47 protein-coding genes, 1 tRNA gene and 1 pseudogene (2 of these 49 only partly in view) are annotated in these 57,671 nt (G+C 71.8%); 34 read left to right on the top strand and 15 right to left on the bottom strand.

Going from position 1 to position 57,671, the window contains the following annotated elements; genetic code table 11:
• Positions 1-1,070, top strand: the 3' portion of a protein-coding gene (locus MMF93_RS27425) for a DUF5107 domain-containing protein (protein WP_242755632.1). It extends 922 nt beyond the left edge of the window; only the last 1,070 of its 1,992 coding nucleotides appear in the window; its start codon lies beyond the left edge, outside the window; it ends in the stop codon at positions 1,068-1,070.
• Between the two features lie 99 nt (positions 1,071-1,169).
• Here MMF93_RS27425 and MMF93_RS27430 read toward each other — a convergent pair whose 3' ends face one another.
• Together MMF93_RS27430 and MMF93_RS27435 are read right to left on the bottom strand one after the other, a co-directional pair.
• A complete protein-coding gene (locus MMF93_RS27430; protein WP_242755634.1) occupies positions 1,170-1,526 on the bottom strand; it encodes a VOC family protein in 357 nt (118 codons plus the stop codon).
• A 78-nt stretch (positions 1,527-1,604) separates the two neighbouring features.
• The gene (locus MMF93_RS27435; protein ID WP_242755636.1) at positions 1,605-2,414 is read right to left on the bottom strand and encodes a methyltransferase domain-containing protein; all 810 of its coding nucleotides are present in this window, start codon (positions 2,412-2,414) and stop codon (positions 1,605-1,607) included.
• A 281-nt stretch (positions 2,415-2,695) separates the two neighbouring features.
• Here MMF93_RS27435 and MMF93_RS27440 point away from each other — a divergent pair.
• From MMF93_RS27440 to MMF93_RS27450, 3 genes and pseudogenes are all read left to right on the top strand, one after another.
• Positions 2,696-3,481: pseudogene (locus tag MMF93_RS27440) on the top strand (SigB/SigF/SigG family RNA polymerase sigma factor); the annotation flags it as partial.
• A 568-nt stretch (positions 3,482-4,049) separates the two neighbouring features.
• Complete coding sequence (locus MMF93_RS27445) at positions 4,050-5,324, top strand: aminotransferase class I/II-fold pyridoxal phosphate-dependent enzyme (RefSeq protein WP_242755638.1); 1,275 nt, start codon at positions 4,050-4,052, stop codon at positions 5,322-5,324.
• The gene (locus tag MMF93_RS27450) at positions 5,325-6,656 is read left to right on the top strand and encodes an MBL fold metallo-hydrolase (RefSeq protein ID WP_423835538.1); all 1,332 of its coding nucleotides are present in this window, start codon (positions 5,325-5,327) and stop codon (positions 6,654-6,656) included.
• Positions 6,657-6,725: 69 nt separating this feature from the next.
• Here the strand turns inward: MMF93_RS27450 and MMF93_RS27455 are convergent, their stop codons facing one another.
• Positions 6,726-7,382, bottom strand: coding sequence for a DedA family protein (locus MMF93_RS27455; RefSeq protein ID WP_423835636.1), 657 nt, complete (start codon positions 7,380-7,382; stop codon positions 6,726-6,728).
• 77 nt (positions 7,383-7,459) lie between these two features.
• On the bottom strand, positions 7,460-8,236 hold the full coding sequence (locus MMF93_RS27460; RefSeq protein ID WP_114022909.1) for an MBL fold metallo-hydrolase: 777 nt from the start codon (positions 8,234-8,236) through the stop codon (positions 7,460-7,462).
• Between the two features lie 285 nt (positions 8,237-8,521).
• Here MMF93_RS27460 and MMF93_RS27465 point away from each other — a divergent pair, with 285 nt between their 5' ends.
• The gene (locus MMF93_RS27465) at positions 8,522-10,579 is read left to right on the top strand and encodes a phage holin family protein (protein ID WP_242757811.1); all 2,058 of its coding nucleotides are present in this window, start codon (positions 8,522-8,524) and stop codon (positions 10,577-10,579) included.
• A 40-nt stretch (positions 10,580-10,619) separates the two neighbouring features.
• On the opposite strand, the gene MMF93_RS27470 is transcribed toward MMF93_RS27465, so the two are convergent.
• Both MMF93_RS27470 and MMF93_RS27475 read right to left on the bottom strand, forming a co-directional pair.
• Entirely contained in the window at positions 10,620-11,693 is a 1,074-nt protein-coding gene (locus tag MMF93_RS27470; protein WP_242755642.1) for a fatty acid desaturase family protein, read from the bottom strand.
• A gap of 153 nt (positions 11,694-11,846) precedes the next feature.
• The gene (locus tag MMF93_RS27475; protein ID WP_242755644.1) at positions 11,847-12,164 is read right to left on the bottom strand and encodes a YrhK family protein; all 318 of its coding nucleotides are present in this window, start codon (positions 12,162-12,164) and stop codon (positions 11,847-11,849) included.
• Between the two features lie 125 nt (positions 12,165-12,289).
• Between MMF93_RS27475 and MMF93_RS27480 the strand changes: the two genes are divergently transcribed.
• The 3 genes from MMF93_RS27480 to MMF93_RS27490 all read left to right on the top strand — a co-directional run bounded on the left by MMF93_RS27480 (position 12,290) and on the right by MMF93_RS27490 (position 14,411).
• A complete protein-coding gene (locus tag MMF93_RS27480) occupies positions 12,290-12,742 on the top strand; it encodes an RrF2 family transcriptional regulator (RefSeq protein WP_242755646.1) in 453 nt (150 codons plus the stop codon).
• Positions 12,743-12,814: 72 nt separating this feature from the next.
• Entirely contained in the window at positions 12,815-14,008 is a 1,194-nt protein-coding gene (locus tag MMF93_RS27485) for a globin domain-containing protein (RefSeq protein WP_242755647.1), read from the top strand.
• A gap of 97 nt (positions 14,009-14,105) precedes the next feature.
• Entirely contained in the window at positions 14,106-14,411 is a 306-nt protein-coding gene (locus tag MMF93_RS27490; RefSeq protein ID WP_114022913.1) for a 4a-hydroxytetrahydrobiopterin dehydratase, read from the top strand.
• Positions 14,412-14,566: 155 nt separating this feature from the next.
• Here the strand turns inward: MMF93_RS27490 and MMF93_RS27495 are convergent, their stop codons facing one another.
• Both MMF93_RS27495 and MMF93_RS27500 read right to left on the bottom strand, forming a co-directional pair.
• Positions 14,567-15,403: an aldo/keto reductase gene (locus MMF93_RS27495; protein WP_274709510.1), complete on the bottom strand. Its 837-nt coding sequence runs from the start codon at positions 15,401-15,403 to the stop codon at positions 14,567-14,569.
• Positions 15,404-15,569: 166 nt separating this feature from the next.
• Positions 15,570-17,396 (bottom strand): AMP-dependent synthetase/ligase, encoded by a 1,827-nt coding sequence (locus tag MMF93_RS27500; protein ID WP_242755649.1) that lies wholly within the window; start codon positions 17,394-17,396, stop codon positions 15,570-15,572.
• A 335-nt stretch (positions 17,397-17,731) separates the two neighbouring features.
• Between MMF93_RS27500 and MMF93_RS27505 the strand changes: the two genes are divergently transcribed.
• Complete coding sequence (locus MMF93_RS27505; protein ID WP_242755651.1) at positions 17,732-18,799, top strand: bile acid:sodium symporter family protein; 1,068 nt, start codon at positions 17,732-17,734, stop codon at positions 18,797-18,799.
• A gap of 25 nt (positions 18,800-18,824) precedes the next feature.
• Here the strand turns inward: MMF93_RS27505 and fdhD are convergent, their stop codons facing one another.
• Positions 18,825-19,667 carry a formate dehydrogenase accessory sulfurtransferase FdhD gene (gene fdhD / locus MMF93_RS27510; protein ID WP_242755653.1) on the bottom strand — a complete coding sequence of 281 codons (843 nt, stop codon included), beginning with the start codon at positions 19,665-19,667 and terminating at the stop codon, positions 18,825-18,827.
• Positions 19,668-19,941: 274 nt separating this feature from the next.
• Here fdhD and MMF93_RS27515 point away from each other — a divergent pair, with 274 nt between their 5' ends.
• The 21 genes from MMF93_RS27515 (at position 19,942) to MMF93_RS27615 (ending at position 47,158) form a co-directional block, all read left to right on the top strand.
• Positions 19,942-21,123 (top strand): ROK family transcriptional regulator, encoded by a 1,182-nt coding sequence (locus tag MMF93_RS27515; RefSeq protein WP_242755655.1) that lies wholly within the window; start codon positions 19,942-19,944, stop codon positions 21,121-21,123.
• A gap of 337 nt (positions 21,124-21,460) precedes the next feature.
• Positions 21,461-22,960: a sugar ABC transporter ATP-binding protein gene (locus MMF93_RS27520; protein ID WP_242755657.1), complete on the top strand. Its 1,500-nt coding sequence runs from the start codon at positions 21,461-21,463 to the stop codon at positions 22,958-22,960.
• Positions 22,961-23,102: 142 nt separating this feature from the next.
• Positions 23,103-24,116, top strand: coding sequence for an ABC transporter permease (locus tag MMF93_RS27525; RefSeq protein ID WP_242755659.1), 1,014 nt, complete (start codon positions 23,103-23,105; stop codon positions 24,114-24,116).
• Positions 24,113-25,171 (top strand): substrate-binding domain-containing protein, encoded by a 1,059-nt coding sequence (locus MMF93_RS27530; RefSeq protein WP_242755661.1) that lies wholly within the window; start codon positions 24,113-24,115, stop codon positions 25,169-25,171. The genes MMF93_RS27525 and MMF93_RS27530 overlap by 4 nt, the downstream gene beginning before the upstream one ends.
• A gap of 182 nt (positions 25,172-25,353) precedes the next feature.
• Positions 25,354-26,544, top strand: coding sequence for a Gfo/Idh/MocA family protein (locus MMF93_RS27535; RefSeq protein ID WP_242755663.1), 1,191 nt, complete (start codon positions 25,354-25,356; stop codon positions 26,542-26,544).
• 9 nt (positions 26,545-26,553) lie between these two features.
• The gene (locus MMF93_RS27540) at positions 26,554-27,552 is read left to right on the top strand and encodes a sugar phosphate isomerase/epimerase family protein (protein ID WP_242755665.1); all 999 of its coding nucleotides are present in this window, start codon (positions 26,554-26,556) and stop codon (positions 27,550-27,552) included.
• 311 nt (positions 27,553-27,863) lie between these two features.
• The gene (locus MMF93_RS27545) at positions 27,864-30,314 is read left to right on the top strand and encodes a PQQ-dependent sugar dehydrogenase (protein WP_242755680.1); all 2,451 of its coding nucleotides are present in this window, start codon (positions 27,864-27,866) and stop codon (positions 30,312-30,314) included.
• Between the two features lie 13 nt (positions 30,315-30,327).
• Positions 30,328-31,671: a ThuA domain-containing protein gene (locus MMF93_RS27550; RefSeq protein WP_242755682.1), complete on the top strand. Its 1,344-nt coding sequence runs from the start codon at positions 30,328-30,330 to the stop codon at positions 31,669-31,671.
• Between the two features lie 261 nt (positions 31,672-31,932).
• Positions 31,933-33,063, top strand: a complete 1,131-nt coding sequence (locus MMF93_RS27555; protein WP_242755684.1) for an inositol-3-phosphate synthase — start codon at positions 31,933-31,935, stop codon at positions 33,061-33,063.
• The gene (locus MMF93_RS27560) at positions 33,060-34,067 is read left to right on the top strand and encodes an SCO3242 family prenyltransferase (RefSeq protein ID WP_242755685.1); all 1,008 of its coding nucleotides are present in this window, start codon (positions 33,060-33,062) and stop codon (positions 34,065-34,067) included. The genes MMF93_RS27555 and MMF93_RS27560 overlap by 4 nt, the downstream gene beginning before the upstream one ends.
• A complete protein-coding gene (locus tag MMF93_RS27565; protein ID WP_242755686.1) occupies positions 34,064-35,080 on the top strand; it encodes a sugar phosphate isomerase/epimerase family protein in 1,017 nt (338 codons plus the stop codon). Before MMF93_RS27560 ends, MMF93_RS27565 begins: the two co-directional genes overlap by 4 nt.
• Entirely contained in the window at positions 35,074-35,811 is a 738-nt protein-coding gene (locus MMF93_RS27570) for an EboA domain-containing protein (RefSeq protein ID WP_242755687.1), read from the top strand. The genes MMF93_RS27565 and MMF93_RS27570 overlap by 7 nt, the downstream gene beginning before the upstream one ends.
• A gap of 61 nt (positions 35,812-35,872) precedes the next feature.
• A complete protein-coding gene (locus MMF93_RS27575) occupies positions 35,873-36,739 on the top strand; it encodes a TatD family hydrolase (protein ID WP_242755688.1) in 867 nt (288 codons plus the stop codon).
• A 13-nt stretch (positions 36,740-36,752) separates the two neighbouring features.
• Positions 36,753-37,934, top strand: coding sequence for a metabolite traffic protein EboE (eboE, locus tag MMF93_RS27580; RefSeq protein ID WP_242755689.1), 1,182 nt, complete (start codon positions 36,753-36,755; stop codon positions 37,932-37,934).
• Between the two features lie 19 nt (positions 37,935-37,953).
• Positions 37,954-39,348 carry an alkaline phosphatase family protein gene (locus tag MMF93_RS27585; RefSeq protein ID WP_242755690.1) on the top strand — a complete coding sequence of 465 codons (1,395 nt, stop codon included), beginning with the start codon at positions 37,954-37,956 and terminating at the stop codon, positions 39,346-39,348.
• The gene (locus MMF93_RS27590) at positions 39,345-40,421 is read left to right on the top strand and encodes a sugar phosphate isomerase/epimerase family protein (RefSeq protein WP_242755691.1); all 1,077 of its coding nucleotides are present in this window, start codon (positions 39,345-39,347) and stop codon (positions 40,419-40,421) included. Before MMF93_RS27585 ends, MMF93_RS27590 begins: the two co-directional genes overlap by 4 nt.
• Before the next feature lie 159 nt (positions 40,422-40,580).
• Positions 40,581-40,665 (top strand) — tRNA-Leu (locus MMF93_RS27595).
• A 1,237-nt stretch (positions 40,666-41,902) separates the two neighbouring features.
• Positions 41,903-42,712, top strand: a complete 810-nt coding sequence (locus tag MMF93_RS27600) for an AfsR/SARP family transcriptional regulator (RefSeq protein ID WP_242755692.1) — start codon at positions 41,903-41,905, stop codon at positions 42,710-42,712.
• A 39-nt stretch (positions 42,713-42,751) separates the two neighbouring features.
• A complete protein-coding gene (locus MMF93_RS27605; RefSeq protein ID WP_242755693.1) occupies positions 42,752-45,628 on the top strand; it encodes a beta-ketoacyl [acyl carrier protein] synthase domain-containing protein in 2,877 nt (958 codons plus the stop codon).
• Entirely contained in the window at positions 45,618-46,784 is a 1,167-nt protein-coding gene (gene redW / locus MMF93_RS27610) for an L-prolyl-[peptidyl-carrier protein] dehydrogenase (protein ID WP_242755694.1), read from the top strand. Before MMF93_RS27605 ends, redW begins: the two co-directional genes overlap by 11 nt.
• 56 nt (positions 46,785-46,840) lie before the next feature.
• Entirely contained in the window at positions 46,841-47,158 is a 318-nt protein-coding gene (locus tag MMF93_RS27615) for a RedY protein (protein ID WP_242755695.1), read from the top strand.
• Between the two features lie 66 nt (positions 47,159-47,224).
• Here MMF93_RS27615 and MMF93_RS27620 read toward each other — a convergent pair whose 3' ends face one another.
• The 6 genes from MMF93_RS27620 to MMF93_RS27645 form a co-directional block, all read right to left on the bottom strand.
• Positions 47,225-47,875 carry a helix-turn-helix transcriptional regulator gene (locus tag MMF93_RS27620; RefSeq protein ID WP_242755696.1) on the bottom strand — a complete coding sequence of 217 codons (651 nt, stop codon included), beginning with the start codon at positions 47,873-47,875 and terminating at the stop codon, positions 47,225-47,227.
• A gap of 364 nt (positions 47,876-48,239) precedes the next feature.
• Positions 48,240-49,406, bottom strand: a complete 1,167-nt coding sequence (locus MMF93_RS27625) for a nitroreductase family protein (protein ID WP_242755697.1) — start codon at positions 49,404-49,406, stop codon at positions 48,240-48,242.
• Positions 49,407-49,425: 19 nt separating this feature from the next.
• Positions 49,426-50,199, bottom strand: a complete 774-nt coding sequence (locus MMF93_RS27630) for a 4'-phosphopantetheinyl transferase family protein (protein WP_242755699.1) — start codon at positions 50,197-50,199, stop codon at positions 49,426-49,428.
• The gene (locus MMF93_RS27635; RefSeq protein ID WP_242755701.1) at positions 50,196-51,083 is read right to left on the bottom strand and encodes a DUF6206 family protein; all 888 of its coding nucleotides are present in this window, start codon (positions 51,081-51,083) and stop codon (positions 50,196-50,198) included. The genes MMF93_RS27630 and MMF93_RS27635 overlap by 4 nt, the downstream gene beginning before the upstream one ends.
• A 45-nt stretch (positions 51,084-51,128) precedes the next feature.
• Positions 51,129-52,358: a beta-ketoacyl-[acyl-carrier-protein] synthase family protein gene (locus tag MMF93_RS27640; RefSeq protein WP_242755703.1), complete on the bottom strand. Its 1,230-nt coding sequence runs from the start codon at positions 52,356-52,358 to the stop codon at positions 51,129-51,131.
• Positions 52,355-52,600, bottom strand: coding sequence for an acyl carrier protein (locus tag MMF93_RS27645; protein ID WP_242755704.1), 246 nt, complete (start codon positions 52,598-52,600; stop codon positions 52,355-52,357). Before MMF93_RS27645 ends, MMF93_RS27640 begins: the two co-directional genes overlap by 4 nt.
• 354 nt (positions 52,601-52,954) lie before the next feature.
• Here MMF93_RS27645 and MMF93_RS27650 point away from each other — a divergent pair, with 354 nt between their 5' ends.
• From MMF93_RS27650 to MMF93_RS27665, 4 genes are all read left to right on the top strand, one after another.
• The gene (locus tag MMF93_RS27650) at positions 52,955-53,956 is read left to right on the top strand and encodes a beta-ketoacyl-ACP synthase III (RefSeq protein ID WP_242755705.1); all 1,002 of its coding nucleotides are present in this window, start codon (positions 52,955-52,957) and stop codon (positions 53,954-53,956) included.
• Positions 53,957-54,020: 64 nt separating this feature from the next.
• Positions 54,021-54,284, top strand: coding sequence for an acyl carrier protein (locus tag MMF93_RS27655; protein ID WP_242755706.1), 264 nt, complete (start codon positions 54,021-54,023; stop codon positions 54,282-54,284).
• The gene (locus MMF93_RS27660) at positions 54,281-56,176 is read left to right on the top strand and encodes an aminotransferase class I/II-fold pyridoxal phosphate-dependent enzyme (protein WP_242755707.1); all 1,896 of its coding nucleotides are present in this window, start codon (positions 54,281-54,283) and stop codon (positions 56,174-56,176) included. The genes MMF93_RS27655 and MMF93_RS27660 overlap by 4 nt, the downstream gene beginning before the upstream one ends.
• Positions 56,177-56,202: 26 nt before the next feature.
• A protein-coding gene (locus tag MMF93_RS27665) for an amino acid adenylation domain-containing protein (protein ID WP_242755708.1) crosses the window boundary here: on the top strand, positions 56,203-57,671 show its 5' portion. The gene runs 130 nt beyond the window's last position; only the first 1,469 of its 1,599 coding nucleotides appear in the window; its start codon is at positions 56,203-56,205; its stop codon lies off the right edge, out of view.

Genomic DNA, 57,671 nt, shown 5'->3' on the forward strand with positions numbered 1-57,671 from the left:
GCGGCAGGCGCTGGCAGCGGTGGCTGACGGAGCCCGGCACGCCGGGATACGTCGAGATCCAGGCGGGTCTGGCACGCACCCAGCTCGAACACGTCCCGCTGGAGGCGGGCGGTGAGTTCGCCTGGCTGGAGGCCTACGGTCCGCTGGCCACCGACCCCGCCGCCGTCCACGGCGCCGACTGGGCGGCGGCGCGCGGCCACACCGAGGAGCGGCTGGAGGCCGCGCTGCCCCGGTCCTGCGTGGAGGAGGCGTACGAGGCGTGGCGGCCGTACGCCGACGCCGACCCCGAGGGGGAGCCGCTGGCGGTCGGCTCGGGATGGGGCGCGCTGGAGGTGCAGCGCGGCGGATTCACGCTGCCCGGCACCCCGTTCGCGGCGGAGACGATGGGTGAGGAGCAGCGGCCGTGGGCGGAGCTGCTGCGCACCGGTGCGCTGCCGTGCGGGCCCGCGGGCAGCCCGCCGGGGCCCACGCTGGTCGCGGCCGAGTGGCGGGAGCTGCTGGAGTCCGCGCACGCCGCGAAGGGGGCGGCCCGGCACGAGTTGGACCACCACCTGGGTGTCGCGCAGTGGCACGCGGGGGACCGGTCCCAGGCGGTGCGCAGTTGGGAACGCTCCCTCGACTCCGCGCAGGGGGGCGCGCGCTGGCCGGCGCTGCGCTGTCTGGCCGTCGCCGACCAGCAGGAGGGGAACACGGCCCGCGCGGCCCAGCGAAGCCTCGACGCCGTCACGGACGCGCGCAAGAGCCTGGACGCCGGCCGGGTCCCGGCGAGGGCGGCGCTGGGCGCGCTCGCGCGCGAAGCGGTCGAGGCGCTGCTGGCCGCGGACCGCCCCGGCGAGGCGGCCGCCGTGCTGGACGAGCTCCCCGCGGCCGAGCGCGAGCGGGGGCGTTTCCGGCTGCTGCGCGCCCGCGTCCTGCTGGCGCGGGGTGACATCGCGGGCGCCCGCGCCGTCTTCGACAGCGACTTCGAGGTGGAGGACCTGCGCGAGGGCGAGGAAGTGCTGAGCGACACCTGGGCGGCGCTGACGGACGAACCCCTGCCGGACCGCTACGACTTCCGCATGCGTCCCTAGCCCCGCAGAGCCGCCGCCGGCAGCCCCGCGGCCCTCGGGCGGGGCTGGCGGCGGGGGCGGCTCGCGACCGCCGCGTGCGTCACATGCCTGGAAGGGACCTCACTCCGGGGCGTCCTTCCTGTCCATGTACTCGAAGACGCTGCCGTCCGGGTGGCGGGCCACCAGACTGCGGCCGATGGGCGTGGACTTGGGGCCCGCGATGATCTGGGCTCCCACGGTGTGCAGGTCGGCCAGCGCGTCGTCGACGTCCTTCACGGCGAGCGTCGCCTTGATCTTGCTGAGCACCTCCAAGTGCCCTTCGGGGCCGCTCATCAGGAAGAACGGGCCCACGGCTGCGACCTCCACCGAGCCGTTCTCGAAGCGCGCCGCCTCGGTACCCGCCAGCCGCTCGTACACCGGTACCGCGGCGTCCAGATCGTCGACGCAGATACGCAGCGAGGTCCCCAGAATATCCATGGCCCTACCCTAGGACGGGCCGCGGGCCCCGCCGAAACCCGGCGAGGGGCGGGGAGTTGCCCCGTACGGCGTTTCCGTTCACACGTGGCAGAGGATCTCGCCGTGGACGACGGTGAACCAGCCGTCCTCTTCCGCGCCCCAGGTCCGCCACGCCTCGGCGACGCGGCGCAGTTCCTGCCGGGTGGCCAGGCCGGACTCCACCGCGACGGTGGCGTAGCGGGAGTCCACCGTGCGGTCCGCCCACAGCCCGCTCCACCAGGCGCGTTCCCCGGGTGAGGCGAAGCACCAGGTGCCGGTGGTGATCTCGACATCGGCGAAGCCCGCCTGCCGCGCCCACGCGTGCAGTCGGCGTCCGGCGTCAGGCTCGCCGCCGTTGGCCCGGGCGACCCGCCGGTAGAGGTCCAGCCACTCGTCCATGCCGGGCACCTGCGGGTACCAGAACATTCCGCCGTAGTCCGCGTCGCGGGCGGCGACCACTCCGCCGGGCGCGCACACCCGGCGCATCTCGCGCAACGCGGTGACGGGGTCGCCGACGTGCTGGAGGGTCTGGTGCGCGTGGACCACCTCGAAGCTGTCGTCGGGGAAGTGGAGAGCGTGGACGTCGCCTGTCGTGAACTCCGTGTTGCTCACCCCGCGTTCCGCCGCCGTCTCGCGGGCCTGGGCCAGTACGCCCTCGGCGGCGTCGAGTCCGGTGACCGTGCCCTGTGGCACCAGGGTGGCGAGGTCGGCCGTGATGGTGCCGGGCCCGCAGCCGACGTCCAGGACGCGGTGGTCCGGGCGCACCGCGCCGAGCAGGTAGGCAGCGGAGTTGTCGGCGGTGCGCCAGCGGTGCGAGCGCAGGACGGACTCGTGGTGGCCGTGGGTGTATACGGCGGTCTCGTGTGCCATGTGGGCAGCCTAACGAGTCGTCTTGCCATGTGAGCAACCATCTTTCACATGGTGGACACGGGTGGGCGCGCAGCCGAGGCCTGTGGCTGCTGTGCGCCCTGGTGGATGGCCTGGCACACGGCTGGTTTGCCCTGCGCGACGCGGGGCACCCGGGCGCCCGTGCTTCGGCAAGAAGGCACACCCGCGGGTAAGACGCGCGCGCCTCAGGGTCGTTCGTGCCCCGCCGGTGCTCGCTCCCGCGGTGTCCGTCCGACGACGTGACCGGGAGGGGAGCACAGCCGATGACCCTTCGTACGAAGCGCTCGAGGCACCCGCACGATGACGCGCCCGACACCGCGGAGGATTTCCGCCGTATCGCCGCGCTGCCTGACGGGCCCGAGAAGGAAGAGCTGCGCCGGCGTGTGGTGCGGGCCTGGATGCCGATGGCCGGGCGGCTGGCCCGGCACTTCCGCAACCGGGGTGAGGCGCTGGAAGACCTCCAGCAGGTCGCCGCGCTCGGCCTGGTCAAGGCCGTCGCCCGGTACGACATCTCGCGCGGCTGCGCGTTCGAGAGCTTCGCCGTGCCGACCATCGTCGGCGAGGTCAAGCGGCACTTCCGCGACCACATGTGGGGGCTGCACGTGCCCCGGCGCGTGCAGGAGCTCCGCAACCGGGTCCGCGTCAGCCAGCGCGAGCTCAGCCACTCGCTCGACGGGCGCACCCCTTCCGTGCGGCGGATCGCCGAGCACGCCGGGCTGCGGGAGGAGGACGTGCTGCTCGGCATGGAGGCGCTGGAGAGCTACAGCACGCTGTCACTGGACGCGCAACTTCCCGGCGCGGACGACGGGTACTCCCTCGTCGACACACTTGGCAGCTCCGAACCCGGCTTCGACCAGGTCGTCTACCGCGAGGCGGTCAAACCGCGCCTGCAGAGGCTGCCGGAGCGCGAACGGCGCATCCTCTACCTGCGCTTCTTCTGCGACATGACGCAGAGCCGGATCGCCGAACAGCTCGGTATCTCGCAGATGCACGTCTCCCGGCTCATCAGCCGCACGTGCAGCCGCATCCACCACGAGGTGGAGGCCGACCGGCGCCTCGAACGCGGGGCGCCCGGCGCGGCGAGGCCCGGCGCCCACGGTCACGACGGCCAGGGGGCCCAGGCAACCCAGGAGGCCCAGGAAGTCGAGGTGTCCGACGCCTCGGAGTCGGACGTGCGGGTGACGAGGCGGGGCCCGGGAGCCGAACCCGCGCCCTGTGGCGCCCGCAGCGCCGCCCGCGAGGGCGACGGGCGGCGTAAGGACCTGCGCCGGTACGCGGCTCATCGCCGTACGAACACCAACACGCGCGCCGGCACCAAGACGCGCGCCGACACCAAGACGCGCACGAACACCAAGACGCGCGCCAACACCGTCGCGGACGGCAGCCGGGAGCACCGGCAGGCCTCCGGGACGGGCGGGCACGCCCGACGCGCGCACACCCCGGCTCCGGTCACGGCCCGCGGCTGAGAACCCGGAGCCCCGTCCCGGACGGGAGCGCGGCCGGCCGCCGAGACGCCGGTGCTCCGGCACGGTGCCTCCGTGTCGGCGATGCCGGTGTCACCGCCGTCTGCGAAGGTGTACACAAGACGGTTGTCTGATCTACGGGTAGGCGGCACATATGCGGCGCACTGGCCAGGGGAGCGGAGGGGGCGCGGGCCCGCGCCCCCTGGCCGGCCTGGCCGCCGTGCGGGAGTCCGCGTGCGGGTACTGGCGGCGTCGCGGCCTGCCGACCGAGCCGGCGCAGGTGGCAGTGGCCCCCGCGGCGCCACTGCTGCTGCTCGCCGTCCTGGCGGCCGCGGGCAGACAGGAGCGGCCGGGTGCGGCGGGCGTGCTCCTGCCGCACCCGTGCGCGTCGTGGTACGCGCCGCAGGCGCACCTGCTGGGCCAGCCGGTGCGCACGGTGCCGGTGCCCGCCGAGTGCGGCGGTGTGCCCGATCCCTTCGCGCTGCTGGAGACGGTGCGCAGGGCGCGTGCGGCCGGGGAGGCGCCGCGCGCGCTGGTGCTCTCCGTCGCCGACGACGTCACGGGCACGGCCGCACCGCCCGAACTGCTGCACGAGGTGTGCGAGGCGGCCGTCGCCGAAAACCTGCTGCTGGTCAGCGACGAGACGTGGCGCGACACCGCGCACGCCGCGGGAGACACCGTCGTGGTCAGTCCGGCCCAGATGCTGGCGGAGGCGGGCCGTCCCGAGCAGGTGGTGGTCCTCACCGACCTCACCGACCTCGGAGCCGCGCTGGCGCAGCCCGACCTGCGCGCGGGTGTCGCGCGGTTCTCCGCCACGCGCGACGGCGCACTCCTCGGCGAACAGGTGTACGAGGTATTGGGCCTGCTCGGCTCGGGGCTGTCGGAGCGGGCGGCGGAAGCGGCCGAGGCGGCGCTGTCCGAGCCCGCTCAGCTGTGCTCCCGCCGGGACGCCGACGCCCGTCGGCACGGCCGGCTGGCCGGCATGCTCCACGGGGCGGTCACCGAGGCCGGAGCCACCTGCCGCCCGCCCCACGTGGGCCGGCACCTCTACGCCGACCTGGACCAGCTCAGGACCCGGCTCGCCGCGCGCGGCATCACCGACGCGCCGGGCCTGGAGGCGGAGCTGGTGCGGCGTCTCGGGCCGTACGCGGAGGGCGGGCACCGCTTCGGTGACGATCCACGTGAGCTGCGGGTGCGGCTGTCGAGCGAGGTGCTCGGCGGCGCCTCGCCCCGCCCCTCCGCCGCCGTCGCCCCGGTAGCCCCCACCGTCTCCTCCACCGGCACGGGGCCTGCCGACGCCGGGCCGGTGCCCGGGGCACGGCAGCGCGGCCCCGCGGGGCCGGTGCCGGAGGAATCGCCGGGCGCGGCCGAGGCGTTGGCACAGGTGCAGTCGGTGCTGGCCGACCTCACGGATGGGAGCCCTCTCTAGATGACCGATCGGACCGGGCAGCGTTCTGAGCGCTCTTCCACTGCCGCGTCCCCGTCGGGCGAGAGCCCGGCACGGGAAGGGGCCGCTCCCCCCAGCGCCCCGTCGACCGGTACGGCCTCGCCGGGCGGGCCCACCCCCGGTACACCGTCGAGCGGCGGGCCCACCCCCGACTCCCCGTCGACTGGCGCGCTCCCGGACGGCCCCCCGCCTGACAGCCCCCCGTCGGGCGGTGAGCCGTCGGAAAGACCGGCGTCCGCCTGCGGCGCGGCCCGCCACGGGCCGACCGACGTGCTCCTGCGGCCGCCGCCGCCCGCCGTGTCCCCGCCGCGCCCCGTGGGGGCGCGGCGCATGTGGCCGCGCTCCTTCGCCGACCGGCTGACCTCGCCGCTGCCCGGTGTCCGCGCGCTGGCCCGGCTGGCCAGGGAGGGCGCGGTGCGGCCGGTCTCCTCCGCGCTGGCCGAGGAGATCCCCAAGCTGCCCTTCGCGCCGGGCCCGATGCCGGATCCGGGGCCCGACACCGTCGCCGTCACCTGGGCGGGGCACGCCAGCTGGGTGGTGCGCATCGGCGGTCTGACGGTGCTGACCGACCCGGTCTGGTCGCGGAAGATCCTGGGTACGCCCGCCCGGGTCACCCCGGTGGGCGTCGCCTGGCAGGACCTGCCGACGGTGGACGCGGTCGTCATCTCCCACAACCACTACGACCACCTGGACGCGCCGACGCTGCGCAGGCTGCCGCGTGACACGCCTCTCTTCGTCCCCGCGGGGCTGGGCGGCTGGTGCCGCAAGCGCGGCTTCACCACCGTCACCGAGCTGGACTGGTGGGAGGGCGCCGAGCTGCCGTCTCCCGCTGGCTCGTCCCGGGCGCAGCCGGGGGGCGGCAGGGTCCGCTTCGACTTCGTGCCGGCGCACCACTGGTCCAAGCGCTCCCTGACCGACACCTGCCGCTCACTGTGGGGCGGCTGGGTGCTGACCGACCGGCACAAGCAGCGGGTGTACTTCGCGGGCGACACCGGGTACGGGCACTGGTTCGGTGAGATCGGCCGCCGTTTTCCGGGCATCGATCTGGCGCTGCTGCCGATCGGCGCCTACGACCCGCGCTGGATGCTGCGTCCGGTGCACACGGATCCGGAGGAGGCGGTGCGCGCCTGCCAGGATCTGGGGGCGCGCCGGATGGCGCCGATGCACTGGTCCACGTTCCTGCTCTCGGAGGAGCCCCCGCTGGAGCCGCTGACCCGGGTACGGGCCGCCTGGCGCAAGGCGGAGCTCCCGCGCGAGGACCTGTGGGACCTTCCGGTGGGCGCCTCCCGCGTCCTGGAACCCGCGCACCCCTAGCCACAGGGCGCCGCAGCCACAGGGCGCCGCAGCCACAGGGCGCCGCAGCCACAGGGCCGGGGCGGCGCGTCACTGCTGCTCGGAGGTGCGCGGCCCCCGCACCCGGCGCCACAGCGAGGGAGCGACACTGACGAGCACCGTCAGGGCGACGGCCGCCGCCACGCCCTCCCAGGGGCGGGGGAAGAGCGAGCCGCCCGCCACGCCGATGAGCTGGTAGACCGCCGACCAGGCCAGGCACGCCAGCACGTCGCCGCGCGCGAACTCCCGCATGCGCATGCGCGCCAGCAGGCAGGCGAGCATCACCGGGATGCGTCCCGCGGGCACCAGCCGGGAGACGACCAGCACGGCGACTCCGTGTTCGCGCAGTTTCCGGTCTGCCTGGGCCAGCCGCTCGGGCGCGGCCCGCTCGCGCAGTGCCGACAGCCAGCGGGAGCCGTTCTTGGAGCCGACGCCCCGCTTGCCCAGCCAGTAGAGGCCGAGGTCGCCCAGGAAGGCGGCGAGGGAGGAGATGCCGAAGACGCTCAGCAGCGCGAACACCGGCAGGCTCTGGTGGAGTGCCACCACGGCTGCTCCGCTGACCAGCGCGCCTGTCGGTACGACGGGCACCAGGGAGCCGAGGACGATCAGCAGGAACAGCGAGGGGTAGCCCAGGGCCTGCTGGGTCGCCTCGGGGGGCCTGACCACCGCGTCGGAGAGGGTCTCGGCGACCGTCGCCAGCCCGCCCAGGCCCGAGCCCAGGTCCGCCGTGGCGCCCGCACTCAGGCTGGTCAGGCCCGCGCTCAGTCCGTCGGTGAGCGCACCGTTCACCTGTCCGCCTCCAGCCGCACGCACTCGCCGTGCCCCAGCAGATGCACCGTGACGTCGGGTGCGGGGTGGGTGGCCAGCCGTTTGAATTCGAGGCCGGGGGAGTGGAACTCGTGCGGCCTGACCGCGTCCATACCGACCGGCCAATATGTGCCGAAGTGCACCGGTACCGCGCTGCGCGGCCGCAGCCGCGCCAGGGCCTCGGCCGCCCGGCCCGCGTCCAGGTGGTCGGCGCCCAGGAACGGGCCCCAGCCGCCGACGGGCAGCAGCGCCGTGTCGACCGGGCCGACGGCCTGTGCCATGCCCTCGAACAGCCCGGTGTCCCCGGCGAAGTAGGTGCGCTCCTCGCCCTCGATGACGTATCCCAGCGCGGGGACGGCGTGCCGCCCCACCGGCAGCCTGCGGCCGTCGTGCGAGGCGGGCACCGCTCGCACGGTCACGGGCCCGGCCTCCACCGTCTGGTCCGGCGCCACCTCGGTCAGCTCCAGCCGCCGCGCCACCCGCCGCAGCCCCGGCACGGCGCGCCGCGCGCCGAGCGGCAGCACGACGCGGGTGCCCTCGGTCAGCCTGGCGAGCGACCCGAGGTGCAGGTGGTCGGCGTGCAGGTGCGAGATGAGGACCAGGTCGGCCCGTGCCGCCTGCGGCGGCGGCAGCGCGCCCCGCCTGCGGCGCAGATGAGCCAGGCGGCGCACCAGCAGCGGATCGGTGAGCACCGTGACCCCCGAGTCCCGCACGGTGGCCGTGGCGTGTCCCCACCAGGTGATCTCGACCGGCACGTGCGCTCCTCCTCCCGCTCGCTGGTCCGTCCTGCTCGCGGTTCCCGTCGCCGGGTGTCCGCTGGGTACGAGCCTAAGCGTGCGATGGCGCGGACCGGCCGCCGCCTCCGCTTCGAAGGGCGATCCGGGTGCGGTACCTGACTGTGTAAAAGTGGAGGATGTCCCAACAGGGGAGGATGTCCCCCCGGGCGAGAGGGAGGTGACCTGACGGACGTGCGCGTTCCCCGGATTCCGTGGCGCTGGCGCAGGCTGGGCGTGACGGCGTTGCGCGTCACCGCGGTCTGGATGGTCAGCACCCTGACCATGCTCGTCCTGGCGGGCGTGCTGCCCGATTTCCGCCTCCAGTCCGCCAGCGGAGACAGCGCCACCGTGATCGGTGTCACGGCCGCGGCGGGCGCCGGTGCCTTCGGGCTGCTGAGCGCTCTGGTGTGGCCGCTGCTGGTGCGTGCCTTCCTGCTCGTGCCCGCGCTCGTCCTGGGGCTGCTCGTCTTCTTCCTGAACGGGTCGCTGCTGTGGCTGGCGCTCTCCCTGGTCCCGTACGGCAGCGGCAGCACCGATCCGACGATGGCCGTGGTCGTGGCCGCCGCCATGTCGGCGGCGTCCTCGGCGACCAACGCGTTCCTGGCGGTACGGGACGATCGCGCCTACCGCCGCAGGCTGGCACGGATAGCCGTCCGCCGGCAGCGCAGGGAGGGCAGGCATGAGCCGCCCACCACGCCGGGAACGGTCTTCCTCCAGCTCGACGGCCTGGGGTACGAGGTGCTCAGGGAGGCGCTGGAGGCGCCCGAGGGCGGGGAGCCGCTGATGCCCGCCGTGGCCGCGCTGTACGGGCGCACCCACAGGCTCACCCGCTGGCGTACCGACTGGTCCAGCCAGACCGGCGCCAGCCAGCTGGGCATCCTGCACGGCAGCAACGAGGACGTCCCCGCCTTCCGCTGGTACGAGAAGGAGAGCGGCGAGGTCATCGTCAGCAACCGGCCCACCAGCGCGGCCGAACTCCAGCGCCGGGCCATGGAGCGTACGGGAGACAAGGGGCTCCTCGCCCAGGACGGCGCCAGCCGGGGCAACCTGTTCACCGGCGGCGCCCGGCAGGTGGCACTGGTGCTCTCCGTCGCGGCGCGCCGGGGCAAGGAGACCCGCTCCCGCGCCGGGTACTTCGCCTACTTCTCCGATCCCGCCAACGCCACCCGCACCGCCGTCTCCTTCGCCGCCGAGGTCGTGCGCGAGATGGTCCAGTCCACGCGCGCGCTGCTGCGCCGTGAGCGTCCTCGGGTGGGCCGCGGTGGCCTGTACCCGTTCATCCGGGCCTTCGCCACCGTCGTCGAGCGGGACGTGGTGGTGGCCGCCGTGCTGGGGGACATGCTCAGCTGCCGCACCGCCGTCTACGCCGACCTCGTCGGCTACGACGAGGTCGCCCACCACTCGGGCCCGCGTGGGCGGGACACCCGGCAGGTGCTGCGCCGTCTCGACCGGTCGGTCCAGCTGATCGCCAAGGTCGCCGCGCGCGCCCCGCGCCCCTACCGCCTGGTGCTGCTCTCCGACCACGGCCAGAGCTTCGGCGAGACGTTCGAGGAGGCGTACGGGCTGTCGCTGGAAGAGCTCGTGCGCGCGGGCAGCGGGCTCCAGGTGCCCCGGCGTGCCGGGCGGACGGCCAGCGGCTCCGAGGCCCGCGCCTCGGCACGCGCGGCGCTGCGGCGGCCGGAGGAGCGCGGCCAGGAGGTCCCGCGCATGCCGGACCGCGACCGGGGACCCGTGGTGCTGGCCTCCGGCAATCTGGGCCTGATCTCCTTCCCCGACGTGCCCGGGCGGCTGTCCCGGGAACGGATCGAGGAGCTGCGGCCCGCGCTGCTGCCGACGCTGACCGAGCACCAGGGGATCGGTTTCGTGCTGGTGCGCAGCGACCGGCACGGCCCCGTCGTACTGGGCGCGGGCGGCTGCGAACACCGGCTCCTGACCGGCGAGGTGGTCGGTCCGCGTGACCCGCTCGCGCCGTTCGGACCCGGTGCGGCCCAGGCCGTGGCGCGGACGGCACAGTTCCCGCACACGCCCGACATCATGGTCAACTCCGCGTGCGACCCGGCGACGGGCGCGGTGCACGCCTTCGAGGAGCAGGTCGGCTCGCACGGTGGGCTGGGCGGCGAGCAGAGCCACGCCTTCCTCCTCTCCCCGCTGGAGCTGTCTGCCCCGGTCGAACCGGGGGAGGAGCTGGTGGGCGCCGAGGCGATCCACCGGGTGCTGCGCCGCTGGCTGACCGAGTCCGCCGAGCCCCATCTCGTGCCGGGCCCCTCACCCCTCGCCGCCCGGGGGCCTGAGAGGAAACAGCCGCTCTCTGCGACCCCCTGACCCCGCCCGCAGGCCGCGTGCCGAGACGTGGCGCGGCGGCTCAGGCCCGGTCGCGGTCGCGGATCGGGGCACCCACGTCACGCAGGTGGCGCAGTGCTTCGCGCCAGGACGCCGCCAGCCCCGTCTCGTGGTACGGAATGCCCAGCTCGGCACAGTAGTCCCGGACCAGCGGCCGCGCCTTGCGCAGATGCGGCGTCGGCATGCTGGGGAAGAGGTGGTGCTCGATCTGGTAGTTGAGCCCGCCGAGTGCGACGTCGGTGAGCAGCCCGCCACGCACGTTGCGGGAGGTGAGGACCTGGCGGCGCAGGAAGTCGGGCCGCTCGTCGCCCTTGAGGGTGGGCATGCCCTTGTGGTTGGGCGCGAAGATGCTGCCCAGGTAGACGCCGAAGACGGCGTGGTGGACGAAGAGCACGGCAAGAGCCATGCCGGCGGGCAGCGCGGTGAACAGCGCCGTCAGGTAGCCGGCCGTGTGCAGGAGGAGCAGGCCGCCTTCGAGCCACCGGCGCTTCATGTGCGGTTGGCGCAGCGCGCGGAAGCTGGAGACGTGGAGGTTGAAGCCTTCGAGCGTCAGCAGGGGGAAGAACAGCGCGGCCTGGTGCCGTCCGATGAAGCGGGGCAGTCCGCGCGCTTCGCTCGCCTGCTCCTGTGACCACACGAGAATGTCGGGCGCCACGTCCGGGTCGAGGTCCTCGTGGTTGGGGTTGGCGTGGTGGCGGGTGTGTTTGTTCATCCACCAGCCGTAGGACATGCCGATGCACAGGTTGCCCACCGCGCGGCCGAAGGTCTCGCTGGCGCGGCGGCCGCGGAAGACCTGCCGGTGCGCGAGGTCGTGGGCGACCAGCGCCAGCTGTCCGTAAACCAGGCCGAGGTATCCGGCGACCGCGAGCTGCCACCAGGAGGTGCCCACGGTGAACAGGGCGACCCAGCCCGCCACGAACGCCGCGGCGACCAGGGTGAGGCGCACGGTGTAGTAGAGCGGCCTGCGGGTCATCAGGCCCGCGGCCGAGATCCGGTCGGCGAGCCGGGAGAAGTCGCTTCCCCGGCGGGCCCCGCGGGCACCGGAGGTGGTGTCGGCGGCGGGGCGTGGGCGGGCCGTTTCGGTCGCTGTCGTCATGCCCTCGAGCCTTCCGGCCGTGCCGGTGCGCTGACAGCCGCGCAGCACGCCACTCCCGCCGGGGGCCTGGCCTCCGGGCCTGGTGTAGCTAGCTACACCAGGCATCCGGGGTATCCCGGATGCCCGCTTTCGGGGAGGTCCCGTAGGGGGTGGTCAGTAGTCCTGGTCGGAGGCGGTGAGGGCGCCGGAGTGGTCACCGCTGCCGCGCAGCCGCTGGAGGTGGAGCTGCCGGGTGAGCCGGATGGCGGGCCTGATCATCAGCTCGACGCTGCCGAGGACGAAGCACCAGGTGCCGGTGTGCGTCCACGCGGGGGAGAAGAACATGATGCTGCCGATCAGGAACCAGGCGGCGATCAGCGCGTCGTTGGCGACGCTGGCCGCCTCGTAGCGCTGCCGGACGACGAGTTCCGCATGGCCGATGTGCAGGGTGAGGCTGGCTGCCCGGTGGCGCCGGGGTGGGTTTCGGGGCACGGGTAGGACGCTAGTGGAGGCGGACGGTGTGGGCGTGGTGCGACGGGCCGGTGGCGGTTCCGCGGGGGTGCTCCCAGCGGGCACAAAATTTGCACAACAGATTCACATTTCATTAGGGTGCTGCCATGCGGTTGGCGAAGTCGACGGATCTGGCACTGCGTGTGGTGATGCGGCTGGCGGTGGCGGGTGACGAGTTGTGTGTCGCCCGGCAGGTCGCCGACGACATGGCCGTCCCCTACAGCCACCTCGCGAAGGTGGTCAACCGCCTCCAGCGCCTCGGCGTGGTGGAGACCTGGCGCGGCCGGGGCGGCGGACTCGCGCTCACCGGGGCGGGGCGGACCGCGTCGGTGGGCTGGCTCGCGCGGGAGTTCGAGGGCGCGGGCGACGTGGTGGAGTGCGAAGGCGACGACCCGTGCCCGCTGCACCGGGCCTGCCGGCTCCGTGCGGCCCTCCGCTCCGCGCAGGAGGCCTTCTTCGCCACTCTCGATCCGCTGACCGTCTCCGATCTCGTCCAATCGCCCACGGGGCCTGTCCTGCTGGGGATGGTGGGCCGGGGTCCGGGCGGCGCGGCCGGCTGAGCGCGTGTCCCCCGGGGGAGCGGCGTGCCGCGCCGTTGAATATGAATGTGAGATGCAAGTTTGGAGTGTGCTGTGAGCACTGGCCTGTCCCAGAAGTCCGCCGAGATCGTCCGAGCCACTCTCCCGGCCGTCGCCGAGGCGATCGACGAGGTCTCGGGGCTCTTCTACCGCCGGATGTTCGCGGCGCACCCCGAACTCGGCACCCACCTGTTCAACCGGGGCAACCAGGCGTCCGGCACCCAGCGGCAGGCGCTCGCCGGCTCCATCGCCGCGTACGCCACGGCGCTGGTCACCCCCCAGGGGCAACTCCCCGAGGGCATGCTGACGCGTATCGCGCACAAGCACGCCTCGCTCGGCATCGCTCCGCAGAGTTACGAGATCGTGCACACCCACCTGTTCGCGGCGCTGGGCGAGGTGCTCGGCGACGCCGCGACCGACGAGGTGGTCACCGCCTGGGACGAGGTGTACTGGCTGATGGCCGACACGCTGCGGGAGGCCGAGCGCGGGCTCTACGCGCGGGCCGGAGTGGCGGCGGGCGAGGTGGGCGCAACCTGGCGCCCCTGGGAGGTGGTCGAGCGGGTCGAGGAGACGGGCGAGACGGCCACCTTCCGCATCCGGCCGGCGGACGGCCGCCCCGCCCCGTGTTTCCGCGCGGGACAGTACGTCTCCGTCCGCGTCGAACTGGCCGACGGGGCCCGGCAGATCAGGCAGTACAGCCTCAGTGGCGCACCCGGCGACCCCGTCCACGCGGTGACCGTCAAGCGCGAGCTGCGCCCGGGCGCGCCCGCGGGTGAGGTATCCCAGCACCTGCTCGACCACGTGCGCGCCGGCTCCCGGCTCGAGGTCTCGGCGCCGTACGGCGACCTGGTGCTGCGCACCGAGGACGCGCACACCCCCGTGCTGCTCGCCTCGGCGGGCATCGGCTGCACTCCGCTCCAGGCGATGCTGCACCAGCTGGTCGACGAGGGACACCAGGGCCCGGTCATCTCCCTGCACGCGGACCGCACACCGGGCGACCACGCACTGCGCGAGGAGCGCGAGCGCCTGCTGGCCAAGCTCGCCGACGCGCACGCCCACACCTGGTACACCGAGCGCGACGGCCGCATGGATCCGGCCGCGGTGACCCTCCCCGCCGGGCTGCGCGCCTACCTGTGCGGACCGCTGCCCTTCATGCGCGCCCTGCGTGCCCAGCTGCTGGAGCGCGGCGTCGCGGCGGACCGCATCCACTACGAGGTCTTCGGGCCCGACATGTGGCTGGCCGGCTGACGGACTCGGCGCAGCGCCCGCGGGGCCGGACGGCGACCGCCGCGGCGTGGCAGGCTGACCGGTGAAGGCAAGCACCGTTCGGAAGGAAGGGCATCTCATGGCGCCGCAGCCGCTGACCCCCGAGGAGACCGAGCAGGCGCTGGCCGGTCTGCCGCACTGGACGACCGACGGCGACAGCGTCTCCCGCTCCTACGCGCTGGCGGGCCACCTGCCGGCCGCGGCGATGGCCCTGCACATCGCCGCCGTCCAGGAAGAGCTCAACCACCACTCCGAGCTGACGCTCGGTTACAACTCGCTGTCCGTCACGGTCAACACGCACAGCGTCGGCGGAAAGATCACCGAGCTGGACGTGGCGCTGGCCCGGCGTATCGAGGAGCTCGCCCCGGGACACGGCGCGAGCTGACGGCCGAAGCCGGGCCCACGGCGCGGCTCGGTCCTTGACACCACGTGCCCGGTGGCACCCCGAGGGGTGCCACCGGGCACGTGGTGGTGAGCAGCCCGGTCCGCATCAGGACACGGGTGGCGTCCGGCGCGGACCCGGCCGCGCCGGGGAGGGGGTCAGCCCTGCCAGTTCATGTCGTCCGGGTCGGGGCCCAGCCGGGTGTCCGTGTTGAGGGTGGCGATCTCGGCCATGTCCTCGCTGGTGAGCTCGAAGTCGAACAGGTCGAAGTTCTCGCGCACCCGCGCGGGGGTGACCGACTTGGGGATCACCACGTTGCCCAGCTGAAGGTGCCAGCGGAGCACCACCTGGGCGACGGTCTTGCCGTGCTTGCCCGCGATGCCGGTCAGCGTCGGGTCGTCGAGCAGGTCACCGCCCTGGCCGAGCGGGGACCAGGCCTCGGTGGCGATGTTGTGGTCGGTGTGGTAGGCGCGGGGCACCGACTGCTGGAGCCGCGGGTGCAGCTCGATCTGGTTGAGGGCAGGGACGGTGCCGCCCAGCTCGATCAGCCGGTTGAGGTGGGCCGGCTGGAAGTTGGAGACGCCGATCGCGCGGGCGCGCCCTTCGGCGTAGATCTTCTCGAACGCGCGCCAGGTGTCCGCGTACTTGTCGACCTCGGGCATCGGCCAGTGGATGAGGTAGAGGTCCACGAAGTCGAGGCCGAGCTTGGCCAGCGAGGCGTCGAAGGCGCGCAGGGTCGAGTCGTGACCCTGCTCGGAGTTCCACAGCTTGGTGGTGACGAACAGCTCGTCGCGCGGCAGACCCGAGTCGGCGAGGGCGCGGCCCACGCCTTCCTCGTTCTCGTACGCCGCGGCCGTGTCGATGCTGCGGTAGCCGGACTCCAGCGCCGTGGTCACCGCCGTGGCCGCCTCGTCGGCGGGCACCTGCCAGACGCCGAAGCCGAGCTGCGGCATCTCGACGCCGTTGTTGAGCGTGGTGGTGGGAACGTTGCTCACGCGAGGGGTCCTTACGTTTGTTTCGGGTTCTCTTCGTGCTTGCCCCCCACGTGAACGCTTGGTGCCCTGCTTCTGTTCCTTCCCGGTTCCTCCCCGACACCCGGCGCCCGTCCCCCGGGTACCCAGGATCCGGGCGGCCTCAGCCCGCGCGCCCCGCACCGGGCGGTCAGCCCCGGTACAGGGCCTCTATCTCGGCGGCGTAGGCCGTCTCGATCGCGCCCCGCTTCAGCTTCATCGACGGCGTGAGCAGCCCGTCCTCCTCCAGGAAGGGCCGGGCCAGTATCCGGAAGGTGCGGATGGACTCCGCCTGCGAGACCTGGGTGTTCGCCGCGACGACGGCCCGCCGCATCTCCCGCTCCAGATCCTCGTCCCGCAGCAGCTCGGCCGGGTCAAGCCCCGGCTTCTCCCGCATCGCCAGCCAGTGCTGCACCGCTTCCTCGTCGAGGGTGAGCAGCGCGGACACGTACGGCCTGTCGTTGCCCAGCACGATGCACTGGCCGACCAGCGGATGCTCCCGCACCCTCTCCTCCAGCGGCCCCGGGGAGACGCTCTTGCCGCCGGAGGTCACCAGGATCTCCTTCTTGCGGCCGGTGATCGTCAGGTATCCCCGGTCGTCCAGGGAGCCCAGGTCGCCGGTGGCCATCCAGCCGCCGCGCAGGGCGTTGTGGGTGGCGTGCGGGTTGTTGAGGTAGCCGCCGAAGACCTGCCCGCCGTGCAGCAGGATCTCACCGTCGTCGGCGATCCGCACGGTGGTGCCGGGGATCGGCTGTCCCACCGTGCCGAAGCGGGGGCGCTCGGGCGGGTTGGCGACGGCGGCGGCCGTGGTCTCGGTCAGCCCGTACCCTTCGAAGATCCGCATGCCCGCGCCGTCGAAGAACAGCCCCAGCCGCCGTTCCATGGCCGAGCCGCCCGACATCGCGTACCGGCAGCGGCCGCCCATCGCCTCCCGCAGCTTGGTGTAGACGAGTCGGTCGTAGAGCTGGTGCTGCATGCGCAGCGAGGCGCCGGGGCCAGGCCCTGTGCCGAACGCCTTGTGTTCGAGCGCCTCCGCGTAGCGGATCGCCACGTCCACGGCCTTCTCGAAGGGGCCCAGCTTGCCGTCGGCCTCGGCCTTGCGCCGGACGCTCTGGAAGATCTTCTCGAACAGGTGCGGTACCGCCTGGATGAAGGTGGGGCGGAAGGCCCGCAGGTCGGGCAGGAGTGCCTTGGCCGTCATCTCCGGCTGGTGCCCCAGCTTGATCCCGCCGCGCACGGCGGCGACCTCCACCATCCGTCCGAAGACGTGGGTCAGCGGCAGGAACAGCAGCAGAGAGCCCTGTTCCCCCTGCTTGGCACCGAAGACCTGGTCGTAGCGGGCGACGATGTTGTCGGCCTCGGCCATGAAGTTGGCGTGGGTGAGCACGCAGCCCTTGGGGCGCCCCGTGGTGCCGGAGGTGTAGATGACGGTGGCGGCGGTGTCCGGGGTCAGCGCCAGCCGGTGCCGGTGGACGACCTCGTCGTCCAGGTGCGCGCCGGCGGCGACGATCTCCTCCATGGCGGCGGCGTCCAGCTGCCACAGCTTTTTCAGCCGCGGCAGCCCGTCGACGACCGAGCCGATGGTCATCGCGTGGTCCTCGTGCTCGACCACCGCGGCCGTCACCTCGGCGTCGTGCAGCATCCAGGCGACCTGTTCGGCCGAGGAGGTGGGGTAGACGGGGACGGGCTGGGCGCCGATCGACCACAGCGCGAAGTCCAGCAGCGTCCACTCGTAGCGCGTACGGGACATCAGCGCGACGCGGTCCCCGAACCGGACGCCCTGGGCCAGCAGGCCCTTCGCCACCGCGACGACCTCGTCGCGGAACCGGGCCGCGGTCACCTCCCGCCACTGTCCCCGCGGGTCCTTGCGGGCCAGCAACGGCAGGGTGGGACGCTCGTCGGCGTGCGCGAAGACGGCGTCGGCCAGCCCGCCCACCTGGGGCTCCGTCGCCAACGCGTCAACGGTGAACTCGCGCAAAGACTCTGCTCCTCGACTGCACAGCGCCACAGGGGGCGGTGCGAGTGACCGTATCCGATCGGGCACCATGATCGGCAGGGAGTCCCCGCAGGTCAGTCGGTCAATTGAGGACAGTTCGACGGCGGGTGAGGGGATCGCCGCCAAGTCGTCGCCCGACCCGTCGGGTTTCTGCACCGAACCTTCGCGACGCTTCGCAAATCTTCGCGAAAGCGGGAGCGGGTCCGCGCGGCGCGGCGAGAAGTGCGGGGAGCGCCACGGGTGCGGGGGCCCCCAGTGGGCGGGGCGAGGGGAGACACTTCGGAAAGGCGATTCCACCCATCGGTATCTTGGTGCCCATGCGCCGCCTCACCCGACACCTGGACCCCTACGTCCTGCTGCTGGTGACCACGGTCCTGATCGCCGTGCTGCTCCCCGCCTCGGGCGGCGTGGCCCACGGGTTCAGCTGGGCCACCAAGATCGCGGTAGGGCTGATCTTCTTCCTCTACGGGGCACGGCTCTCCACCCGCGAGGCCCTGGACGGGCTCAGCCACTGGCGGCTGCACCTGGCCGTGCTGGTGTGCACCTTCGTTCTCTTCCCCCTGCTGGGCCTCGCCTCGCACGCACTCGTCCCGTACGTGCTCACGCCCGGGCTCCAGGACGGCTTCCTCTTCCTGTGCCTGGTCCCCTCCACCATCCAGTCCTCCATAGCCTTCACCGCCATGGCACGGGGCAACGTGCCGGCTGCCATCTGCGCGGGCACCTACTCCAGCCTCTTCGGGATGGTCGCGACCCCCCTGCTGGCGGCGTGGCTCATCGGCGGCCAGGCGGCACTGTCCGCCGGCGGCCTGATAGAGATCGCCTGCCAGCTGCTCGCGCCCTTCGTCGCCGGGCAGCTCGTGCGGCGCTGGCTCGTCGGCTTCCTGACCCGCCACAAGCGGGTGCTCGGCTACGTGGACCGCTCCTCGGTGCTCCTGGTCGTCTACACCGCCTTCAGCCAGGGCATGGCGGAGGGCGTCTGGGGCCGGGTCACCCCGGTGCGGCTGCTGGCGCTGCTGGGCGTCGAGGCCGTCCTGCTCGCGCTCATGCTGACCCTGACCTGGTTCGGCTCGCGCCGGCTGGGCTTCGAGCGGCCCGACCGCCTCGCGATCTGTTTCGCCGGCTCGAAGAAGTCGCTGGCCGCGGGGCTGCCCATGGCCAGCGTCCTGTTCGGCGCCCAGGCCAGCGTCGCGGTGCTGCCGCTCATGCTCTTCCACCAGATGCAGCTCATGGTCTGCGCCTACCTCGCCCGCCGCTGGGCGCCTGACGAAGAAGCCGAGGAAGCCGCGGAAGCCAAGGGACCGGAAGGCGAGCACGAGCGGACGACGAGCGGCGGGGCGGAAGGCGCCCGGACGGGCACGCTGCCGACGACCGCACCTTCCCGGTAGGCCCCGCCGGACGTGCGCGCCCGCCTCAGCCGGTGGCCACCGGCAGCGCCAGCCGGTGCGCACCCGCGTAGACGTTCATCGAGCTGCCGCGCAGGAAGCCGACCAGAGTCAGACCCGTCTCCTCGGCCAGGTCCACCGCGAGGGAGGAGGGCGCGGAGACGGCGGCCAGCACGGGAACGCCCGCCATCACCGCCTTCTGGGCCAGTTCGAAGGAGGCCCTGCCGGACACCATCAGCAGCGCGTCCCGCAGTGGCAGCGCACCGCTCTGGACGGCGTGTCCGACCAGCTTGTCCACGGCGTTGTGGCGGCCCACGTCCTCGCGCACGTCCAGCAGCTCGCCCGTGGGCGAGAACAGCGCCGCCGCGTGCAGGCCGCCGGTGCGGTCGAAGACCCGCTGCCCCGCGCGCAGCCGTTCGGGCAGCGCCGCCAGCAGGTCGATGCCGAGACCGTTCGGACGCTCCGCCTCCAGCTGCCAGCGCGTCGTCGTCCGTACGGCGTCCAGGCTGGCCTTGCCGCACAGCCCGCACGAGGACGTCGTGTAGACGTTGCGCTCCAGCGCGATGTCGGGGACGGGCACACCCGGCGCCAGCCGTACGTCGACGACGTTGTAGGTGTTGCCGCCCTCGTCGCGGGCGCCGCCGCAGTAGACGATGGTGGCCAGCTCGTCCGCCGCCCCGATGACGCCCTCGCTGACGAGGAAGCCGGCGGCCAGCGCGAAGTCGTCACCCGGGGTGCGCATGGTGATGGCCAGCGGTTTCCCGTTCAGCCTGATCTCCAGCGGTTCCTCCGCCACCAGCGTGTCGGGCCGTGTACTGACGGCGCCGTCCCGCACCCGGATGACCGGGCGCCGCTCGGTGACCCTGCCCATGTCGCCTCACCTCCGTGTCCTCGACCTTAAGCGAGGAGGCCCGGCTGCCGGCCAGGAGGCTCGACCTTAAGCGAGGAGGCTGACCTTATGCGGGGAAGCTCGGCCTTGAGTGAGGAGGCGGGCACCGTCGGGAGCGGTCTTTGTCCACTGGCGGGAAAAAGTCGAGCTGGTTAACGCATAACTTCTTCCCAACCCCGGCTCCCACTGCTACGTTCCCCGTGCATTCCCGGACGTGATGCCGACACAGGCGGCTGGAGGGGTAGCGGTGAGGCGCATGACTGCACGGCCCGCGAACGCGCACCAGGCGCGACTGCTCCGCCTGCTGCGTGACGGCGGCCCGCGCTCACGCGCCGAACTCGGCGACCGCGTCGACCTGTCCCGCTCCAAACTGGCCGTCGAGGTCGACCGGCTGCTGGAGACGGGCCTCGTCGTCGCCGACGGGCTCGCCGCCTCGCGCGGCGGGCGCCGCTCGCACAACATCCGCCTCGCACCGCAACTGCGCTTCCTCGGCGTCGACATCGGGGCCACCTCGATCGACGTCGCCGTCACCAACCCCGAGCTGGAGATCCTCGGCCACATCAACCAGCCGATGGACGTCCGCGAGGGTCCTGTCGCGGTCTTCGACCAGGTGCTGGCGATGGTGGCCAAGCTGCGCGACAGCGGCGTCGCCGAGGGGTTCGACGGCGCGGGCATCGGCGTGCCTGGCCCCGTCCGGTTCCCCGAGGGCGTCCCCGTCGCCCCGCCGATCATGCCCGGCTGGGACGGCTTCCCCGTGCGGGAGGCGCTCAGCCAGGAACTGGGCTGCCCCGTGATGGTCGACAACGACGTGAACCTGATGGCCATGGGCGAGATGCAGGCCGGAGTGGCCCGCTCCGTGCAGGACTTCTTCTGCGTCAAGATCGGTACCGGGATCGGCTGCGGCGTCGTCGTCGGCGGCGACGTCCACCACGGCACCACCGGTAGCGCGGGCGACATCGGCCACATCCAGGTCGAGCCGGAAGGACGCCAGTGCGCCTGCGGCAACCGCGGCTGCCTGGAGGCCTACTTCGGCGGGGCCGCTCTGGCCAGGGACGCGGAGGAGGCGGCCCGCGACGGGCGCTCGGCGGAACTGGCCCGGCTGCTGGAGGCGAACGGCAGGCTCGGCGCCGCCGACATCGCCGTCGCCGCCTCAGCGGGGGACGGCACCTCGCTCGACCTCATCCGCGAGGGCGGGGCCCGCGTGGGCCAGGTCATCGCCGGGCTCGTCAGCTTCTTCAACCCCGGCCTGGTCGTCATCTCAGGCGGCGTCACCGGGCTCGGCCACACCCTGCTGGCCAGCATCCGCACCCAGGTCTACCGCCAGTCGCTGCCCCTGGCGACCGGCAACCTTCCCATCGTGCTGGGCGAGTTGGGACAGGTCGCCGGGGTGACCGGAGCGGCCAGGCTCACCAGCGACCACCTGTTCTCACCCGCGTAGGACCCGAGGCACGGCGCCACCCCACCCCGCACAGCCTTCCCCGCTCCGCCCGCGCAAGCACCACACCGTACGAGCACGACCGCACGGCGCGGCTGCACGCACGACCGCACGGCGCACGACGTACCGCGCGCGGCACCACGCACCACCGCACGGTGCAGCACCCGGTACCGCACGGCGAAGAGACACCACGCACCGCCGCTCGCCGCAACACCCGGCACCACCGCACGGCGCACCTAGCACAGCGCACAGCGCACCTCGCAAGGCCCACAGCACGCACGCCCCACCAGTACGAGCACCGCACAGCGCACCCCGTACGGCCCTGGGACGGAGGTCCTGCATGCCCCTGCTGACGATGTCCTCAATCACCAAGTCCTTTCCTGGTGTCCGAGCGCTCGACGGCGTGGACCTCGACGTGGAGGAAGGTGAGGTCCACTGCCTGCTCGGCCAGAACGGCGCGGGCAAGTCCACTCTGATCAAGGTCCTCTCCGGGGCCCACCAGCCCGACGAGGGGGAGATCACCTGGTGCGGCGACCCCGTGCGGTTGCCCACGCCCGTCTCGGCGATGCGGCTGGGCATCGCCACCATCTACCAGGAACTCGACCTGGTCGAGCACGTCTCGGTCGCCGAGAACGTCTTCCTCGGCCACGAGGTCGCCACCCGCGGCCTCATCAGACCCCGTGAGGCGCGGAGCCGCACCGCCGAACTGCTGGCCCGCCTCGGCCATCCGGAGATCGACCCGGGGACGCTCGTCGGCTCGCTGTCCGCCGCCGGGGCGCAGATCGTCTCGATGGCCCGCGCCCTCTCCCACGACGTCCGGCTGATCATCATGGACGAGCCGTCGGCCGCACTCGACCCGGACGAGGTCGACAACCTCTTCCGGATCGTCAAGAGCCTGACCGAAGAGGGGGTGGCCGTCGTCTACATCTCCCACAGGCTGGAGGAGATCCGCCGCATCGGCGACCGGGTCTCCGTCCTCAAGGACGGCGGCGTCGTCGCCCGCGACCTGCCGGCCCGCACCACGCCCACCGACGACCTCGTCGCCCGGATGACCGGACGGGACGTGCGCAGCGCGTTCCCCGCCAAGCCCGGTGGCCCGGCTCAGGCCGATCCCGTGCTGCGCGCCGAAGGCCTGGCCAGGGAGGGGGAGTTCGCCCCGCTGGACCTGGCGCTGCGGCCGGGCGAGATCGTCGGGCTCGCCGGGCTGGTCGGCTCGGGCCGCTCGGAGATCCTGGAGACGCTGTACGGGGCGCGCCGGCCCACCGCGGGACGGGTGCTGATCGACGGCAGGCCGCTGCGGCCCGGCAGTATCCCGGCCGCGGTCCGCGCCGGCATCGGGCTGGCGCCGGAGGAGCGCAAGTCGCAGGCGCTGCTGATGCTGGAGTCGGTCACCCGCAACGTCTCCGTCTCCTCGCTCTCCCGCTTCGCCCGCGCCGGCTGGCTCGACCGCGGCCGCGAGCGGGCCGCGGCACACCGGCACACCCGCGACCTCGCCCTCCACCCCGACGCCCCCGAGCGTGCGGTGAGCACCTTCTCCGGCGGCAACCAGCAAAAGGCCGTCCTCGCCCGCTGGCTGCTGCACGGCTGCCGGGTGCTGCTGCTGGACGAGCCCACCCGCGGCGTGGACGTCGGTGCGCGCGCGGAGCTGTACGCCGTCATCCGGCGGCTGGCCGACGAGGGGGTGTGCGTGCTCCTCGTCTCCAGTGAACTGCCCGAGGTCCTCGGCCTCGCCGACCGGGTGCTCGTCCTGAAGGAGGGCCGCGTCGTGCACACGGCCCCGGCCCACGAACTGGACGAGCACCGCGTGCTCGACCTCGTGATGGAAGGCGCTCCGGCATGAGGGCGCTGCCCCCCTCCGCCCACGCGAGCGCGGTTCGTGGGCACGCGTCACGCGGGGCGGGGCGGGTGGGCACGACCGCCGCCCGCACCGGCGGCGGCGCGCACGACTCACAGGACCACGACGCCCCCAGAGGTGACCGCACATGAACGCAGACGCACCCACCAGCGTGGCAAGCAAACCCACTCCGCCCCAGGCGAAGAAGGAGCCCGCGGCCGGCCGCCGGAGGCCGTTCGACGTGCGGCAGCTCTCCCTCGTCGGCGTCCTGCTCGCCCTCGCGGTCGTCGGCGCGCTCACCAAGCCCGACGAGTTCCTGGCCGGGGAGAACCTGCGCCTCATCCTCACCCAGGCCTCCGTCATCGGAGTCGTCACCGTCGGCGTGACGTTCGTGATCATCGGTGGGGGCATCGACCTGTCCGTCGGCGCGATCGTCGCCCTCGCCTCGGTGTGGGCCACGACGGTGGCCACCCAGGACTTCGGGCTCACCGGCATGCTGCTGTGCAGTCTGCTGGTGGGCCTCGGCTGCGGGCTCGTCAACGGGCTGCTGATCGCCTACGGGCCGATGGTGCCGTTCATCGCGACGCTGGCGATGCTCGCCTCGGCCCGCGGCCTGGCGTTGCAGATCAGTGACGGCAACACCCAGGTCGTCAAGGTCGACGCCGTTCTCGACCTGGGCATCAAGGACTCCTACGTGCTCGGCATCCCGCCGATCGTGCTGGTCTTCGCCTTCGTGTGCGTCGTCGGCTGGCTGGTACTCAACCGCACCACCTTCGGGCGCCGCACGGTGGCCGTCGGCGGCAACGCGGAGGCCTCCCGGCTGGCGGGGATCGCCGTCAAGCGCCAGCGGCTGCTGCTCTACCTGCTGTCCGGGCTGTGCTGCGGCATCGCCGCGTTCATGCTGATCATCCTCACCGGTTCGGGCCAGAACACCAACGGCAACCTGTACGAACTCGACGCCATCGCCGCGGCCATCATCGGCGGCACCCTGCTCAGCGGCGGCCGGGGCACCATTCTCGGCTCGGTGCTCGGCGTCCTGGTCTTCACCACCATCACCAACCTGTTCGCCCTCAACAACCTCCAGACGGACATCCAGCAGATCGCCAAGGGCGCGATCATCGTCGCGGCCGTCCTGGTCCAGAAGGGTCGTTCCACGTCATGACCGATATCCCACGCGTTCCCCGGGCGGCCACCAGCCGCAGAAACATGCTCTTCGGCACGGCGGCCGGCGCGGCCCTCCTGGCCACGGGCTGCACCAGCAACGAGAACAACGACGGCAAGGAGGAGTCGGCCGGCGCGCAGGTGGCCGACTCCAAGCCGGGCAAGAAGGTCACCATCGGCTTCGCGGGCCCGCAGGCCGACCACGGCTGGCTCAACGCCATCACCACGCAGGCCAAGAACCGCGCCAAGAAGTACGAGGACGTCACCCTGGAGGCCACCGAGGGCTCCAACGACAACGCCACCCAGGTCGGCCAGGTCGAGACGCTGATCAACAAGAAGGTCGACGTCCTCGTCGTCCTGCCCGCCGACGGCAAGGCGCTGACCCAGGCGGGGCTCAAGGCGATGCGCGCCGGGATACCCGTCGTCAACCTGGACCGGATCTTCTCCACGCAGCAGGCGTACCGGTGCTGGATCGGCGGCGACAACTACGGCATGGGCCTCAACGCCGGGCACTACATCGGGGAACAGCTCAAGGACAAGAAGAACGCCAAGGTCGTCGAGCTGGCCGGCATCGACAACCTGGAGCTGACCCGGCAGCGCACCAAGGGCTTCGACGACGCGCTCAAGAACTACCCGAACATCGAGAAGGTGGCCCGCCAGGCGGCCGAGTTCACCGTCGAGTCGGGGCAGCAGAAGATGTCCGCGCTCCTCCAGGCGCAGAAGAGCTTCGACGCGCTGTGGAACCACGACGACGACCAGGGCGTCGGCGCCGAACGGGCCATCAAGCAGGCGGGCCGCGACGAGTTCATCATGGTCGGCGGCGCGGGCTCCAAGCGCGTGATGGAGGCCATCAAGAAGGACGACAGCGTGGTGCAGGCCACCGTCCTCTACCCGCCCACCATGGCCGCCTCCGCCATCGACCTGGCCCGCGCGCTCGGCCAGGGCAAGGGCATCGCCGGCATGGCCGAGTACGAGATCCCCGCGCAGGTCACCCTCTACTCGGCCGTGGTGACGAAGAAGAACGTCGACGACTACCTCCCGATCGGCTTCACCTGACGGGCAGGCCCGGCCGCCGCACCGGCCCACCGCCCTCACCGGCGGGTGCGGGCCCGCGCCGGCCGGCCGGGCCGGACAGGAACCGCTGACGCAGACGGGACCCCCGGGGTGCCGCCCCGCCGCACCACCACGCGGCGCGGACCGGTGCCCCGGGGGCCGCAACCCCGACAGGGAGGACCTTCATGCCGTACGACAGCACCGCGCCCGCCACCGCGCCGCCCCTGGGCGTGGGCATGGTCGGCTACGCGTTCATGGGCCAGGCGCACTCGCAGGGCTGGCGCACCGTGGGCCGGGTCTTCGACCTGCCGCTCACCCCGGCGCTGGCCGCCGTGTGCGGACGCGATCCGGCCGCCGTGCGCACCGCCGCGCAACGCCTGGGCTGGGCGGCGGCCGAGACCGACTGGCGCGCCCTGATCGCGCGCGACGACGTCCAGCTCGTCGACGTGTGCACGCCGGGCGACAGCCACGCCGAGATCGCCGTCGCGGCCCTGGAGGCCGGCAAGCACGTGCTGTGCGAGAAGCCGCTGGCCAACACCGTCGCCGAGGCGGAGGCCATGGCGGCGGCGGCACGGGCCGCGCGCGAGCGCGGACAGGTGGCCATGGTCGGCTTCAACTACCGCCGTACACCGGCGCTCGCGCTCGCCCGCCGCATGGTGTCCGAGGGGCGCCTGGGCGACGTACGGCACGTGCGGGTCAGCTACCTCCAGGACTGGCTGGTGGACCCGGCCTTCCCGCTCGCCTGGCGGCTCCGCAAGGAGACCGCGGGCTCCGGCGCCCTCGGCGACCTGGGCGCGCACGCCATCGACATCGCCCAGCACGTGGCCGGGTCCCCGCTGGCGGGCGTCTCCGCGCAGACGGAGACGTTCGTCAAGGAGCGCCCGCTGGGCGACGGGGCCCCCGCGGGGGAGCTCGGAGCCGTCACGGTGGACGATGCGGCCGTCTTCACCGGCCGGCTCGTCAGCGGCGCCCTGGCCTCCTTCGAGGTGACCCGCGTCGCCGCGGGACGCAAGAACGCGCTCCGCGTCGAGCTGAACGGCACCGCCGGCTCCCTCGCCTTCGACCTGGAACGCCTCAACGAGCTGGAGTTCCACGACCACACCCAGGCGGCGGGCGAGTCGGGCTTCCGCCGCATCCTCGTCACCGAGCACGACCACCCCTACCTGGAGGCCTGGTGGCCGCCGGGGCACGGGCTCGGCTACGAGCACACCTTCACCCACCAGGCGCGCGACCTCGTGCACGCCATCGCGACGGGCACCCGGCCCGCCCCCTCCTTCGAGGACGGTCTCCAGGTGCAGAAGGTGCTGGCTGCCGTCGAGGAGAGCGCCGAGAAGAACTGCGTCTACACGCCGGTGGAGCAGCCGGCAACCGCCTAGGAGGTCACCGTGGCACGTAAGTTCACCCTCTTCACCGGGCAGTGGGCCGACCTTCCCCTGGAGGAGGTGTGCAGGCTGGCCCGCGACTTCGGCTACGACGGGCTCGAACTCGCCTGCTGGGGCGACCACTTCGAGGTCGACCGCGCGCTCGCCGAGCCGGGCTACGTGGACGGGCGGCGCCGGCTGCTGGAGAAGTACGGTCTCGACTGCTGGGCCGTCTCCAACCACCTGACCGGGCAGGCCGTCTGCGACCACCCCATCGACGAGCGGCACAAGGCCATCGTCGCGCCCCGCATCTGGGGCGACGGCGACCCCGAGGGCGTACGGCAGCGGGCCGCGTCCGAGATGAAGGACACCGCACGGGCGGCCGCGGCGCTCGGCGTGGACACCGTCATCGGCTTCACAGGGTCCTCCATCTGGCACCTGGTGGCGATGTTCCCGCCGACCCCGCCGCAGATGGTCGACCGCGGCTACGAGGACTTCGCCGAGCGGTGGAACCCCATCCTCGACGTGTTCGACGCGGAGGGCGTCAGGTTCGCGCACGAGGTGCACCCCAGCGAGATCGCCTACGACTACTGGACGACGCAGCGCGCGCTGGAGGCGGTCGGCAACAGGCCCGCCTTCGGGCTCAACTTCGACCCCTCGCACTTCGTGTGGCAGGACCTGGACCCGGCCGGCTTCCTGTACGACTACCGGGAGCGCATCTACCACGTCGACTGCAAGGAGGCCCGGCGCCGGCTGGACGGGCGCAACGGCAGGCTCGGCTCCCACCTGCCGTGGGGCGACCCGCGGCGGGGCTGGGACTTCGTCTCCGCCGGGCACGGCGACGTCGCCTGGGAGGACGTGTTCCGCATGCTGCGCGCCATCGGCTACGAGGGGCCGGTCTCGGTGGAGTGGGAGGACGCCGGCATGGACCGCCTCGTCGGCGCTCCCGAGGCGCTGGCGCGGCTGAGGGCCTACGACTACGAGCCGCCGAGCGCGTCGTTCGACGCGGCCTTCGGCAACTGACCCCCAGCCCCGCCCTTTCACCGTTTCTGCGGGGGGTGCCTGCCCCGTATCCCCCAGCTATCGCTTCGCTCGTCCTCAAACTCCCCCAGACTTCGTCCGGGAGGTGCCCCCAGGAAACGGTGAAAGGGCGGGGCCGGGGCACTCGCTTTGTCCTGTGGCTGGACAATTCAACACTGCGCCATGTCAAAGGGGTTCCGGCCCCGGACAAACGCGGCTACGGTCCCATGGACGTAGCCGAACAGCACAGCACAGTAACGACGGCACCCCCACCACCACCCGTCACACCCCCGGACCTCCCAGGAGGAACCGCTGTGCACAGACGACACCGCAGACTCCGCACGGGCCTGGCATCCCTCGCGAGCGCGCTCCTGATCGCGGGCGCCGCGACGGCGGGAGCCCAGGCCGCATCGGCACCCGCCTCCGCGACGCAGCCCGCGAAGGGCGCGGAGGCGACCGAGTTCCAGCAGGTCACGCTCGCCAAGGGCGTGGAGGAGATGGGCGAGCCGATGACGATGGCGGTCCTGCCCGACCGCTCCGTCCTGCACACGGCCCGCGAAGGCACCCTGCGGCTGACCGACGAGAAGGGCAACACGAAGGTCGCCGGCACCCTCGACGTCTACAACCACGACGAGGAGGGCCTCCAGGGCGTCGGCGTCGACCCGAAGTTCACCAAGAACCGGTTCGTCTACCTCTACTACGCGCCCCCGCTCGACACCCCGTCCACGGACGCCCCCGACAGCGGCACGGCCGAGGACTTCGAGAAGTTCGAGGGCGTCAACCGGCTCGCCAGGTTCGTGCTGAAGGAGGACGGCACGCTCGACAAGTCGAGCGAGAAGAAGATCCTGGACGTGCCCGCCAACCGCGGCACGTGCTGCCACGTCGGCGGTGACATCGCGTTCGACTCCAAGGGCAACCTGCTGCTGTCCACGGGCGATGACTCCAACCCGTTCCAGTCGGACGGCTTCACGCCGATCGACGACCGCGCCGACCGCAACCCGGCCTTCGACGCCCGGCGTTCGGCCGGCAACAGCAACGACCTGCGCGGCAAGATCCTCCGCATCAAGGTCAAGAAGGGCGGCTCCTACAGCGTCCCGAAGGGCAACCTCTTCAAGAAGGGCACCGACAAGACGCGGCCCGAGATCTACGCGATGGGCTTCCGCAACCCGTTCCGGATGACCGTCGACAAGAAGACCGACACGGTCTACGTCGGTGACTACGGCCCCGACGCGGGCACGGCCGACCCCGAGCGCGGCCCCGCGGGCCAGGTCGAGTTCAACCGCGTCACGAAGGCCGGCAACTTCGGCTGGCCGTACTGCACCGGCGACAACGACGCCTACACCGACTACGACTTCGCCACCGGCACCTCGGGCGAGAAGTTCGACTGCGCGGCGCCGAAGAACACCTCGGCCCGCAACACCGGGCTGACCGACCTGCCGCCGGCCCACGCCGCCTGGATCCCCTACGACGGCCCGTCCGTACCCGAGTTCGGCGAGGGCTCCGAGTCCCCGATGGGCGGCCCCGTCTACCGCTACGACGCCAAGAACGACAACCCGGCGAAGTTCCCGGAGAGCTTCGACGGCGACTTCTTCGCGGGCGAGTTCGGCCGCCAGTGGATCAAGCGGATCGAGCAGGGCGAGGACGGCGAGGTCACCAAGATCAACGACTTCCCGTGGACCGGCACCCAGGTCATGGACATGGACTTCGGCCCGGACGGCGCCCTCTACGTCCTCGACTACGGCACCGGCTACTTCAACGGGGACGAGAACTCCGCGCTCTACCGCATCGAGAACGCCTCGGAGGGCCACAGCCCCCTCGTCGAGGCCGGCAGCGACGTGAGTGACGGGCAGGCACCGCTGGAGGTCGCCTTCACCTCCGAGGCGAGCGACGAGGACGGCGACGAGCTGAAGCTGAGCTGGGACTTCGGCGACGGCGCCACCTCCACCGAGGCGAACCCCACGCACACCTACGAGGAGAACGGCACCTACACCGCGACCGTCACCGCGGAGGACGGCACGGGGCGTACCGGCTCGGCCAGCGTGCACGTCACCGTCGGCAACACGGCGCCCACGGTGGAGCTGAAGCTCCCCGCCGACGGGCAGCCCTTCACCTTCGGTGACGAGATCCCCTTCCAGGTGCAGGTCACCGACCCGGAGGAGACCGAGATCGACTGCTCCAAGGTCGAGGTCAATTACATCCTCGGGCACGACAGCCACGGCCACCCCATGACCTCCGCCAAGGGCTGTGAGGGCACTCTCAAGACCCAGGCCGACGGCGAGCACGACCCCAACGCCAACATCTTCGGCGTCATCGACGCCTCGTACACCGACAGCGGAGCGAACGGCCAGCCGCCGCTGACCAGCCACGGCCAGAGCATCCTGCAGCCCAAGCACCGCCAGGCCGAGCACTTCACCACCTCGGCCGACGGCGTGACCGCCGGCAGCGCCGAGGGCGCCGAGGGCGGCAAGGCCGTCACCGGGGCGCAGAACGGCCAGTGGATCGCCTACGACCCGTACGCGCCCACGGGCGTCAGCAAGCTCACCGCCCGCGTGGCCGGCAAGGCGGACGGCGCCATCGAGGTCCGCGCGAACGCGCCTGACGGACCCGTCCTGGGCACCGCGAAGGTCACCGCGAGTGACGGCTGGAGCGAGGTGAGCACCGACATCAGCGGCGTACCCGAGGGCGCGAACAAGCTCTACCTCGTCTTCACCGGAGGCGACGGGGCCCTCTTCGACCTCGACAGCTTCACCGTCACCACCGGATGAGGGGAGGACGCGCATGACCGGGCACAGAAGACACCGAACCCGCCTCACCGTGGTGGCGGCGGCGCTCCTCGCCGGAGCGTTCGCCCTTCCCAGCCAGGCGGCACAGAAACCCGAGACCGACGAGGGCGCGCGCGTGCTCGTCTTCTCCAAGACGGCCGGATTCCGCCACGACTCCATCCCCGACGGGATCGCGGCGCTCCAGCAGCTCGGCGCCGAGCACGGCTTCGCCGTCGACGCGACGGAGGACGCCGCCGCCTTCACGGGGAAGAACCTCGGCCGCTACGACGCCGTCGTCTTCCTCTCCACCACGGGCGACGTGCTCGACCGGCGGCAGCAGAAGGCGTTCGAGAAGTACATCGGCAAGGGCGGCGGCTACGTCGGTGTGCACGCCGCCGCCGACACCGAGTACGACTGGGAGTGGTACGGCGGCCTGGCCGGCGCCTACTTCTCCTCCCACCCGGCGGTCCAGCCCGCCACCATGGAGATCGAGGACCGCGGCCACCCGGCGACCGCCCACCTGGACGAGAGCTGGGAGCGCACCGACGAGTGGTACGACTACCGCTCGAACCCGCGCGAGACCGCGCACGTCCTGGCCACCCTCGATGAGGACTCCTACACCGGCGGCACCATGGGTGAGGACCACCCGCTGGCCTGGTGCCAGGAGTACGAGGGGGGCCGCGCCTTCTACACCGGCGCGGGCCACACCAAGGAGTCCTACGCCGACCCCGCCTTCCAGCGGCACCTGCTGGGCGGCATCCAGTACGCCACCGGGGCCGTACAGGCCGACTGCCGCCCGGAGAGCGGCTACACGCCGCTGTACGACGGCCACGGGCTGGACGGCTGGAAACAGGCGGGGCCCGGCACGTTCGAGGAGAGCGAGGACGGGACGCTCACCAGCAGCGGCGGCATGGGCCTGCTCTGGTACGCGCAGCGCGAGTTCTCCTCGTACTCGCTGAAACTCGACTGGAGGATGGCGAGCGAGGACGGGGACGACAACTCCGGCGTCTTCGTCGGCTTCCCCGCCTCCGACGACCCGTGGTCGGCCGTCGACAACGGCTACGAAATCCAGATCGACGCCACCGACGTCGACGAGAAGACCACCGGCTCCGTCTACGGCTTCCACTCCGCTGACCTGGCCGCCCGCGACGCGGCCCTCAACCCGCCGGGGGAGTGGAACACCTACGAGCTCCGCGTCGAGGGCGAACGCCTGCGCATCTACCTGAACGGCACCCTCGTCAACGACTACACCAACACCGATCCGGCACGCAGCCTCACGGACGGCCACGTGGGTCTCCAAAACCACGGGGACGGCGACGAGGTGGCGTTCCGCAACGTGCGCATACGGCAACTGGACTGAATCCCGACACGGAACCCGGGGGCCCGCCGGCGAGCGGCCCCCGGGGTTCCAGCCGGTTCCACCCGGTTGGGGGCGGGCGCTCCGCGGGCGGAACGGGCGGGCACAACCGGCCCGCACCCGCCGGGCAACCGCGACCACCAACGCACCGAAGGCGCCGGGGGCAGCGCAAGAAGCGCTCCCCGTGAGCAACGGGGGCGGGAGAGGGGAGCCGCCCGCCACAGGCGCCCCGCACCGCTCAGGCAAGGCACAAGGGAGGACAGCGTGAGCACACCACCGCGCACGGGCCTGTGGCTGATAGGCGCCAGAGGGTCCGTGGCCACCACGACGATCACCGGCGCCGCCGCCCTCGCCGCGAAGCTGGCACCACCCACAGGTCTGGTGACGGAAACACCCCCGTTCGCCGGTGCCTCGCTGCCGCCCCTCGACTCCCTCGTCTTCGGCGGACACGACACGGCCAGCTGCCCCCTTCCCAAGCGCGCCGAGGCCCTCGCCGAGGCGGGCGTCATCCCGCACGGGCTCCCCTCCGCGCTCCACGCCGAACTCGCCGCGGCCGACGCCGCGATCCGCCCCTCCTCGCCCGCTCCGGCGTCCGACCGCAGCGACGAGGACGCCCTCATCGACACGTACGCGCACGACATCACCGACTTCGCCCGCACACACGCCCTCGCCCGCACCGTCGTCGTCAACGTCGCCAGCACGGAACCCCGCCCTGGCACGCCCGAAGAGCCCCTCCCGGCCAGCTCCCTCTACGCCGCCGCGGCGCTCCGTGCCGGGTGCCCGTACGTCAACTTCACGCCGTCCACCGGGCTGCACCATCCCCGCCTCGCCGAGGCCGCGCGCACGGCCGGCGTCCCGTACGCGGGCCGGGACGGCAAGACGGGGCAGACCCTGCTGCGGTCCGTACTGGCCCCGATGTTCGCGCAGCGGGCCCTCGCCGTGCGGGCGTGGTCCGGCAGCAACCTGCTCGGCGGCGGCGACGGCGCGGCCCTCGCGGAACCGGCAGCGGCGGCGGCCAAGAACGCGGGCAAGGAGCGGGTACTCGCCGACAACCTGGGCGCACTCCCCGAGGGAGAGGTGCACATCGACGACGTGCCCGCGCTGGGCGACTGGAAGACGGCCTGGGACCACATCGCCTTCGACGGGTTCCTCGGCTCCCGCATGATCCTCCAGACCATCTGGCAGGGCTGCGACTCGGCCCTCGCCGCACCGCTCGTCCTCGACCTCGCCCGCCTGCTGGCACGCGCCGACGAGCAGCGCCTGACCGGACCCGTCGAGGGCCTGGGCTTCTACTTCAAGGACCCCGACAGCGGGCCCGCCGACCTGCACGGGCAGTGGCGCGCGCTGCTCGGCCTGGCCGGCCGACTCACCCCGGCCTCCGGAGGCGCCGCATGACGGGGCGCGGGCCCGGACGCGTGGCCGCGTGGGCGCAACTCCTGCGTGTCTCCGCACTGTTCACGGTGCCCGGAGACGCACTCGCGGGAGCGGCGGCGACCGGCCGCGTCCCGACGCGGGGCACAGTGCTGGCCGCCGGGTCCTCGCTGTGCCTGTACGAGGCGGGCATGGCGCTCAACGACTGGGCCGACCGGGCCGAGGACGCCCGCGAGCGCCCTGAACGGCCCCTGCCGTCAGGCCGCATCCACCCGGCGGCCGCCCTCGCGGCGGCGGGCGGCCTGACCGCGGCAGGGCTGGCGCTGGCGGCCCGCGCCGGGCGGCTCCCCCTCGCGACCGCGACCGCGCTGGCCGCCACCGTGTGGTCCTACGACCTGCGCCTCAACGGCACCCCCGCCGGGCCCGCGGCCATGGCGACGGCCCGTTTCCTGGACGTCCTGCTGGGAGCGGCGGCGGCCGGCACCGCGGCCCCGCTCCCCTCGGACGGCGCCGCCGCGCCGCGCGCGCGAGAGCACCGCGTACGCGACGCCTCCCGCGCCCGCGACGTGTGGGGCGCGGCGGCGCTCATGGGCGGTCACACCCTCGCCGTGACCGCGGTCTCGCGGCGGGAGACGCGGGGCGGGGCCCCCGGGGTGCCGCTCGCCGCGCTCGGCGCCGTCGGCGCGATCGCCGCGTGCACGGCGCGGCGGCGCACCCCGCCGGCGCTGACGGCGAGCGCCGTGTACGCCGCGACCGCCGCACGGCCGCTCCTGCACGCCGCGCTCAACCCCTCCCCACCGCTGCTCCAGCGGGCGGTGGGCGGCGGCATCCGCGCCATGATCCCGCTCCAGGCCGCGCTCGCGGCCGGCGCCGCGGGTGTTCGTCCCGCCGTGCCGGCGAGCGCCGCGGGAGTCCGGCCCGCCGTGCCGGCCCGCCAGCGGGGCACGGGGCGCGAACTGGCGGCCGTCGCACTGCTCGCGCTGCTGCCCCTCGCCCGCCGCATGTCCCGAAAGGTCAGCCCCACATGACGCAGGCACCGCGGACGCGCCACCCGCAGCAACCGCCGCAGGGCCCGGCGCTGCGCTACGCGTACGGCACCAACGGCCTGGCCGACCTGCGGCTGGAGGACGCGCTGGGCCTCCTCGCGGACCTCGGCTACGCGGGCGTCGGGCTGACGCTCGACCACATGCATCTCGACCCGCTCGCCCCCGACCTGGCGGCCCGTACCGCGCGGGTGGCCAGGGCGCTGGAGCGGTACGGGCTGACCGCCACCGTCGAGACGGGGGCGCGCTACGTGCTCGACCCGCGCCGCAAGCACCACCCGACGCTGCTCGACCCGGACGCCGAGGCCCGTGCCACGCGGACCGGACTGCTGCTCAAGGCCGTACGTGTGGCCGCGGACCTGGGGGCGCACGCCGTGCACTGCTTCAGCGGGAAGCTGCCCGCGGGGACCGCGCCGGAAGAGGGCTGGCGGCGGCTCGGGGAGGGCGTCGGCTCGGTGCTCGACGCCGCGCAGGCCGCGGGGGTCCCGCTCGCGATCGAGCCCGAACCCGGCCACCTCCTCGCCGACCTGGCCGGATTCGACCGGCTGCGCACCGCGTTCGGCAGCCCCGCACTGCTCGGTCTCACCCTCGACATCGGGCACTGCCAGTGCCTGGAGGCCGCACCACCGGACGCCTGCGTACGGGCGGCCGCGCCGTGGCTGCGGCACGTACAGATCGAGGACATGCGGCGCGGCGTGCACGAACACCTGCCGTTCGGCGAGGGGGAGATCGACTTCCCGCCGGTGCTGGCGGCGCTGCGCGAGGTCGGCTACGACGGGCTGGTCACCGTCGAGCTGCCCCGCGACTCGCACACAGGGCCCGAACGGGCCGCCGCGTCACTGGCGTTCCTCACCGCGGCGGAGACCGCCGCCGCCCACACCCCGGCGAAATCCGGCGCCCGCGCCCTGGGCGAGGCCGACGGCTCCGCCGCCCGCACCCCCGACGAGACCGCGGCCGCCGACGCCACGGCGCCACGGCAGGAGGCCGCGCCATGCTGACCCCGCTCGCCTCACTCCGTACCGGTCTCGAACTGCGCCTGACCGCTGAGGCGCGCGCCTGGCTGCACCTGGCGCTGTCCGAGGCGGCCGACGCGGGCGAGGACGGCCCGGGCGGGGGACTGCCCTCCTGGGAGCGGCACTTCGTCACCGCGGGCCGCCGCTGCCACGCCACCGCACCGCAGCCGGGCTCGTCCTCCGACCCCGTCGACACTGTCGATGCCGCCGACGCCGCGCGCGTGCTCATCCTGCACGCCGCCGCGCCCGGCACCGACGCCGTCGCCGCGCTCTACCGGCGCGGCTCGGCCGACGAGCGGCGGGCCGTCCTGCTGGCACTGCCGCACCTGGATCCGCCGCCGGCGACCGAGGCGGCCCTCGACCTGGTGGAGGACGCGCTGCGGACCAACGACACCCGGCTGGTCGCCGCCGCGCTCGGCCCGTACGCCGCCGCGCACCTGGACGCACACCAGTGGCGCCACGGCGTGCTCAAGTGCCTGTTCACCGGCGTACCGCTGGCCGCCGTCGCCGGACTCGGACACCGGGCGGCCGGCGACGGCGAACTCGCCAGGATGCTGGAGGACTACGCCCGCGAGCGCACCGCCGCAGGACGCACCGTGCCCGAGGACCTCGCTCACGCGCTGCGCCTGGCCAGGTTCGACGAGGCCCCGGTCCCACCGGCCCGCCCAGCCCGCCGCCCCCGTCCGCAGGACCGCACCGAGGGGTCCGAGTCGTAGCAAGCCGTGCCGGCCGCCAGCGCGAGGAGCGGCCGCCGAAGCGAGGAGCGTGACGCCCACCATGCCGTCCCCGATCCGCCGCATCTTCGACCCGCACATCCACATGACGTCCCGCACCACCGACGACTACGCCGCGATGTACGACGCCGGGGTCCGCGCCCTGGTCGAACCGTCCTTCTGGCTCGGGCAGCCCCGCACCTCGCCCGCCTCCTTCTACGACTACTTCGACGGGCTGCTGGGCTGGGAGCCCTTCCGCGCGGCCCAGTACGGCATCGCCCACCACTGCACCCTCGCGCTGAACCCCAAGGAGGCCAACGACCCGCGCTGCCTGCCCGTCCTGGACGAGCTGCCCCGCTACCTCCTCAAGGACGGTGTGGTCGCCGTCGGGGAGATCGGCTACGACTCGATGACCCCGGCGGAGGACACCGCGCTGGCGGCCCAGCTGGAGCTCGCCCGCACCCACGAGCTGCCCGCGCTGGTCCACACCCCCCACCGGGACAAGGCGCGGGGACTGGACCGCACGCTCGACGTGCTGCGCGAGTCCGGACTGCCGCCCGCCTTCGTGGTCCTCGACCACCTCAACGAGACGACGGTCGGGCCGGCCGCGGACAGCGGCTGCTGGCTCGGCTTCTCCATCTACCCCGACACCAAGATGGACCCCGACCGCATGGTGCGCATCCTGCGGGTGCACGGCACCGAGCGGGTGCTGGTCAACTCGGCGGCCGACTGGGGCAGGAGCGACCCGCTCAAGACGGCGCACGTCGCCGACGCGATGCTCGCCGCCGGATTCGAGGAGGACGACGTCGACCAGGTGCTGTGGCGCAACCCGGTCGCCTTCTACGGCCAGAGCGGCCGCCTCCGCCTCGACGCGACGGCCCCCGGGGCGCAGCTGTTCGAGGGCAACTCGATCCTGCGCGGCGGAGAGTGAGGAGAGCGCGGCCATGCGATTCCGGCACCCCGACGGCACCACCGTCCACCTCGCCTACTGCACCAACGTCCACGCCGCCGAACAGCTCGACGGCGTCCTCGACCAACTGACCGAGTACGCGGAACCGGTACGGCGCAGGCTCCACCGCGACCGGCTCGGCATCGGCCTGTGGCTGGCCCGCGACGCCGCCCGCACCCTCACCGACGACCCGGCGGCCGTCCGCAGGCTGCGCACCGGGCTGGACCGGGCGGGCCTGGAGGTCGTCACCCTCAACGGCTTCCCCTACCAGGGCTTCGGCGACGAGCACGTCAAGTACCGCGTCTACCGCCCCGACTGGACCGACGACGCACGCCTGGACCACACCACCGACCTCGCCAGGCTGCTGACAGCGCTGCTCCCCGACGACGTGCACGAGGGCAGCATCTCCACGCTGCCGCTCGCCTGGCGCACCGGCTTCGACGCCGAGGCCCGGCACCGCGCACTGACCCGCCTGCACACCCTCGCCGGACGGCTGGACGCGCTGGAGGAGCTGACCGGACGCTCCGTACGCGTCGGCCTGGAGCCCGAACCAGGCTGCACCGTGGAGACGACGGCCGACGCCGTCGAGGCGCTGACCGGAGAGGGCGGACCGCCCCCGCACCGGATCGGCGTCTGCCTGGACACCTGCCATCTGGCCACCGCCTTCGAGGACCCGGCCAAGGCCGTCGCGGCGCTCGGCGAGGCGGGGCTGACCGTCGTCAAGGCGCAGCTGTCGGCCGCCCTGCACGCCGAACACCCTCAGCGGCCCGAGGTGCGCGACGCGCTCGCCGAGTTCGCCGAGCCGCGCTTCTTGCACCAGACCCGCGCTCTCACCCCCGCGGGCACCCTGCGCGCCACCGACGACCTCGACCGGGCGCTCGCCCCCGGCGCCCTGCCCACCGAAGGCCCCTGGCGGTCCCACTTCCACGTGCCTCTGCACGCCCCGCTCGCCGAGCCGCTGCGCGCCACCACCCCCGTGCTCCGCGCCGCCCTCACCCACCTGGTCGGCGGCCCGACACCGCTGACCCGGCACCTGGAGGTGGAGACCTACACCTGGCAGGCCCTGCCGCCCGGGCTGCGCCCCACCACCCGCGCCCAGCTCGCCGACGGCCTCGCCGCCGAGCTGGCCACGGCCCGCGACCTCCTCATCGGCCTCGGCCTCAAGGAGCTGCCGTGAGCACTCTCAAGGAGCTGTCATGAGCACCCCGCTGCTGGTCATCGACGTGGTCGGGCTCACCCCCGCGCTGCTGGAGCGGATGCCGAACCTGCGCGCCCTCGCCCGGGAGGGCGCCTCCACCCCCCTCCGCACCGTGCTCCCCGCCGTCACGTGCGCCGCCCAGTCCACGTTCCTGACCGGCGAACTCCCCACCGGCCACGGCATCGTCGGCAACGGCTGGTACTTCCGCGAACTCGGCGACGTACTGCTGTGGCGGCAGCACAACGCGCTCGTCGGCGGCGAGAAGCTGTGGCACGCGGCCCGGGCACGGCAGCCCGGCTACACGGTGGCCAACATCTGCTGGTGGTACGCGATGGGCGCCGACACCGACTGGACCGTCACCCCGCGCCCCGTCTACTACGCCGACGGCCGCAAGGAACCCGACTGCTACACCCGGCCCCCCGACCTGCACGACGAACTGGTGGCCGAACTGGGCGACTTCCCCCTGTTCACCTTCTGGGGCCCGGGCGCCGACCTGACCTCCTCGCAGTGGATCATCGACGCCACCCGCCACATCCTGCGCACCCGCCGCCCCGACCTGGCCCTCGCCTACGTCCCCCACCTCGACTACGACCTCCAGCGCCACGGCCCCGACGACCCCCGCGCACACCGCGCCGCCGCCGACGTCGACGCCGCCCTCGCCCCCCTGCTGGCCGACGCCCGCGCCGAAGGCCGCACCGTCGTCGTCCTGTCCGAGTACGGCATCACCCCGGTGCGCCGCCACGTCGACATCAACCGCGTACTGCGCCGCGCCGGACTGCTGGAGGTCCACACCCAGGACGGCATGGAGTACCTCGACCCCTGGACGTCGAAGGCCTTCGCCGTCGCCGACCACCAGATCGCCCACGTCTACGTCCGCGACCCCGCCGACCTGCCCGCCACCCGCGAGGCACTGGCAGGCCTGCCGGGCCTGGAGCGGCTGCTGGACGAGACGGGCAAGAAGGAAGCCGGGCTGGACCACCCCCGCTCCGGCGAACTCGTCGCCGTCGCCGAACCCGACGCCTGGTTCACCTACTACTACTGGCTCGACGACCGCCGCGCCCCCGACTTCGCGCAGCTCGTCGAGATCCACCGCAAACCCGGCTACGACCCCGTCGAGCTGTTCATGGACCCGCACGACCCCTACGTCAAGCTGCGCGCCGCCGCCGCGCTGGCCCGCAAGAAGACCGGCATGCGCTACCGCATGGCCGTCGTCCCCCTCGACCCGTCACCGATCCGCGGCAGCCACGGCAGGCTGCCAGAGCGCACCGAGGACGGACCCGTCCTCCTGTGCTCCCGCCCCGACGCACTGGGCGCCGCAGCAGGGGGCCGGCCCTTCCCCGCCACCGACGTCAAACGCCTGCTCCTCGACCTCGCACTGGGAGATGCCTCATGACACACAGATCCGCACAGCCCCAGCACCCCGAGCTCGACCACACCCTGCGCCGCCGCGGCTTCCTCGGCGTCGCGGCCGGCGCCACGGCCGCCACGCTGCTCGGCGCCGGTTCCGCCGCCGCCGAGCCCGCCACCGACCGGCACCCCGCCCCGGGGCACGGCCACGGCCACGGCCACCGGCCGATCGTTCCGCGCGGAAAGCTCGGTATCCAGCTCTACACCGTCCGCGACCAGGTACAGGAACTCGGCTTCGCCACCGTCTTCCGCGAGCTGGAGCGCTACGGCTACGACTCGGTGGAGTTCGCCGGCTACACCCAGGGCACAGGCGACCTCACGCTGCGGCAGCTCAAACGGCTGATGCGGGACCACGGGCTGCGCGGCATCGGCAGCCACGTCGGCTACTACTCGGACAACCCGGACGACTACACCTTCGCCACCCAACTGGAGAAGGTCGTCGACGACGCGGCCGCCCTCGGCCTCCCGCACGTCGGCACGGCCGCCAGCCCCGACCGCTACGGCCGCACCGTCGACGGCTGGAAGCGCGCCGCCGAGGACTTCAACACCTACGGCGCCGCCGCCCGCGCACGCGGCCTGAAGTTCTACCAGCACAACCACCAGATGGAGTTCGGCTTCGCCGAGGACAAGCCCCACGTCCGCCTCTACGACGTCCTCCTCGCCGAGACCGACCCCGAGCTGGTCTACCTGGAGATGGACATCTACTGGGCGTTCGCCGGCCAGTACCGCTTCAGCACACGCGCCGACGGCACCCCGGCTCCCTTCGAACCCCTCGACTACGTGCTGGCCGCCCCGCACCGCTACCCCCTCTTCCACGTCAAGGACGGCGAACACGACGAGGCGTCCGCCGACGGCCTCCACATGGTCGATGTCGGAGACGGCGACCTCGACTACGAGCACTTCGTCGCCACCGTGCTGCGGCGTGGCCGCCACGGGCACGGCCGGGGCGGCCCCCACTGGCTGATGGAGCGCGACGACGCGGTGGACCCGGCCGCCAACCCGGCCGGCTCCCTCACCTCGGCCCGCCGCTCCGCGGCGTACCTGCGCGGAAGGCGGTGACCGGCTCCGGCGACCCGCCGCCCACACCACTCGGGGATGTTTCCCCCTAAAAGGTGCATAACGCTTCTTCCCGCCAGGAAACCCAGGTGAGAAGCACTCCAAACCCTTGGTATCGTTACGGGCGTCGCCACGGCAGCCGAGCTGACGTGGCACAGCCCAGTCCGGGTGGCGGAATGGTAGACGCGCTAGCTTGAGGTGCTAGTGCCCTTTATCGGGCGTGGGGGTTCGAGTCCCCCCTCGGACACAAACCACATCCCCACGGCTTCCTGTACGCCGTGGGGATGTGCTGTTTCCGGCGCCCGGGCCGATCTCCGCCAGGACTGTGCCCTTGTCCGAGGCGTCCGTGCGCTGGAGCCCGAGTTGGCCGTAGCGCTCGGCCTTGTGCGGTGGTGCGGCCTACCGGATCGCGGCTGCGGCCGTGAGGCCGAGGGTCTGAGCCGTGCGGGGAGAAGGGCCTTGCGACCCCGTCGTCGAGCGGTCCGGTCGGCCAGAATATTCTCGACCGAACTACCTGGCCTCGCGAGTCGCGCTCAGCACCTTCGCGCGCTTCATCCGCGATGTGGAATGCCGACCGGACAACAGCGAATGGTGGTTCTGGCCGCGTCCCGCCATCTCGCCGGCAGCTCTTGTCTCGCACGGCTCGAAGTGCCGGGAAGGGCTCACGAAGAGTCGTGTTTCTTCTCCATCTCTTTCGGTTTTCCCAGTCTCCCGGTGATGACCTGGCTGGATTGGCCGGCCCAGGCGCGAACGGCGGTGGACTTGAGGGTCCATGCGCCCCGGCGTCGGAGCCGGCGTCCGCGGCGTGGCATGAGGTCTGGGGGATGTGGCGTAAAAGGCCGGCCCGCCGTGAGCGTGACCCGGCCGAACCCGGCCGCCACCTCTCCACCTCGGCCCGGACCCTGAGGTGTGCCGACCACGGCCTTCGTGGAGGTCGCTGAGCTGTCTGCGGCCACCCGTAGGGCCCCTCCGGTGTCGCCGCTCGAAGGAGTTCGGGGTGCGGCACGGCCTGCTCGGAGCGGATCTCCCGCTTGGCGGGCCGGGATGAGTCACCGCCTGGCGGCGCGCAGGTGGGGGAGGGCGCGGGGCGGACTTCTGCACGTCTGTTGAGCTGACGCGTTGACAGTCCAACGGAAGGATGAGTGCGGTGGCCCGGTTACGTAGGACGTGCACGGGCAGAACAATCCGATCGTTCGATGACACTCGTGCTGCTTGCTGAAAGCATGGCCCGCCTGAAACAAGAAACCAACCCGTAGCGATGAGGGAATAGGTAACACGGAGTCGTACGGCATTCGATGCGCCACCTCTTCAGGTGGGTGCCGATGGAATTTCGTACCCCGGGGTTTTCCCGGAGGGTGAACGATTGCGTATCGAGAGGCACTCGTTCGTCCTGCGGTCTGCGGCTCGGGCCACAGAGAAAGCAATGCGCGAATTCCATCGGCATGGCCGATGCGCGAGTTCAAGCATCATGGGGGAAGCAAGCTGTGGAAATTGACATACTCGGTCCGTTTTCCGTCTCCTGCGAAGGGCATACCGTCGGGGTGCGGGCCAGCAAGGTCCGGGCCATGCTGGCCACCCTGGCCCTGGAGCCGGGGCATGTCGTCTCACACGTGGATCTGGCAGACGAGTTGTGGGCGGGGCATCCGGTGGGGAATCCGCGCAACGCGCTTCAGGCACACGCCACCAGGGTGCGCCGGCTGCTGGGGCATACCGAACAGCACGCCGCAGTCCTGCGCGCGGTTCCGAACGGGTACCTCCTCAACATCTCCCGGGACTGCGTCGACGGAAACAGGTTTCTCGATCACGCGGCCCGTGGAGCCGATGCCCTGCTGGGAGCGCCTGGAACGGCGCTGCGTCACCTGGAATCCGCCCTCGCGCTGTGGCGGGGCCCGGCACTGCTCGATGCGGGAGACGGGCTCCGGTGCCGCAGCGCCGCCACGCTTTTCGAGGAGCGGCGGCTGACGGTGTTCGAGGACCTGGCCAGCGCCCGGCTGATTCTCGGAGACGAGTCGCGGGTGATCGCCGATCTGCGTCAGCTCACAGCTCAGTACCCGTTGCGGGAGCGTTTTTGCGAACTCCTGATGCTGGCGCTGTACCGATCCGGCAGGCAGAGCGACGCGCTGGAACTCTTCCGTCTCACCCAGCGCCGACTCGACGACGAACTGGGCATCCGGCCCGCCGCGCCGTTGCAGCGCCTGCACGCCGAGATCCTCAGCCACGATCCCGCGCTCGCCCGTGCCGGTGCGCGATGGGGCCGGCGCGAGCCTGGGCGCAATGGTCTGCCCCTTGGCTGACGCAGACGATCATCTCGCAACGGAACAGGAGCGCTTCGCATGGACGCGGGACCAGCCACGGCCACCGAGGAGAACCTCCGCAAGCAGCAGAACGAGCCGATTGCCGTGGTGGGCGTCGCGGCGCTGTACCCGGCAGCCCGTGGGGCCACCGACTACTGGCGGCTCCTCACGGAAGGCGACCAGGAGGCCGGGAAGAGACCTGCGCGTACCGAGGCGGCGTCTGAGCCGGAGAAGCAGGGGCTCGGGGACGTCGAGATCGATGTCGCGCGCTTCGGCATACCGCCCGCCCAGGCGGCATCCATGGCGCGCATGCAGCTTCTCATGGTGGAAGCGGCGCGCCAGTGCCTGAGCGACGCCGGGTACGCGCAGCGCCCGCTGCCCTCCGAGCGCACCGATGTGGTGACCGGGACCTGCTTCGGGCTCGACCGGCAGTATGCGAACGCCGCGCGGGTGGAGAGCAGCCGATACGCACGCAGCCTGGAACAGGTGCTCAGCGCTGTCGGTGAAGCGGGCGCGGCGGTGGGCACCGCGGCAGCCGAGGAGTTCCGGACTGCGGCCATGAAGTGCTTCGGTGCCTCGCCCCACGATCGGATAGGGGAAATGGCCAGCACCATTCCCGCGCGGGTGGCGGCCGCGTTCCGCCTGCGTGGACGCACATTGGCCCTGGAGTCCGCCGACGCGACCTCCTACCTGGGAATCGCGCATGCGATGGACAGCTTGCGTGCCGGAGTGAGCGACACCGTCCTGGTCCTCGCCGGCCAGTGCCGCGAGGGGCGCTTGCCCCCGTACGCGCTCGCTGCCAAAGGAGTGCTCCGGGACCAGACGGCCGGCGCGGACCCATCCGTCTCCGCGGCACTCGGCGAAGGCGTCGGAGCTCTGCTGCTCAAACGCCTCTCCTCGGCGTCGCAGGACGGTGACCGCGTCTACGCGAAGCTCCTCGACTGCACTCTGGGCCATGACACACGCCGTGGTGTGTTCCGCTATCCGGCCTCGGCCGACCGGTACCGGCAGGCGGCCGCCGAGAGTTGGCGCCGCGTGGGTCGGTACCACGCCGGGGCCCAGTACCTGGAGTTCACCGGAAACGACCCCCGGTTGGCGGCCGAATCCTGCGCCGGTGCGCGGGACGATGCGGCACCGCCCGTGGCCGTGGGCAGCGTCAAGGACCGACTGGGGCACACCTTCGCGAATATCGGGATGGCTGCCGTGAGCAAAGTCGCCCTGGCACTGCACCACCGGAGGATACCGCCTCTGCGCAGGGGAGCCTGGGGGGAGGACTCCGGGCCCCCGGGCCCGCGGTTCCGTGCCCCCCTCGACACCGAGGAGTGGCGACAGCCCCCGGAGGGCGCACCGCGCCGCGCTGTGGTGAGTGGGGCGTCTCTGACGGGCGCGCTGTGCCACCTGATCATGGAAGAGCACCGGGAGACCGCGGAGCCGGCGGCGGCAGCGGTCGCCGCACCGCCCCCGGCGGCAGCAGTCGCCGCACCGCCCCCGGCGCGGTCCCGGTGGAGGGTGAACGCCGCTGAGCCGATAGCCGTGGTGGGGTTCGGCGGCAGGTTCGCCGACACGGCCGACGCCGGTGCTTTCTGGGACGCGACGCTCTCCGGGCGAGACCGGATCCGACCGGTGCCCGAGACGTTGTTGGAACGCGACCTGTACCACAGCCCGTCCGCCCTCAGCGTCAACCGCAGCTATGCGGAGTACGGGGCACCGATGACCGTGCCCGAGAGCCCTCCCGCGGGGTTGCACATCCCTCCCGCACGCTTCGCGGAACTGGACGCCGCACAACGTGTAGGCCTGGCGGTGGCAGCGGAGCTGTTCGACCGGCCTGGCCTGTCGACCGAGACACTGACCGGAGCCGGGCTGGTGGCTGTGGGAAGCAACCTGGGGCTTTCCAGGGAGCGGCGTTTGAACACCGAACTGTCCATGGACCTGTTCGAGGAGTTGGTGCGGTCGCTCGACACGTTGGCGGGATGGAGCCCCCACGAGAGGGAGCTGCTGCTGAAGTCGCTTCGTGAACTGAACGGTGGCGCACCTCAGCTGGAGTCGCCAGGGGCGCTGGACGGCTGTCTGGCGAGCGGGATCGCCGCCCTCGTCGCCAACGAGTTCGGCATCGCCGCTGTCCCCGTGGCTGTGGAAGCCGCCTGTGCCTCGTCGATGGCGGCCGTGGATCTGGCCGTCAACCGGCTGAGGACCAGAAGCGTGGACTACGCGCTCGCCGGCGGTGTGGAACTCCCCTGCAACGCACGTGACATGGTGCTCTGTTCGGCACTCGGGCTGCTGTCACACGAAAAGATCACTCCGTTCGACGAGTCCGCCGACGGCTTCAGCCCCGGCGACGGCTGTGCGCTCTTTCTGCTGAAGCGGTACGGGGACGCCCGCGAAGACGGCGATCCGATCCACGGCCTGCTGCGCGGTGTGGGCGCCTCGAACGACGCCAAGTCCCTTATCGCCCCGGACGCGGCCGGCCAGGCGCGCGCCATGGAACAGGCCTTCACGCAGGTGGACTACGGGCCCGAGGCCGTGGACTACCTGGAGTCGCACGGAACCGGGACCCGGGTGGGCGACCAGGTGGAGGCCGCCGCCATAAGGCAGGTCTACGCACGGCCCGGCCGAAAGCCCCTGGAGATCGGGTCCGGCAAATCGCTCTTCGGGCACACCTTCGCGGCTGCCGGCGCGGGAGGGCTGCTGCGAGCCCTGCTGGCCATGCGGTCCAAAACCCTGCCGGCGAACGCCAACCTCCATTCCGTGCCTCCCGCACTGGAACTCGAGCGGATACCGGCCCGCATCGCGACGCGCCCGGGTGCCTGGCACACCGACACCGGCCGGCCCCGGCGTGCGGGTGTCAGCTCGTTCGGCACCGGCGGCATCAACTATCACCTGCTGCTTGAGGAGTACATCGACAGCCATGGACTTTGACTTCTCCGCGGAGACGGAAGAAATGCGCGACATGGTCACCCGGTTCGCGCGTCGTGAGCTCGCCGCACCGGCCGCATTCGATGCCGGGGACTTCCGCCGCCGCTGGTCCCGGGCAGGCCGGCAGGGCTTGGTCGGCAGCAGTCTGCCCGTCGCGTACGGAGGGAGCGGACTGGACGCGCTCACGTGTGCGGCCATGATGGAGGCACTCGGGCTCAGCTGCACGGACGTCGGGTTCGCGTTCTCGGTGGCCGCCCACCTGTTCGCCGCGGCCACACCCATCGCCGAGTTCGGCACCGAGGAGCAGAAGAAGCACTGGCTTCCCGCGCTCGGCTCGGGCGAGCAGATCGCGGCACACTGCATCACCGAACCGGATGCCGGTTCGGACGCACTGAGTCTGCGCACCCGTGCCGTCCGGGAGGGCAGTGCCTACCGGATCACGGGAGCGAAGTGCTTCACCACCAACTCCCCGGTGGCGGACGTGTTCGTGGTGCAGGCCGTCACCGACCCGGACGGTGGCTTCTTCGGGTTGAGCACCTTCCTGGTGGAGGCCGGCACACCCGGCCTGACGGTGGGCCGTCGGTACGACAAGGCCGGCTTGCGCGGGTCCCCCATGGCAGATGTCCACCTCGAGGGATGCCTCGTACCGGACACACACCTGCTGGGGGCCGAGGGCTCGGGTGCGGCGGTCTTCTCGTGCTCGATGAAGTGGGAGCGTATCTGCCTGTTCGCCATCTACCTGGGAGCCATGAAGCGGGTGATCGACTCCACTGTCGCGCACGTCCGGGACCGGGAGCAGTTCGGCATGCCGGTGGGTGGCTTCCAGGCCGTGAGCCACCGGGTGGTGGACATGATGGCACGGCACGAATCGGCACGGCTGCTGTTGTACAAGGCTGCCAAGGGGCTGGCTGACGGCGTCGAGGACGAGGTGGCTCCGGCTCTGGCGAAGATCGCCGTGAGTGAGGCGGCGGTGCAGATCGGTCTGGACGCGATCCAGCTGCGCGGCGCTTCGGGGGTACTGGACGGTGAGGCCGAGAGCCTGTTGCGTGACGCCCTGCCGGCCAGGATCTTTTCGGGGACGAACGAGATTCAGAAGAACAACGTGGCCCGTGTGCTCGGTCTCGGTACCCGCCGTCGGGCCGCTGTGAGAAGCCGCTGACTTTGACGCAGGCGAGGTGGGAGAGCGGTCTCGCCAGGAAGAGAATGGAGTACAGCATGGATGTGATCGTGCATCGGATCCGTCTGCGGGACGGCGTGACCCCGGCCAGGTTCGAAACGTGGGTGCGTGAGTCGGACTACGCTGCCTGCCCCCGACTTCCCAGCGTGATCTCCTTCGGCGTACAGCGTGTTCCGGCCGGAGATACCGCGTCCTGCGACTACTTCGAGGTCATCTCGGTACAGAGCCGCGAAGCGTTCCGGAAAGACATGGAAGGGGATGTCTTCCGGAAGCTGGCGGCCGAATTCGACGAACTGGCGCTGGTGGTGGACGAGTTGGCCGGAGAGCGCGTCGGCTGCGGTTACGTGGCGGGATGACGTGGCCGGTGCGGGCCCGCGGCCCCGGGGACGCCCGGGGCGAGGACAGGGGAGGGGCGCGGAATCTCAGCGCTGCGGCACGTTCCGCCCGATCGTGTTGATCAGGCCGGTCTCATAAGCGAGAGCGACCGCCTGGGCCCGTGACCGTACGCTGAGTTTGTGCATCAGATTGTGGACGTGAGAACGAATTGTGGCGCTGGAAACCGACAGTTTCGTGGCGATTTCGTCGTTCACCAGGCCCTGGGCGAGTAGCAACAAGACTTCACTCTCCCGAACCGTCAGTGTATTGCCGGCCGTGGGGGGAACGCAGGGGCGTGCCAGCATTTCGACAGATTTCCGGGCTGCTACCGGAACGACAATTGCGTCGACTCTGATCAGTGTTTCTATGACATGCAGAAGCTCATCGATCGAGCTTTCCACGGACAGTACGGCGCGCACTCCGACTTTTAATGCCTCGAAAGACCGGGGCAGATTCTCCGCCTTGGCGAGCATGAGTACCTTGCCCAGCCGGGCGAGATCGGCAAGCTCCTGCTGGTCGTCCACCGTGAGGGCCGGACTGACCACGACGATCACATCGGGCGGATCCTCCGTCGCGAGCGCGACGACCCGTCGCATCGACATCTCCGCTGTGACCTGCAGGTTGTGCTGGACCAGCAGGGCGTGCAGCCCCTGGCACATGATCAACTTGTCGCAGTAAATCAATATGTCCGTGCTCATGACGCAACCCCCTTGACGCCTTCGGGTCGAGGGGGGTGTCCGTATGGATGAGCTTCCCGCGCGTACCGGGCGGGGGGTCTGGCGCGCTTTCTGCTGACCCAGCGGCCCGTCAGCAATCCCACACTCATAGGTGATCGTCCCCCGTTTCCTGGATTGCGCAACTTTAGCACGTCGGTCAGATGGTATCCAGGAATTCCTATCAGGATGATCCGAATGCTCAATCAACAGAGAATGAGCGTTTTCCCACTCGGCCGTACCGGACGAAACGAGTGCATGGTGCAGCCATCCCGCAGTCGGTGGCCTTCCCCAGTCCTTGGTCCACCGGTGTCCGGCTACGGCCGGGAAACCGGTGCCCGGAACCAGGTCACAGGGGGTCGAGTACCGCGGAGCCCTGCCGCCTGACCGTGGGTGGGCCCTCCACCTCGGGGCTGCCCAGCCGGCTGATGAAGAAGGTGCGGCCCCTCAGGTCCAGACTCTTCTGCAACTCCTGCCGCAGGTCCTCGTGCTGGACGACGACGCTGAGGGGATGCAGGGCGACTCCCGCCTCTGTCGCCGCCAGCCAGTAGTCCGCGAGCCGGGCGCCGCCGGCCAGCATGTCGGCGAGTCCTGGTCGTCGGGCGCCGAAGCCCATGGCCAACAGTCCGGGGGTACTCTCCCGGATGAGCGTCGCCACACCGGCGGCCAGCCTGCGGTGGTATCCGAGGCCGCAGAGGGGCGACAGCACTCCGGGGTTGAGAAGCACCCGCGTGCTCAACTGCCGCAGGGGCGAGAGCGGGCCGAAGAGCTGTGGCAGGGTGAACCCGTCGCCCCGGCTGCGGGCGTGCGCCGCACTCCAGCGGAGGAAGGAGTGGGTCTCCCGCCAGGCTTTGTGATGGCTGAAGTCCCGCCCGGCGTGTTGTGCGCAGAAGTCCGCGAAGGCGCGGACGAGATGAGGCTGGGTGACGTGCTGTGTGGTCACGGTACCGGCGGGCGCCTCGCCGGGGCCTTCAAAGGGGCGCTCCAGGACCGTGAGGACAGCCGGGTCCAGGGGCTCGCTCCGGTAGGGCCCGCGACAGGTACGGCGGTTGTGTACCGAGCCGTGCAGTTCCGCGAGGCTCTCCTGACACGTCGCGGTCCGGCGCAGTGCTCCGATGCACAGCAACGACCATCGGTGGGGCCAGCCGTGTACAGGAGCGGTCTCGAACGACGGTGTGCGTGTGCGGGTGGCGTGCCAGCCCTGTGCTGCGAGCCCGCGCAGCAGTATGCGCCAGTAAGCACCGCAACTGACCCGCATCTCGGTCGCGTGCGCGGGCAGAGCCGAGAGTTCGCGCTCGTGGTCGAGGGCGAGCGCCACGTACTCCTCGTCCGGCCGGGGCTCGACGCCGAGCACATGCCCCGCAGCCGCCCGTGCGCGCGTGCCGGCCAGCCGCACGATCCCCCATGGCTGGCAGTTGTGCGACGAGGGCGCGTGCGCGGCCAGCGCGGTCGCGGCGGTCAGCGCGGCACCGAACTCCTCCTCCGCGCCGTGCTCCTTGATGTCCGTCGGCTGCATCCGTCCTCCCTCAGGATTCCTATGCGCTGACCACGGCCAGGTAATAGCCGTCGATCTCCAGTGCCCAGCTCTCCCTGAGCCCGTTGCCGGAAGCCGGGGCGTGGCGCAACAGGTCCGGCCCGGCACGCCAGGTGAACCGGCCGTCCGGGGCCCACCCGGTCAGTTGTACTTCGCCGGCGTCGACCCGGAGCCCGAATCCGTAGTGTTTCAGCACGGCCTCCTTACAGGCCCAGCGCAACGGCAGCGGCATCCGGACCAGCAGTGGGTGGCAGGAACCTGTGCGGCCGGGTGCGCCTTCGGCACGCAGGAGGCGGGCCAGCAGCGGCGGTACCGCACGCTGGTGCTCCAGATCGAGCCCCACCGCGTGCGGTCCGCAGGCCGCCACCGCCAGGTCGGCCGAATGGGAGAGCCCCACCTCCACCGGCGCGTTGACAACAGGTTTGCCCGCCCGGATGCCACCGGCGACGGTGTCGACGTCTATGGCGCGGCCATGAACGACGCTGCCCCAGTGACGCAGGTGGTAGGCGCGGACACTGTGCTTGACGGCCAGTCGTCCCGCGAGCCATTCGCACCGTCGGCGTGCTCGCGGGATCGCGGCGGCGTGCGCGGCCTCCCGCGGGGTCAGATGCCGGTCGGACAGTCCTCGGAGCACCTCGTCGCCCGCCCCCCGCAGCCGGGCGATGGACACCACCGCGAGTGTCAGGCGGGGTGCGAAGTGGTGGATGCGCAGTGGCAGGCGGGGGTCCAGGGCGAGCGAAGGTCCTATGCCGTCGAGGGCGCGGTACCGGCTCACCGGTCGACATCGGGAGGCAACAGGTACGGATACGGGCGGCGCAGCACGCGATGCCAGAAGCGGTCGGCTTTGCGCAGCCGCTGGATGAGGGCCCAGGAGCGTGCGTCGGCCCGGTAGTACCCGGCTACTTCCTTCTCGGTGAGCGGTGTCGCGAGCCGCGCGTTGGCCTGTTCCACAAAGCCCGGTATGAGTTCGGCCAAGCGCTCTTTGTGCAGGTTGCCCAGGAAGTCGAGCACCACGCCGCGTGTCGTGTAGAACTTGTCGAAGATGGACTTGGCAGTGGCTGTTCTGACCAGATCCCGCACCAGCCAGGGAAGCGAGGCGAAGAAGAGCCGCGTGTCCAGGAGCTCCTTGCCCGCCGCGTCCCGCATGAGCGGTGAGGTCACATCGATGTAGAGCAGTTCGCCGTCGAGGTCGACCCAGTTCGACGCCTGCGCGTCGAGCCCGAGAGTGGGCGACACGGCTCCCTCGACCTGGTCGAGGAACCGGGCGAAGAAGCTCTCTGCCCATGCCTGCCCCTCGCTGTGCAGCAAAGACGAGCACAACCGCTTGCGTGGAAGGGTCTCTTGGACGCAATAGCCCGTGATCCGGCCCGCCTCGGTTTGTTCGTGCCAGAGCTGGGTCTCCGCGACGCGGATGCCGCCCTCACGCAGCCGGCGCAAGTAGGTTCCGAGAACCTGCTCGTAAGCGAGGTACCGGTATCGGTCGGGGAAGACGGGGAGCCGCTTGCAGGCGAACGAACCCTGCTGGGTGGCCAACTCCAGGACCAGGGCCACTTCGCCGTGGCCCAGGAGCGGCAAGGCGGTGTCGTCGGAGTCGCGGAGTGCCGTGCGCACGCGTGTCTCCAGCGCCCGCAGATCGCTGTCGGGGACCGTGAACGTCATGAGGCGCCACTTCCTTACGGCGGGACTTCTTCCGCCCTGTCGACTTCAGTTGCCGGGCGTGAAGACCAGGACCGCGTTCTGGCCCCCGAAGCCGAACGAGTTGCTCATGGCTGCCTCGATCTTCTCCTCGCGGGGCCGGCCGGTGACGACATCCAGTTCCAGTGCCGGGTCCTGACGTTCGAGATTGGCAGTCGGCGGGATCGTGGACCGTTCGAGGGCGAGCACCGTCAGGGCCGCCTCGATCGCTCCCGCCGCGCCGAGGGTGTGGCCGAGCACTCCCTTGGTGGAGGTCACCGCCGCGCCGTCGCCGATGACCCGACGCAGCATCCGTGCCTCGACGGCGTCGTTGAGCGGGGTGGAGGTGCCGTGGGCATTGACGTGTCCGATCTCGCCGGCACCGACGCCCGCCTGTGCCAGTGCGTCCTCGACCGCCCGCGTCACGCCGGCCCCCTCAGGTTCGGGTGCGGTGATGTGGTGAGCGTCGGCGGAGGCGCCGTACCCGGCCAGCCTGGCCCGGATCCGGGCACCGCGGGCCGATGCGTCGGCTTCCCGCTCCAGGACGAGGACACCGCTGCCCTCCCCGATGACAAACCCGTCCCGGTCCTGGTCGAAGGGGCGTGAGGCGGCTTCCGGCTCGTCCACCCTGCGCGAGAGCGCACCCATCTGGTTGAAGCCGGTGACCATGAGCGGGGTGACGTTCGCTTCGGTGCCCCCCGCGAGGACGACATCGCAGGAGCCGTCGCGCAGGAGGCTCGCGGCGGTGCCGATGGCCGTGCCGCCGGACGCGCAGGCGGTCGCGGTCACGAAGTTCGGCCCGGTGGCACGCAGGTCGATGGCCAGATGGCCTGCGACCATGTTCGGCACCAACATCGGCAGCAGCAGCGCCGAGACCGACGCGGGGCCGTTCTCCAGCAGGCGCCGGTGCTGCGTCTCCATCGTCCCGATACCGCCGAGCCCGCATCCGACCACGACGCCGACTCGGGCGCCGTCCCAGGTCTCAGGGTCCAGGCCGCAGTCCGCGACCGCCTCGCGCGCGGCGACGATGGCCAGTTGGATGAAGCGGTCGTGCATCAGGGGGCTGCGCCTGCCCACGTGCCGGGCCGGGTCCAGGCCCGGAACCGTGCACGAGATGTCGACGGGGAGTCCTTGGAGGCGGGGGTCTCGAGCCGCCGCGGAGCGTCCCTCGCACACACCCCGCCAGGTCTCTTCCGCCCCGATGCCGGAGGCAGTGATCAGACCCAGGCCGGTGACGGCGACGGGCGCGGAGGCTGTCACTGGGCCGTGGCCTTGGTCCGGCCCTCCAGCAAGTGCGCCACGTGTCCGATGGTGTCGGTCAGGGTGGCAGCGTCGTCTTCGAGCTTGACGTCGAATTCCGACTGGATCACCAGAAGGAATTCAACGAGGAAGAGCGAGTCCATCTTCAGGTCCTCGAAAGTCGCTTCCGGGGTGATCGTCCCGCGGTCGACGGCGAAGTGATTTCCGAGTATGTCGACCAGCTTCTCGTACATGGCGCTCATACCTGTGATCTTCCCTTCCGGAGAACGGTTCGGCCCACTCGTGTCGCGGCTTTTCCTGGAAGACGAGGTCGTGCTCATCGGTGCCCCACCGCCTGGGCAGCGACGTATGGGATGGCGCCGACTATGGAGGTCGTGGCTGACGGCGCGCTGACCGATGCCTGACGGTCACGGGGGTCAGTAATCGGTCAGCGCCGCGTCAGCCGCGCCCCGTACGTTGCCCAGCGACCCGAGCCCACGGGCTGTCATCCACGGGGAGGAGCACACGGTGGTTCCCTGCCGACGCCGTACGACCCGGCCGCACTCGGTGTCCCGGGCGGCGGCCCCTGGCCGCATCCGTCTGACGGGCGGTATCCGATGAGCCGCGCGGCTGTGCTGGCCGGAATCGGAGCCTGCCTGCCGCCTCGGCTGGTCACCAACGCGGAGCTCGCGGCACGGCTGGACAGTTCCGACGAATGGGTGCGCTCGCGGACCGGGATCGCCCAGCGCTACGTGGCTGACTCCTCCGTGCGCACCTCCGACCTGGCGGTCGGCGCCGGCTCCCGGGCGCTGAAGTCCTCGGGGCACCCGCACGTCGACGCCGTGGTCGTGGCGACCACCACGCCGGACCGCCCTTGCCCGGCCACCGCGCCGACCGTGGCCGGCAAGCTGGGACTGGGGCACGCTGCCGCGTTCGACGTATCCGCCGTCTGCTCCGGATTCCTCTACGGCCTTGCCTCCGCCGCCGGCTTGATCGCGGGTGGCATCGCCGAGCGCGTGCTGGTCATCGGAGCGGAGACCTTCTCCCGCCTCCTCAACCCTGCCGACCGTTCCACCTCGGTGATCTTCGGGGACGGAGCCGGTGCCGCGGTGCTGCGTGCGGGCAGCAGCACGGAGGAGGGTGCGCTGGGCCCGTTCGACCTGGGCAGCGACGGTGACGGGGTGGACCTGATCACCGTACCGGCCGGCGGGCCCCCGCCGGAGGGCGGTTGGCCTGTCCCGGTGCCCGACGACTACTACTTCACGATGCAGGGCAAGCGGGTCTTCTGGCTGGCAGTCCAGCGTATGGGGCAAAGCGCGCAGACGGTGCTGGACCGCGCCGGGTGGCGGGTCGACGAGGTGGACCATCTCGTCGCTCACCAGGCGAATCACCGCATCACCCGGCGGCTGGCCGACGAGATCGGCCTGCCGAGCGAGCGGGCGGTCAGCAACATCGCCGAGGTCGGTAACACGGCCGCGGCCTCCATTCCCCTCGCGCTCGTTCATGCCCACGCCGCAGGGACGCTGAGGCCCGGCGACCGGGTGCTGCTGACGGCGTTCGGCGGTGGTCTCACGTGGGGCGCGACGACGCTCATCTGGCCTGCCGTCGACCCGAGCTGACCCCACGCGTCGTGAGCGGCGCCGCCGGACCGGCAATGCCACCGCGATCGAACCGAGGACCGCAATGAAAACTCAGAAACTCATCAGTGACTACATCGTCGATGTCTGGATGGGCGGTGACGCCGAAAGCCTGGAGCCGGACACGCCGCTCACCGAACTCAACATCATCGATTCGATGGGGATATTCGACCTTGTCGGCTTCCTCCAGCGTGAATTCTCCATCAGCGTACCCATGCGGGACGTGACGTTGAAGAATTTCCGATCCGTGCGCACGATCTCCGCGATGGTTGACGGGTTGCGTCAGAACGAGAAAGGGGACGCCGCATGACGGAACTGGAGAGTTCCGCACTCGCTGCGCTGCACTCGCAGGTGGTGGGGATCGTGGCGGAGTGCACCCTGTACGACGAGTCCTACCTCCAGCCCGACCTCCACTTCGAGGCCGACCTCGGTATCGACTCCGTCATCCTCGAATCGATCCTTGCCTCGTTGAGGGAGCACTTCGGCCTCTCGGACGGGCTCGGAGAGCGGGCGACGACTCTGCGGGAACTCGTCTCGGCCGTGGCTGCGGAAGTGGGCACCGACGCGGCGGCCTGGGCGGACGGCCCTGACACCGTCCTGTCCGCTCTCGTGGCCGCCGCGTTGCGGCAGACCCAGTACCGGAGCGACCAGCTCGACGTCGACGCCCACCTGGAGCGGGACCTGGGCATCGACTCCGTCGTCCTCACCGCGATCGTCGCCGAGGCAGCCGAGGAACTGGGTGCTCCGCGGGCCCTGCCGGACAGCGGCGAGTCCACCACGCTGCGCGAGCTGAGCACTCGGCTGACAGCGGCCTTGGCGCAGGAGGTACGCGACGGCACCGTGTCCGCTGCGGAACGAGTGCCCAAGAGGGCCGACGCGCCGGTACCCGGAACAGTCGGGGCCCCGGCGGAGGCGGCCGTGCCGGCGGTTTCCGAGGACGGCTGGGACGGCCGTTCGATGAAGGACTTTCTGGAGGAGCGGGACTCCGACCTCTTCGCCAAGACCCGGAGCTTCGGTGCCTATCTTCGCCGCCGCGAGGACGATCAGCTCTACTGGTACGGCATGCCGCTGCACTCCCGGTGTGAGAACCGCGCGGTCATCTTCGACGAACTGACGGGACGCAAGCGCGAGTTCCTGATGTTCGCCTCGAACAACTACCTGGGCCTCGCCAACCACCCCCAGGTGATCGAGGCGGTCTGCGAGGCCACCCGCAGCTACGGGGCCACGCACACGGGATCCCGCTTCATCGGCGGGACGAACATGCTCCACAAGGAGCTGGAGCGCCGGCTCGCGGCCTTCAAGCGACGGCCGGCCTGCATCGTCTACCCGGGCGGGTACGCCGCCAACCTGGGCGCGATCTCGGCTCTGGTCAAGAGCTACGACACGCTCGTCGCCGACAAGCTCAACCACATGAGCATCCTCGATGGCGCGAAACTCTCCGGGGCCGCCCGGAGGATCTATCAGCACAACGACATGGCGGACCTGGAGCGTGTCCTCAAGCGCGGCGCGGATTCCCCCGGAGGGACCCTCATCGTCGCCGACGGTGTGTTCAGCATGCACGGTGACGTCTGCGACCTGCCCTCAATCCTCGGGCTGGCCAGAACCTACGGTGCCCGCGTGCTCATCGACGACGCGCATGCCACCGGTGTTCTGGGCGCCCGCGGCTCGGGCACGAGCGAACACTTCGGCCTCAAGGGCGAAGTAGACCTCGAGTTGGGGACCATGAGCAAGGCACTGGCCGGCATGGGCGGCTTCGTGGTCGGTGACGAGGAGGTTGTCGAGTACCTCCGCTACTACTCGAACTCCTACGTCTTCGCCGCCAACATCCCCGCAGGCGTCGCCGCCGGCCTGATCGCGGCGATCGACGTGCTGGAAGCCGAACCGGAACGGGTCAAGCGCCTGTGGGCCAACATCGGCGCACTGCGCGCCCGGCTGCTGGAGTCGGGTTTCGATCTGGAGAACTCCGAGAGCGCCATCCTGCCCATCCGCGTCGGCGACGAACGGCTGGCCATGGAGATGGGGCGCGCGGTGCGAGCCCGGGGGCTGTTCTGCCAGACCGTCGTCTTCCCCGGTGTCCCGCTCGGGGACGCCAGGCTACGCGTCAGCGTGACCTGCGAACACACCCCCGAGGACCTCGAACTCGCCGCGGACATATTCCGCGACGCGGCACGTGAGACCGGTGTCCTGCGAGCCGACCGGTGAGCGAACAGGAGGGATGGGGAACAGCCATGGACACACCTTGCGCGGTGATCCGCCTGCGCCGCGACTTCCCCCGGGAACAGGCCGAACGCCCCGCCTTCGTCGGTGCGCAACCGTTGACGTACCGGGAGCTCACCACACGGGTGGACGCCCTCTCCGTCCGGCTGCTCGACTTCGGCGTCCGGCCCGGTGACCGGACGGCCGTCTGGATGGACAAGCAGCCCCGCTACGCGGAGGCCATTTTGGCCACACTAGACGTCGGTTGCGCCTACGTGCCGCTCGACGGGGGGCAGCCCAGGCAGCGGGCGCAGACCATCCTCGCCGACGCCGAACCCGTCGTCCTGTTCACCGACGCACGACACTTGGCCCTCCTCGGCGACGAACCGCTGCCTTCCTCACTCGAGCTGGTCGTGGTCGACGACGAGACACCTGTGAAAGCGGTGGGCGAGGTCCCCGTCCGTCCCTGGCGGGAGTTCACCGAGGCCGCTGCCCACAGGATCGCCCTGCTGCCCGCAGTCGGGCCCACCGACCTCGCGGCGATCCTCTACACCTCCGGCTCCACCGGGGCGCCGAAAGGGGTGCGCCTCTCCCACCGGAACCTCGCCAACTTCGTCGGCTGGGCACGTACCGAACTGGACGTCGGGCCCCGCGACGTGTTCGCGAACCATGCCTCGTTCAACTTCGACCTGAGCACCTTCGACCTGTTCACCGCGCTCACCGTGGGAGCCGCCGTGTGGATCGTCGGTGACTCGGCGGCCCGGGACGTCACAGCGCTGGCGGCGGGGATCAGGGAGCACGGCGTCACCGTGTGGTATTCGGTTCCCTCCATCCTGAGCCTGCTCACCGCCTCGGGAGCGCTCACCTGTGCGGACGCCCGCTCCCTGCGCTACGTGCTCTTCGCCGGCGAGGTCTTCCCGATACCCCGGCTGCGCGCTCTGGCGGAGCTGCTGCCGCAGGAGACCGCGCTCTACAACCTCTACGGGCCGACGGAGACCAACGTCTGTGCCTTCCACCGGGTCCGCCCCGAAGACCTGGAGCGCCGCACCCCCGTCCCGATCGGCGGACCGGTCACCGGCGCCGGGCTGCGGGTGGTGGACAACCACGGGGCGCTCGTCTCGGAGCCGGGAGTGATCGGCCACCTCGTCGTGGAAGGCGTCTGTGTCACCCCGGGCTACTGGCGCCGGACCGCGGACCCGGCCACTGCCTTCCACTGCGCGGGCCGCCACCCTACCGGTGATCTCGTCAGCTACGAGGAAGACGGCCGGCTGGTCTACCGCGGCCGCGAGGACCGCATGGTCAAACTCTCCGGCTACCGGATCGAACTCGGGGAGATCGAGGCGGCCGCACAGCACCACCCCGACATCGCCGACGCCGCGGTGCTTCTGGCAGGAGAGGGTCCGCAGGCGCGCCTCGCGCTCTACTACACGCTGTGCCCAGGGGCGCCCAAGCCCAGCCTGGTCCAGCTCAAGCAGCACTGCGCGCGGTGGCTGCCGGTCTA

It is taken from the genome of Streptomyces tubbatahanensis (assembly GCF_022699385.1).
Classification (GTDB): domain Bacteria; phylum Actinomycetota; class Actinomycetes; order Streptomycetales; family Streptomycetaceae; genus Streptomyces; species Streptomyces diacarni.

Excerpts from the sequence above, each read along its gene's own strand:
- MMF93_RS27480 (WP_242755646.1), top strand. The coding sequence starts at position 12,290 with ATGCGGTTGGCGAAGTCGACGGATCTGGCACTGCGTGTGGTGATGCGG.
- MMF93_RS27590 (WP_242755691.1), top strand. The coding sequence starts at position 39,345 with ATGACACACAGATCCGCACAGCCCCAGCACCCCGAGCTCGACCACACC.
- MMF93_RS27565 (WP_242755686.1), top strand. The coding sequence starts at position 34,064 with ATGACGCAGGCACCGCGGACGCGCCACCCGCAGCAACCGCCGCAGGGC.
- MMF93_RS27615 (WP_242755695.1), top strand. The coding sequence starts at position 46,841 with ATGGATGTGATCGTGCATCGGATCCGTCTGCGGGACGGCGTGACCCCG.
- MMF93_RS27535 (WP_242755663.1), top strand. The coding sequence starts at position 25,354 with ATGCCGTACGACAGCACCGCGCCCGCCACCGCGCCGCCCCTGGGCGTG.
- MMF93_RS27560 (WP_242755685.1), top strand. The coding sequence starts at position 33,060 with ATGACGGGGCGCGGGCCCGGACGCGTGGCCGCGTGGGCGCAACTCCTG.
- MMF93_RS27515 (WP_242755655.1), top strand. The coding sequence starts at position 19,942 with ATGACTGCACGGCCCGCGAACGCGCACCAGGCGCGACTGCTCCGCCTG.
- MMF93_RS27655 (WP_242755706.1), top strand. The coding sequence starts at position 54,021 with ATGAAAACTCAGAAACTCATCAGTGACTACATCGTCGATGTCTGGATG.
- MMF93_RS27470 (WP_242755642.1), bottom strand. The coding sequence starts at position 11,693 with ATGACGACAGCGACCGAAACGGCCCGCCCACGCCCCGCCGCCGACACC.
- MMF93_RS27645 (WP_242755704.1), bottom strand. The coding sequence starts at position 52,600 with ATGAGCGCCATGTACGAGAAGCTGGTCGACATACTCGGAAATCACTTC.
- MMF93_RS27445 (WP_242755638.1), top strand. The coding sequence starts at position 4,050 with ATGCGGCGCACTGGCCAGGGGAGCGGAGGGGGCGCGGGCCCGCGCCCC.
- MMF93_RS27505 (WP_242755651.1), top strand. The coding sequence starts at position 17,732 with ATGCGCCGCCTCACCCGACACCTGGACCCCTACGTCCTGCTGCTGGTG.
- MMF93_RS27625 (WP_242755697.1), bottom strand. The coding sequence starts at position 49,406 with ATGCAGCCGACGGACATCAAGGAGCACGGCGCGGAGGAGGAGTTCGGT.
- eboE (WP_242755689.1), top strand. The coding sequence starts at position 36,753 with ATGCGATTCCGGCACCCCGACGGCACCACCGTCCACCTCGCCTACTGC.
- MMF93_RS27635 (WP_242755701.1), bottom strand. The coding sequence starts at position 51,083 with ATGACGTTCACGGTCCCCGACAGCGATCTGCGGGCGCTGGAGACACGC.
- MMF93_RS27490 (WP_114022913.1), top strand. The coding sequence starts at position 14,106 with ATGGCGCCGCAGCCGCTGACCCCCGAGGAGACCGAGCAGGCGCTGGCC.
- MMF93_RS27520 (WP_242755657.1), top strand. The coding sequence starts at position 21,461 with ATGCCCCTGCTGACGATGTCCTCAATCACCAAGTCCTTTCCTGGTGTC.
- MMF93_RS27620 (WP_242755696.1), bottom strand. The coding sequence starts at position 47,875 with ATGAGCACGGACATATTGATTTACTGCGACAAGTTGATCATGTGCCAG.
- MMF93_RS27525 (WP_242755659.1), top strand. The coding sequence starts at position 23,103 with ATGAACGCAGACGCACCCACCAGCGTGGCAAGCAAACCCACTCCGCCC.
- fdhD (WP_242755653.1), bottom strand. The coding sequence starts at position 19,667 with ATGGGCAGGGTCACCGAGCGGCGCCCGGTCATCCGGGTGCGGGACGGC.
- MMF93_RS27660 (WP_242755707.1), top strand. The coding sequence starts at position 54,281 with ATGACGGAACTGGAGAGTTCCGCACTCGCTGCGCTGCACTCGCAGGTG.
- MMF93_RS27570 (WP_242755687.1), top strand. The coding sequence starts at position 35,074 with ATGCTGACCCCGCTCGCCTCACTCCGTACCGGTCTCGAACTGCGCCTG.
- MMF93_RS27605 (WP_242755693.1), top strand. The coding sequence starts at position 42,752 with ATGGACGCGGGACCAGCCACGGCCACCGAGGAGAACCTCCGCAAGCAG.
- MMF93_RS27550 (WP_242755682.1), top strand. The coding sequence starts at position 30,328 with ATGACCGGGCACAGAAGACACCGAACCCGCCTCACCGTGGTGGCGGCG.
- MMF93_RS27585 (WP_242755690.1), top strand. The coding sequence starts at position 37,954 with ATGAGCACCCCGCTGCTGGTCATCGACGTGGTCGGGCTCACCCCCGCG.
- MMF93_RS27465 (WP_242757811.1), top strand. The coding sequence starts at position 8,522 with ATGGTCAGCACCCTGACCATGCTCGTCCTGGCGGGCGTGCTGCCCGAT.
- MMF93_RS27650 (WP_242755705.1), top strand. The coding sequence starts at position 52,955 with ATGAGCCGCGCGGCTGTGCTGGCCGGAATCGGAGCCTGCCTGCCGCCT.
- redW (WP_242755694.1), top strand. The coding sequence starts at position 45,618 with ATGGACTTTGACTTCTCCGCGGAGACGGAAGAAATGCGCGACATGGTC.
- MMF93_RS27530 (WP_242755661.1), top strand. The coding sequence starts at position 24,113 with ATGACCGATATCCCACGCGTTCCCCGGGCGGCCACCAGCCGCAGAAAC.
- MMF93_RS27435 (WP_242755636.1), bottom strand. The coding sequence starts at position 2,414 with ATGGCACACGAGACCGCCGTATACACCCACGGCCACCACGAGTCCGTC.
- MMF93_RS27430 (WP_242755634.1), bottom strand. The coding sequence starts at position 1,526 with ATGGATATTCTGGGGACCTCGCTGCGTATCTGCGTCGACGATCTGGAC.
- MMF93_RS27575 (WP_242755688.1), top strand. The coding sequence starts at position 35,873 with ATGCCGTCCCCGATCCGCCGCATCTTCGACCCGCACATCCACATGACG.
- MMF93_RS27450 (WP_423835538.1), top strand. The coding sequence starts at position 5,325 with ATGACCGATCGGACCGGGCAGCGTTCTGAGCGCTCTTCCACTGCCGCG.